Consider the following 55,178-nt stretch of genomic DNA (forward strand, 5'->3'; position numbering starts at 1 on the left):
CGTGCGGTGGAAGCCGTCCTGCGCGAAACAGACCTGCGCCGCCCGGAGGATGGTCGCCCGCCGCTGGGGATCGTCCGCCGGGCGGGGCGAGGTGCGCTTCGCCTGCTTGTCCTTATCCGAGTGAGTGTTCACTCATTCATGATGCTGAATGACAGGCCGGGATGCAAGGGAGGGAAGCATCTTTCCGGGCAGACCGGAAAACCAGATTGCCACCCTTACCAGACAGGCGGAAGATGACGGCACGTAAACCACGCCACGAGCGGTGAGACCATCACTGCGGCCACCGCCACCGCCACTGCGCTCCGCACCCATATCCGCCCGCCCCCGGAGGACCTCCCATGACCCAGCCCACCACCGAATCCGCCCCCGTCGTCCGCGCCCCCCGTGGCCCCCACAAGACTGCGAAGGGCTGGGTGCAGGAGGCCGCCAAGCGCATGCTGATGAACAACCTCGACCCGGACGTCGCCGAGCACCCCGACACCCTGGTCGTGTACGGCGGGCGCGGCAAGGCCGCCCGCAACTGGGAGGCCTTCCACCGGATCGTGGAGACGCTCGACCGGCTGGAGAACGACGAGACGCTGCTGATCCAGTCCGGCAAGCCCGTCGCCGTGCTGAAAACGCACGAGTGGGCGCCGCGCGTGCTGCTCGCCAACTCCAACCTCGTGCCGCACTGGGCGAACTGGGAGACCTTTGACAAACTCGACCGGGCGGGGCTGATGATGTACGGCCAGATGACCGCCGGAAGCTGGATCTACATCGGCACGCAGGGCATCCTCCAGGGCACCTACGAGACCTTCGCGGGCGCGGCCCGCAAACACTTCGGCGGCAGCCTGAAAGGCACCATCACCGTCACCGCCGGACTGGGCGGCATGGGCGGCGCGCAACCGCTGGCCGTGAAACTCGCCGGGGGCGTCAGCATCACCATCGAGATCGACCCGACCCGCATCCAGAAACGCCTCGACACCCGCTACCTCGACGAGGTCGCCCCCAGCCTGGAGGACGCCATCGCCCGCGCCGAGGGGTACAAGGCCGGGGGCGTCGCCCGTTCCATCGGCGTGCAGGGTAACGCCGCCGACCTCGTCCCGCAGCTCGTCACCATGAACTGGACCCCGGACCTCATCACCGACCAGACCAGTGCACACGACCCCATGTGGGGCTACCTCCCCATCCTCGCGCCTGACGAGGACGCCGACAAACTCCGCACCGACCACGCCGACGAGTACCGCCGACGCGCATACGACGCGATGGCCGCGCACGTCCGCGCCATCCTCGAACTCCAGAAACGCGGCGCGGTCGCCTTCGACTACGGCAACAACCTCCGCCACCGCGCCCAGGAAGCGGGCGTGGAGAACGCCTTCGACTACCCCGGCTTCGTGCCCGCCTTCATCCGCGACTCCTTCTGCGAGGGCCGCGGCCCCTTCCGCTGGGTGGCCCTCAGCGGCGACCCCGAGGACATCCGCGCCACCGACCGCGCGCTGCTGGACCTCTTCCCCAACGACGAACGCCTGCAGAGCTGGCTCAGGTACGCCGCCGACCAGATCGCCTTCCAGGGCCTCCCCGCCCGCATCTGCTGGCTCGGGTATAAGGAACGCGACCGGGCTGCCCGCCTGTTCAACGAGATGGTCGCCGACGGCCGCCTGAAAGCCCCCATCGTCATCGGCCGCGACCACCTCGACGCCGGCAGCGTCGCCAGCCCCTACCGCGAAACGGAAGCCATGCTCGACGGCAGCGACGCCGTCAGCGACTGGCCCCTCCTGAACTTCGGCCTCGGCATCGCCTCCGGCGCCAGCTGGATGAGCTTCCACCACGGCGGCGGCGTCGGCCTGGGCTTCAGCCAGCACAGCGGCCTCGTCATCGTCGCCGACGGCACCGAGGAAGCCGCGCAGAAACTCTCCCGCGCTCTCACCAACGACCCCGGCATGGGCGTCATCCGCCACGCCGACGCCGGCTACGACCACGCGCTGGATGTGGCCCGCGAACGCGGCCTCGACCTCCCCAGCCTCGGCATCAAAGACCACTCCAGAGACGGGCAGTGACCCAGCCCACCCACCTTCCTTACGGAGGAATCGCCACCTTCGCCCGCGCGCCGATGGTCCAGCCCGAGGGAGACTGGACGGCGGACGTGGCCGTGCTCGGCATTCCCTTCGATATCGCGCTGGGCTTCCGCCCCGGCGCCCGCTTCGCGCCGCGTGCGCTGCGGGAGGCGAGTCTGCGGAGCGTGCCGCCCTTCACGGGCCTGGACGGCGTGACGAGACTGGCGGGCGTGACCTTCGCGGACGCGGGGGACGTGGTGCTGCCCAGCCTGGAGCCGGAACTCGCGCGGCAGCGGATCAGCGCGGCGGCGGAACTCGTGCGGGACCGGTGCAGCCTGCCGGTGTTCCTGGGTGGCGATCACAGCGTGACGTACCCGATCCTGCGGGCGTTCGCGGGCGTGCCTGACCTGCATGTGGTGCAGCTGGACGCGCACCTGGACTTCACGGACACGCGAAACGACACCCGCTACAGCAACAGCAGCCCCTTCCGCCGCGCGTGCGAGGACCTGCCGAACCTCGTGCACATCACGACCATTGGCCTGCGCGGCCTGCGCTTCGACCCGGAAGCGGTCGCGGCGGCCCGTGCGCGCGGGCACGCATTGATCCCCATGACAGACGTCGCGGGTGACCTGCCGGGCGTGCTTGAGCAGCTGCCACGCGGGAAGAACGTGTACCTCAGTGTGGACGTGGACGCCTTCGACCCCAGCGTGATTCCCGGCACGAGCAGCCCCGAACCGGACGGCCTGACCTACGCCCAGGGCATGGCGATCCTGGCGGAAACTGCGCGGCACAACACCATCGTCGGCCTGGACGTGGTGGAACTCGCCCCGAACCTCGACCCCACCGGACGCAGCGAACTCCTGATGGCGCGGCTGATCATGGAGACGCTGTGCGCCGCGCAGGAATCTGGAATCTTCACGTCATGACCAGACCCCGTTCCATGCTGCCACCCGTCGAATCGCGCCTGACTGGAGTGGCGCACCCGCGCAACCAGCTCAAACGCCAGCTGAAGAAGGAACTGGCGACACTCACGACACCCGACACCGCCATCATGCGGCCAAGCCTGTGGCTGTCAGTCACCGCCGTGCCGTTCGTGCTGCACGTCGCCGTGCGCCACGACACGACCCTCGAAGACATGGACGCCTTTCTTCGGGAAATCTGGATGGAATGCTGCGGGCACCTGAGTGAATTCGAGTCACGTCCCACGAAGTACGAGACGATCACGTACCGCAACGATTCCGAAGAGGACTTCGAGGACGACGAGTTGGACACCGACTCTGATGAAGAAGAGCTGTCGGACGACGAATCCTGGGACGACTACGCAGAAAAGGAACCTGAGCGGAGCGATTTCCCGGTCATGTCCGACGACGACTGGGAGGCTCTCCGAACTCGCCTGAGCCCCGGCGCGCACCCGGAGCGTCCCCTGACCGTCACCATCCGGGAGGCCATGGACGGTGTGAAGGACCTGCGGTATGAGTACGACATGGGCACTACCACCCGCTGCGTGCTGAAGGTGGAGGCGGAGCTGACGTTGCCCTGGCCGGAGGACAGGACGGTGCGGCTCCTGGCCCGCAACGCCCGCCCCGACTGGGTGTGCCGCGAGTGTGCCGAACCGGCTACCCACCAGTGCATCATGGGCGAGTGCTGGGAGGACGGGTACGCCAAGTTCTGCGCGAAACATGCCAGAACCCATCCACGCAAGGCCCACCCGCGCGAGGGTGGAGATGCCTGGATGATCGCGCCCCTCTCCAACTCCCCGCGCGATCCCTGCTGCGGGTACTTCGAGCACCCAAGCAGTGAGGAGGACTACGTGTGGTGACGGAAACACTGTTCACGAACATCAGCCAGCTCGTGACGCCTGCGCCGGGTGTGCAGCGCGGCGCGGCCATGCGCGACCTGACCGTCATACCCGACGCGGCGATGCTCGTGTCGGGCGGCGTGATCCGCTGGGTCGGCCCGCGCACCGACGCTCCCGGAATCGCGCAGGAACATGATCTGGGCGGCGTGGCGGTCGTCCCCGGATTGATCGACCCGCACACGCACGCCGTCTGGGCCGGGGATCGCCTCGCGGACTTCGAGGCGCGCGTGCAGGGCGTCCCATACGAGGAGATCCTCGCGCGCGGCGGCGGCATCCGCAGCTCCATGCGGGCGACCGGGGCGGCCAGCGTGGACGAACTCGTCGCGCTCGCCCGGCCACGATTGCGGGCATTGCAGGACTCCGGCGCGACGACCACCGAGGTCAAGAGCGGGTACGGCCTGGACTTCGACGCCGAGCTGCGGATGCTTCATGCCGTCCGCACCCTTCAGGCCGAATTCGGGCTCGTGCCGACCCTGCTGATTCACGTGCCGCCCACTGAGGGCCGCGCCGAGTACGTGCAGGCCGTCTGCCGTGACCTGATCCCCAGTGTGGCGCGTGAGGGGCTGGCGACAGCCGTGGATGTGTTCACCGAGCGCGAGGCGTTCACGGTGGATGAAACCCGCGCGATCCTCCAGGCTGCGAAAGCACATGGCCTTCAGACGAAGCTGCACGCCGATCAGTTCCACGCCATCGGCGGCACGGAACTCGCGTGTGAGCTGGGTGCCCTGAGCGTGGATCACCTGGAGGCGAGCGGCCCCGCGCAGATCGCCGCGCTGGCCGCGTCGAACACCGTGGCGACCATCCTGCCCGGCGTGACCCTGCACCTGGGTCTGCCCGCCGCGCCGGGCCGCGCCCTCATTGACGCGGGAGGGGCAGTCGCCGTGGGCACCGACCTGAACCCCGGTTCCTCACCTGTGTTCAGCACGCAATTCGCGCTGGCCCTCGCGGTGCGCCTGTGCCGCCTGACGCCCGCCGAGGCGCTGACCGCCTGCACCGTGAACGCGGCCGCCGCCCTCGGCCTGAGCGACCGGGGAGCCCTCGCGCCCGGTCAGCGCGCCGACTTCCTCGCCCTGCACAGCCCCGACTGGCGTGACCTGCCCTACACCCTCGGCGCGAACCCCGTGCGGCAGGTCTTCATCGGCGGGACTTCGGTCTGAGCCACCTCTATCAACCATCTTCCATCACCCATCAACCCTCCGAAGGAGTACCCGTGATTCTCGATCAACACCTGTCCCTGTCTGATTTCCTGTCCGTCGTGCGTGGCGGCGAGTCCGTCCAGCTGTCCGAGGCCGCGCGGGAGCGCATTCTTCGTGCGCGGGCGGTGATCGAGCGGATCGTGGATGGTCAGGCGGCGGTGTACGGCGTGAACACGGGCTTCGGGAAGTTCGCGTCGGTGCAGGTGCCGCGCGAGGGGCTGGAGGAGTTGCAGTTGAACCTGATCCTGTCGCACGCGATCGGGGTGGGGGAGAACCTGCCGGGCGAGGTGGTGCGCGGCATGCTGCTGTTGCGGGCGCAGTCGCTGGCGCTGGGGCACTCTGGGGTGCGGCCCGAGGTGGTGGAGCTGCTGCTCTCGCTGCTGAACGCGGGGGCGCACCCGGTCATTCCGGCGCAGGGCAGTGTGGGCGCGTCGGGGGATCTGGCCCCGCTGGCGCATCTGGCCCTCGCGCTGATCGGGCACGGCGAGATCGAGTACCGGGGCGAGGTGCGCACCAGTGCGGACGTGCTGGCCGAACTGGGCCTGACCCCGCTGACGTTGCAGGCGAAGGAGGGACTGGCACTCATCAACGGCACGCAGCTGATGGGCAGCCTGCTCGCGCTGGCCGTCGCGGACGCCCGCACCCTGCTGGGCACGGCGAACCTCGCGGCGGCCATGACGGTCGAGGCGATGTACGGCTCGCACCGGCCCTTCCAGCCGGATGTGATCGGCCTGCGCCCCCACCCCGGCGCGGTCGCGGTGGCCGAGGAACTGCGGTTCTTCCTGCGGGACTCGCAGATCGCGCCGTCGCATCTGGTGGGGGACGGGAAGGTGCAGGACGCGTACTCCCTGCGGGCCGCGCCGCAGGTACACGGCGCGAGCCTGGACGCGCTGGCACACGCCGAGCGGGTCCTGGCCGTCGAGTTCGCGTCCGTGACGGACAACCCCCTGATCTTCCCCGACACCGGGGACGTGGTGAGCGGCGGGAACTTCCACGGGCAGCCGCTGGCCGTGACCATCGACGCACTCAAGGTCGCGGTGGCGGAACTCGGCAGCATCTCGGAGCGCCGCTGCGAGCAGCTCCTGAACCCGGCCCTGTCCGGCCTGCCGGGCTTCCTCGCGCCGCAGGGCGGCCTGAACAGCGGGTTCATGATCGCGCAGTACACGGCCGCCGCGCTCGTCAGCGAGAACAAGGTCCTCGCGCACCCCGCCAGCGTGGACACCATTCCCACCAGCGCCAACCAGGAGGATCACGTCAGCATGGGCGCACACGGCGCCCGGCAACTGCGGGCCATCCTGGAGAACGTGCAGAACGTCATCGGGATCGAACTGCTGTGCGCCGCGCAGGCACTCGACTTCCAGAACCTCCACGCCGGGCGCGGCGCGCAGGCCGCCTGGGAGCACATCCGCGCGCACATCCCCAACATGACGCAGGACCGCTACTACCGCCCCGACCTCCTGAAGATCGTGGAGATGGTGCGAAGTGGGGAGCTGCTGCGGGTGGCGCGGGAAGCGTAGGGGACCCCTTACCGGTTCAGCCATTCCAGTCCGCCCGCGCGGCCGTCTGCGAGCAGGTCGATGCGGGCGCTGGCGTGCCCGTGCGCGGTCAGCGGCGGGTCGGGCTGCCGCGCCTGCGCGGAGTCGGGTCGGTCCTCGATCAGGTTGTTCTGCGACTGGGCGTGGCGGATCAGCAGCAGCTTCACACCTTTACCGTGAGGCGTCCGGGCGGCACGGACGACCTCATGCGCTGCTGATTCGGCTAGACAGGTCCGGCCTTAGGATGGGGTCCACTTCCAGATGCCTCCGCCCCTCACGCCTCACCCAAGGAACCCATGACCACCCTCGACGACATCCTGAACGCACCCGCCCCCGCCTCCGAGTGGATTCTCGCGCAGGACTGCGCCGAGACCGGCCTGCACCCCGACGACATCCGCACCGAGATGCTGCGCCGCATCCGCGAGATGCGCGCCAGCATCGAACGCGGCCTGAGCAGTGACGCCAAAAGCATCACGGGGATGGTCGGCTGGAACGCCAAGGGCCTCTGGGACGCCCCGGACGTGCTGGGTGCGCCCGTCCTGAAGCGCGTGCAGGCCTACGCCATGGCCGTGAACGAGGAGAACGCCCGCATGGGCCGCATCGTCGCCGCACCCACCGCAGGCAGCGCGGGCACCATCCCCGGCGCACTGATCGGCGTGGCCGACCACCTGGGTATTCCCGACGAGCAACTCGTGAACCCCATGATCCTCGCCGCCGGGATCGGCAAGGCCATCAGCAAGCGCATGTTCATCAGCGGCGCGGCGGGCGGCTGTCAGGCCGAGATCGGCAGCAGTGCCGCCATGGCCGCCGCCGCCATCGTCGAACTGATGGGCGGCACGCCCCGCGCCGCCGTACACGCCGCCAGCATGGCACTCATGAACACCATCGGCCTCGTGTGCGACCCGGTCGGCGGGTACGTGGAAGTCCCCTGCGTGAGCCGCAACGCCTTCTACGCCGTGCACGCCGTCAGCGCCGCGCAGCTTGCCCTGGCGCAACTGGAATCCTTCATCCCGCCCGACGAGGTCCTGGGCGCGATGGCCAGCGTGGGCCGCATGATGCCCGCCGCGCTGCGCGAAACCGCCGACGGGGGCCTCGCCCAGACGCCCACCGGGCTGGCCGTCACCGCTCGCATGGAAGGCAAGGATGGGGACTCGGGCGGAATGATCGAACTGCCGCTGGCGTAAGCGGGCAGGAGCGGGCCGACCTGAATTTCGGGTCGGCCCGCTCTCGTCACGGGTTCAGGTCGCAGTGGTACGACGCACCGCTGCCCAGCTCTGCACACTCCCCGCCGCGCACGCCACGATCACGGCCAGCACCGTCGCCCACTGATCGGCCACCCCCGGATCACGCGGGGCCGCGTCGCCCAGCGCCGCCTGCAACACGACTACTGCCAGCCACGCGCCCGGCAGGAACGCCAGCGCGCCCGCTCCGGCCTCCAGCGCCCCCAGGCGCTGGGTACCCAGCAGGGCCCCGCCCACGCCCGACAGGATCATCACGCCCAGCCACAGGCCATCCGGCGCGTCGTGTCGCCAGAGGAACTGGCTGAGCAGCACCACGCCCACGCCCAGTGCAGCGAACACCGCTGCCGCTAGACCCGCAGCGCGCCACCCGAACCGTCCCGCCGCCAGTCTCGTCTGCGCCGCCCACTTCTGGTCGTTCACGCTGGAGGCTTCGTTCTGCATGGCGGACCTCCACTCTTCGGGGGTCATGCGAGGCTCCGGGGGTGGTGCTGCTGGCGGCGGAAGGGGAGACCAAGGACAATCCCGAGGGCCGCGACGCCCAGCGCGACGCTGAGGGGGTAGGCGGGGAACCCGGCGAAGTCACTGAGGATCAGGTTACCGAGGCTGGAAATGGTGATGGTGCCCAGCGCGGCGCACAGCAGCGTGATCCAGCGGGGGACGCGCAGGCGGGTGGCGACGGCCGCGAGCATGAAGACGGTCAGGATCAGGCCCAGCAGGGGCAGTTGCGGGTCCTGGCTGCTGGTGATGGTCGTGACGGGCTGGGGGTTGCCCAGGAGGTTCCATTTCAGGAAGGTCAGGCTGTCCACGCCGTTGCGGGCCGCCTCGCGGGTCATGACGCTCCACTGGGTGGTCAGGGTCAGGGCAGCGGTGGCGGTCACGGTGCCGGTGGTGGCGAGCAGCGCGGTCAGGACGGTGCGGGCCAGCTGCCGGTGGCGCAGGCTCTGGCGGGTGTCGCGGCTCCAGTTGGCGTCGGTGACGCTGTCCGCTTCGTTCTGCATGCCGATCTTCCAGTCGTCGTGGGTCATGGTGCAACGCTCCTGTGGGGGTGGATGAGGGTCGAGAGTGCCCATCCGAAGGTGATCAGCAGGCCGAACGTGACCAGCGTGGTCATGAGCAGCTGGGGGAGCAGGGGGAGCAGCGCAGCCAGTGTGCTCAGCGTGAACACGTCGGACGCTCCTCGGAGGCTCGTGCCGACGATCAGAAGGATGGGCAGCGTGGAGAGGCTGGCGGCCAGGAGGGCAGGGACCCACGGTGCGGAGCCGCGCAGGACGCGGCGGGTCAGCCACGCCAGCGTCAGCAGGAGGGAAAGGCCGCTCGTCCAGAGAAATCCGGCCAGGGGATGCACCCACTCGAAGACGTGCGTGGGCAGCTCTCTCTGGGTGATGAGTGTTCCGGCGGCGGGCAGGGCGCTGATGATCAGGAGTTCGCCGAAGCTTCGCGTGGTGAGGACGGCGCCGAGGTCCTGTTTCGCGCGTCGCCAGAGGAGGGTCCGGCGTGCTTCACGCGCCCAGTGCGGGTCGGCGTGCTGGAGTTCAGTGTCGAGGGCGTCGCTCCAGTCGTCATGATTCATGTCATGGCACCGGTCGTGGTGCGCCTGGCAGTGCCCGGTTCGTGGCGTTCGCGGGCCAGCCCGAGGCCGCTCTGCGTCAGGCGGTAGATGTGGCGGGGGGGTCTGCCGGGGTGCGGGGACGGTTCCCACTGGGCGTCCAGGTGGCCCTGTTCGTGCAGGCGCTGGAGGATGGGGTAGAGGGTTCCGCTTTTCAGGTTGGTGCTCTTGGACAGGTCGTAGCCGTAGGTGTGCGCGGGGTAGGTCTGCTGGAGGGCGTGCAGGACGGCTTTCGTGTGAGGACTGGAGTTGGGTGGGCGGGGCATAGCCTATTAGCAACATATGTAGAGTTTCGTGTCAAGCGATAGTGCGGCAGATGAACAACCGCTGCCTCCGCACTGGACGGGGCAGCGGTTCCCGGCACCCAGGCTCAGGCGGCGGCGGGCATTCCTGGCGTGTGCGTGTACGCCTGCCCACCTGCCTGGATGACCCCAGCCGGCACGGGCAGACTGGCCCCCTCGCCCTGCACGCGCGGCGTGACGAAGTAGAACGACAGGCCCAGCAGCAGGTACACGGCGATCAGCAGCACGCCCTCGAACCAGGTGGCCTCGCCGTCCTTGGTGACGGTCGTGACGATCAACGCGACGGCCACGATGGCGACCAGTTCCAGCGGGCTGGAGAACACGAGGTTCATGGGTTTGCCGATCACGTACGAGATGATCACCAGCACGGGCGCGGTGAACAGGGCCACCTGAATGGTCGCGCCGACCGCGATGTTGATGGCCAGCCCGATCTGCCCCTTGCGCGCGAAGTAACTGCCGGCGATGTATTCCGCGAAGTTCCCCACGACGGCCAGCACGATGATGCCCAGGAAGAACGGGCTGAGGCCCAGCGTGGTGCTCGTGGCTTCCAGCGCGCCGGACAGCATCTCGGATTCCAGGGCGATCAGGGCGGTCGCGCCGATCATGGTCGCGGCGGCCCGCCACACCGGCCACAGGTCCCCGTGCCCGTGCCCGTTCTCTTCCTCCATGGCGAAGGCGTCCTTGTGCGTGACCAGCGTGTACACGAGGTTCAGGGCGTACACGGCGATCAGCACGACGGCCACGCCCAGGCTCAGGTACTCGTCGAGGTTCGCGCGGACCGTGTCGCTGCCCGCCAGGAAGTCCGGGAGTCGCTCGGTGTAGTCGAACAGCGCCGGGATCAGCAGGGCGATCACCACCAGGAACAGCATGGAGTTCAGCTGCCCGGCGTTCGAGCGGCTGAACTTCTGCGTGTTCCGCCCGAAACTGCCGATCAGGATGGCCAGCCCCAGGCCCAGCAGCGCGTTCCCGATGATGCTGCCCGTGATCTGCGCCTTCACCACCGTGATGTTCCCGGCCAGCAGCACGAAGACAGCGATGATCAGTTCCGCGAGGTTCCCGAACGTGACGTTCAGCAGGCCGCCGATGGTCTGTCCGGCCCGCGCCGCGACCTGCTCGGTGGCCTGCCGCAGCAGGTCCGCCAGCGGAATGATCGCGATGACGGACGTCAGGAAGACCCACAGGGGCGGCGCGTGCAGGGCGTACTCCAGCAGCAGGCTGACCGGAATGAAGGCGAGCAGGAATTTCATCCACATGCCGGCAGTGTAGGCCCAGGGTTCTCATGAAGCGTGCCCCGCATGCAGAGCGAAGGTTCATGCGGACTGCCGGGCTTGGCGTTGACCCCCCCCGCCAGCTCACCGGGTTGCCAACGCCACGCCCGGACCCCGTTTTGCTCCTGCGCTGCGCCGCGCTGCGAGGCCGCCCGGATTGAACGGTGCCCGCAACCCATTCACTCGGAGTCCGTCCCGGGTGTGCGGGTCAGCTGCCGGGGTCAGGGGGTGGCGGTCGGGAGGCCGAGCAGGTGTTGCAACTGCGCGTGCGAGGTCACCACGTGGCGCACTCCGGCGGCGTGCAGGTGCGCGGCGTCGTCCGGGTGGGCGTGCCCGGTGGCGAGCAGGCCGATCACGGTCGCCCCGGCCCGCACGCCCGCCGTGGCGCCGGGAACGCTGTCCTCGACGACCACGCAGCGCGTGATGTCCGCCCCGAGCTGCGCGGCGGCGAAGGCGTACAGGTCCGGTTCCGGCTTGCCGCGCCCGCCCACCCACGACGGGTCGTAGGCGTGCGTACCCACCAGTCCCGCCAGTCCGGCCGACGCGAGCTTCATGTGCAGCCGCCCGCGTTCGCTGTTGCTGCCCACCGCGAACGGCACGCCCCGGTCCCGCAGGCCGCGCAGGGTGTCGCGCGCCCCGTCGATGGCGTCCAGGGTGTCGAAGGCCGCGTTGAAGCGGTCTTCCAGGATGGGCAGGAAGGCGTCGGTGGGCGTCCAGCCGTGCAGGTCCGCCAGGCGCACCAGCACGTTCGGAAAGGTCTGCCCGACGGCCAGGTGCGCGAAGTCGTTCAGGGCCAGCGGCAGGCCATGCTCGGCCAGCGTGCGGACCCACACGCCGGCCGCCAGCGCCTCGCTGTCCACCAGCACGCCGTCCAGGTCGAACAGGACCGCGTCGAAGGTGCCGGCCAGGGTCGGGCCGTCCGTGGGGGCGGTCACTGGCCCAGGCCCGTGTCGTCGGCCGGGCCGTTCTCCCACCCGGCCAGGACATGCACGTGCGTGTGGAAGACCATCTGCCCGCCGCCGGGACCGCAGTTCACGACCAGCCGGTAGTCCTGCGCGTGCTGCCGCGCCACCCGCGTGGCGGTCAGCCACAACTCGCCCATCTCGGCGGCGTCCGTGATCTCGTCCACGCGCGACGACACCTTCTTCGGAATGACCAGCAGGTGAATGGGCGCCTTCGGGGCGATGTCGCGGATCGCGATGTAGCGCTCGTCCTCGAACACGATCTGGCTGGGAATCTCGCGGGCGATGATCCGCTCGAACAGGGTGGGAGAAGTCATGCCACACACTCTAGCCGCCGCGTTCAGACCCGCCCGCCGCGCGGTTCAGACGCGCGTCTTTAGCGCACGTTCATGCAACGGCGCGGCGCGATCCGATCCGGCGGGGCCTGCATATACCCGGTTGTCAGGAACGAGAGCCGGCACCGAACGGTTCTCCACCACCCCAAGCCCCCGCGTGCCTGAACGGCGGACCTCACCCCGGTGCGGCCCCGCCTCCGGCCTACCCAACAGGAGTCCACCATGACGAACCACCAGACCACCGACCGCCAGATCCTCGACGACGCCACCAGCACCGACACCATGAACCGCCGCGCCGCGATGGGCTTCCTCGGCAAGATCGGCATGGGCGCCGCCGCCATGGGCCTCGCCGCGACCGCCGGCACCGCCGCCGCCGCACCCGCCAAGAACATCGACGCGGACGTCCTGAACTTCGCGCTGAACCTCGAGTACCTCGAGGCAGCCTTCTACCTCGCCGCCGTGGGCCGCGTGAACGAACTGCGCAAGATCGGCGGCGGGGCCGACATCATCCTGCCTGCCGGGCTCGACCAGGACCGCGGCATGACCTTCAAGGACGGCAACGTGCAGGCCCTGGCCCGCGACATCGCCGAGGACGAACTCTCGCACGTGAAATTCCTGCACGGCGCGCTCGGCAAGGCCGCCGCCGCCCGTCCCGTCATCGACCTGAACGGCGCGTTCCGCGCCGCCGGGAAGGCCGCGTCCGGCGGGAAGATCGACGGGTTCAACCCCTTCCTAAATGACCTGTTCTTCCTGCACGGCGCGTTCATCTTCGAGGACGTGGGGGTCACCGCCTACAACGGCGCCGCCACCCTGATCACCAACCCCGCGTACCTGCAGGCCGCCGCCGGCATCCTGGCCGTCGAGGCGTACCACGGCGGCGCGATCCGCACCATGCTGTACCAGCAGCGTCAGGTGAGCGCCGCCGCCGGCCTGTACGTCGGTCAGGTCGTGCAGGCCATCAGCAACCTGCGCGGCTCGGTCGGTGGCATGAAGGACCAGGGCCTGAGCGACAACGCCGGGAACATGGTCGTCGCGCCTGCCGACAAGAACGGCGTGGCGTACGGCCGCTCGACCCGCGAGGTGCTGAACATCGTGTACCTCGCGCCCAACGCGAAGAAGGGCGGGTTCTACCCCAACGGCCTGAACGGCAGCATCAAGTAATACGGACTCCGATTGAATGGCTTACAAAGCCGTTCAATCCGAGCGAAGCGAGTGGGAGAAAACCGGGTTCCGGATTGTCGGCGAAACAAACGGCAGTCCGTATGGGTTCTCGCAGTATTCAGCAGGAGCAGGGAGGATGGGCCACTTGGTCCGCCTCCCTTTCCTGCGCTGCACCGGCGCGTTACCCTGCCCCTGTGACTCCCGATCCCACCCTGGCAGCCCTGCGCGCGGCGGCGGCGCGCACGCTGGAACCCCAGTCCGGCGTGCAGGCCGCCTTGAACGCCATGGGCTTCGTGCAGGCCGACCCGATCCGCGCGCCCGCCCGCGCGCAGGACCTGACGCTGATGGCCCGCGTGCCCGGCTACCGCGCCGGGGACCTGGAACGGCTGTACCCGGTCCTGGACGCCGAGGAGGACATGCTGCCCAACTACGGCTTCATGCCCCGGTCGGTGCAGGCGCTGCTGCACCCGCGCGAGCTGCCCCCCACCCGCCTGGAGGCCGCGCACCCCGGCCTGCTGGACGAGGTGCGGGCCGCCGTGCAGGACCGGGACGAGGTTCACCCGCGCGAGGTGGCGGCGCGGCTGGGCCAGGGCCGCACCGTGAACGCCTGGGGCGGGCAGTCGAGTGCCACGACCCGCGCGCTGGATGTCCTGCACCGCCGGGGCGAACTGCGCGTCACGCGCCGCGTGGGCGGCGTGCGGCTGTACGGCCTGGCCCCGCACCTGCGGGCGCTGCGCGGGTCGCCGCTGCCGGAACCGGAGCGGTTGCGGGGCGCGGTGCATCTGCTGGCGCGGCTGTACGGCCCGCTGCCCGAGGCGAGCCTGGGCTACCTGATCGGCCTGTCGCACTACGGGTTTCCGCACCTGCTGCCGCAACTGCGCGCCGCGTTCCGGCAGGCGGTGCGGGAGGACCTGCACTCGGCGAGGGTGGACGGCCTGAAGTACGTGTGGCTGCCCGAACAGGACCCCGCGCTGGCGCCCGTCCCGCGCGGCGTGCGCATCGTGAACCCCTTCGATCCGCTGGTGTGGGACCGCCGCCGCTTCGCGCACCTGCACGGCTGGACGTACCGCTTCGAGGCGTACACGCCCGCCCCGAAACGCCAGTTCGGGTACTACGCCCTGCCGGTCTTTCATGCGGGCCGGGCCGTCGGCTGGGCGAACCTGAGCGTGCAGGGCGGCCAGCTGAGCGCGGACCTGGGCCTCGCGCCCGGCGTGCGCCGCACCGGGACCTTTACCCGCTCGCTGGACCGCGAACTGGACCGCTGGCGCGCCTTCCTGGGCGTGGACAGTCCAGCTGCGGACACCCAGACGTCCGACTGACGTTCACCCGGTCGCCTCCTGCCACGCGGCCGTGACCTTCAGCGCCGCCCCGGCCGCGTGCCGCTCCGGCGTGCGGGCCGCCTGCCGCACCACTGACAGCAGGTTCAGTGCCAGTCCCGCCTGCTCCTGCGCTGCCAGCTCCGCATCCGTCAGGGGAAGGCCGCAGCGTGCCAGTTCATCCCGGTACGCGCCGCGCAGTTCCGGACCCAGTCGGGCGCGGTCGGCGGCGTCGAGGCGCAGCGCCAGCAGGTGCGAGAGGTCCTCGCCCGGCACGCTGGCATGCACCTGCCCGTAATCGATCAGGACCGGTTGCGGCCCGCGCCACAGCACCTGCCCCGCGTGAATGTCGCCGTGAACCAGGGTCGTCACGGGGGCCGCCGCCAGCAGGTCCGGCAGCTGCCCGGCGGCCTCCCGCGCCGCCCGCACCACCGGTTCCGGCAGCGGCGCGGGCCGTCCGTCCGGGCCGCTCAGACCGCCCGCCGCCAGCTGGGCGTGCATCCGGGCGGCGCGGTCCAGCACCCGCGCCGGCTGCCACGCCCACGGGCCGCGCAGGGCCGCCTGCCCGGACCCCGCCCAGAACGCGTGGTGCCGCGCCAGCAGCCGCGCGATCTCCAGCAGGGCCGCGCCGCGCGCCGCGTCGTCCGCAAACGCGCCCCAGCCGGTCGTCTCCTCGGTCAGGTCGCGGGTCAGCAGGTGCGCGTGCGGCGTGCGTTCCGAGCGCGCCGCGTGCCGGAACGGGGCGTGCGGCACCGGCGACAGCGGCGCCAGGTCCCGCAGGTAGGCGGCCTCGCGCGTCAGGCGTTCCCAGGCGCGGCGGTCCCGCCAGCCGACCGGGATGAACTTCAGGAACAGCGGCTCCCCGCCTGCGTCGAAGCGTGCGAAGGCCGCGCCCTCACCCACCCAGCTTTCCAGCGGGCGGCCCACACCCGCAAACCGGTCGTGCAGGCCGCGCGGCCAGCGGCGGGCGTGCAGGATCACCGGTCCGTCGCCGCGCAGCACCGTCAGGGTGTCGGCCAGCGCGGCAGCAGGCCGGGAGCGCATCAGGCCAGCAGCGTCAGCAGGCCCGCCGCGCCGCCCGCCACGGTCAGCGTGACCAGCGCGACCACGCCCAGGCAGCCCAGGCACCCGCCGCGCCGCTGCCGGTAGTGCCCGCGCCGCCCGTAGTGCGCGCGGCCCCCGCTGAAACTGCTGCGGCTGTGCCCGCCGAGCAGCCCACCCAGGCCGCCCCCATGTCCGCTGCGACTGAACGAAAACGACCCGCCGGAAAATCCACTCATGCCCCCGGTACGCGCCCGCGCGCCGCCGGGTTGCCGGGACTGAACCCGGTCCAATACGCCGCCCCCCCGTGCGCGCAGGTCATGAGTCAGGTACTCACGGCACTGCCGCGCGTATGATGGGCCCCATCATGAGTGAACGGAAGTACTTCGGAACGGACGGCGTGCGCGCCGTGGCGGGGGCCTTCCCCCTGACGGCCCCCTGGGTCATGGCGCTCGGCGCGGCGGCCGGTGAGGTCCTCAAGGAACAGAACCCGCGCGCCAGTGTCGTGATCGGCAAGGACACCCGTCAGAGCGGCGACATGCTGGAAGCCGCGCTGGCCGCCGGCCTGACCAGCCGGGGCGTGAATGTCATCCACGTGGGCGTCCTGCCCACCCCCGGCGTCAGTTACCTGACCCGCCACCTGAATGCCGACGCGGGCGTGGTCATCAGCGCCTCGCACAACCCCTACGAGGACAACGGCATCAAGTTCTTCGGCGCGGACGGCCAGAAACTCCGGGACGCCACCGAACTGCAGATCGAGGCCGCCATCGACCGCGTGGACGCCCTGCCCCCCGTGACCGGCGTGGACCTGGGCAGCGTCACCAACTACACCGAGGCCGAACGCCTGTACGTCAATTACCTCAGGACGCACGCCCCGGACCTCAGCGGCCTGCGGATCGCGATGGACTGCGCGAACGGCGCGGCGTACCGCGTGGGCCCCAAGGTGTTCCAGGCGGCGGGCGCGGACGTGTTCGCCGTGTACACCACCCCGGACGGCCGCAACATCAACCGCGAGTGCGGCAGCACGCACCTGGACCACCTGCAGCGCATCGTGCGCGAAGGGAAGTACGACCTGGGCGTCGCCTTCGACGGGGACGCCGACCGCGCCCTGTTCGTGGACAGCCGCGGGAACGTCGTGCACGGCGACCACATGCTGCTCCTGAACGCCCGCGCCCGCGGTGAGAAGGCGGTCGTGACGACCATCATGGCGAACATGGCCCTCGAGGTGAAACTGAACGAGGCGGGCATCCCGCTCGAACGCACTGCCGTCGGGGACCGCTACGTGCACGAACGCCTGCACGACCGCCACCTGCAGCTCGGCGGGGAGCAGAGCGGCCACATCCTGTTCCTGGACGTGTCGCCCACCGGCGACGGCGTGCTGACCGCGCTGCTCACGCTGGGCAGCATGCGCGCCACGCAGACCACCCTCGACGCCCTGCACGACGACCTCGTCATGTACCCGCAGACCCTGGTGAACGTGCGCGTGGCCGACAAGAAAGCCATTGCCGTGGACGAGGCCGTGCAGGCCGCCGTGACCGAGGCGGAAACCCGGCTGGCCGGCAAGGGCCGCGTGAACCTGCGCCCCAGCGGCACCGAGAACCTGATCCGCGTGATGGTCGAGGGACAGGACGCCGCCGAGATCCACGAGATCGCCCGCGTGCTGGCCGGCGTGGTCGAGTCGCGCGGCACCGTCGCCCCCTGACCTGAATCTGACCCGCGTGGAGGCCGCAGTGGGGGAACGGATGCCCCCGCCGCTCCCCACGCAGCTCATGAACGCCCGCAGTAATCATGGAGGTACGTGCGGCCCCCGGGCGGGCGTCGCCGCTCACCCTGCCCACACTTCACCTCCGGAGGTTCCACCATGTCCACCCTGACCCGTACCGCCCTGCTCGGCGTTGCCGCCCTCGGCACGCTCGCCGGTGCCGCCGCCACCCCCCCCAGCCCCCTGACCCTGAAGGCCGCGACCCTGGTCGTCACGCAGGAAACCCGAGACGGCAAGAAAGTCGAGGTCCTGACCGACGCCAGCAAGGCCCAGGTCATTCCCGGCAGCGTGCTGTCCCTCACGCAGACCTTCAAGAACGTCAGCAAGGGCGCCCTGAGCAGCATCGTCCTGAACATGAAGGTCGACCCGGCCACCACCTTCCAGCAGGCGACCTGCACGGTCGGCGGCGTCACCACGCAGTACACCACCGACGGCAGGACCTTCGCCGCCGCGCCCCTCATGAAGACCGTGACCGTCACCGAGAACGGCAAGAGCGTGCAGAAGAAAGTCGAGGTCAAACCCAGCGAGTACACCGGTGTCCGCTGGAACATCGCCCGCCTGAACGCCGGACAGGAAGGCACCTGCGCCATCCGCGCCACCGTCAAGTAATACGGACTCCGATTGAATGGCTTACAAAGCCGTTCAATCCGAGCGGATGCGACTCGGAGAGCTGCTCCGCAGAGAAAGAGCTGGGCGGGTTCCGGACGTGGAGTTGACAGATCGGTGGTGTTCCGATCTGTGAACGAAACAAACGGCAGTCCGTATCAGAGCATTCTCAGGCAGGCGGTGACTCCCACGCTCGGGAGTCGCCGCCTTTTTCGCCGCCCCGCTGCGGCAGGAAACGCGAAGCCCCGCCTCACCGCTGGGGTGGGACGGGGCTTCGTGTGCCTGTGGGCTCAGCCCTGCTGGGCGGCCTTGGCCTTGTTGATGGCCTTGGCGAGGCGGCTCTTCTTGCGGGCCGCGGCGTTCTTGTGCAGGGTGCTGCCCTTGGCGGCCTTGTCGATCAGGCTCTCGGCGCGGGCCTGCAGCGTGGCGATGTCCTCGGCGCCGGTCTGGGCGGCCACCACGGCCTTCTTGGTGAAGGTCTTGATGGTGCTCTTGCGGCTGCGGTTGGTCATGCGGCGCTTGAGGCTCTGGCGGTGGCGTTTCTGGGCGGACTTGTGACGAAGGGCCATGTGATTTCTCCTTTTCACCCGCCGCCGGTCTGGCGGTGCGGGGCGGTTCCCACGCGGGGGAACGCGAGCGTCCGGACGCGGTGCTTCCGGCGCACCGGACCTGCGCGCCACGCTGGGCGAACGGGTCCGGGCTGCCACCCGCGAGGGGTGGGCAACCTCGTGACTATACCTGCCTTTGCGGGCCGTGGCAAGCGGCATACTGGCAGGCATGACCGGACGAAACAGACCCGGACGCCGCCCGGCCCGCACGCCCGGCGCAGACCCGGAGGACACGCCGCCCGCCCGGCCCGCGCGGGAACGCACGCCGCAGGAGCAGCGCGACGCCCTGATCGGCTACGCCTTCCGCGCGCTCGGCCAGCGGGCGCTGACGCAGACGGAACTGCGCGCCAAACTGGAGAAACGCAGCGACGACCCGGACCTGATCGTGGCCGTGCTGGCCCGCGTGCAGGAACTCGGCTACCAGGACGACGCGCAGGTCGCGCGGGCCGAGGGGTCGCGGCGCGGCGTGGGCAGCCTGCGCGTCCGCCAGACCCTCAAACGCCGGGGCCTGACCGACGACCTGATCCGCGAGACCGTGGACGCCCGCGACCCGGACGACGAGGCGCAGGTCGTGCGGGACCTGCTGGCACGCCGCTGGTCCTCCTTCGCCCGCAAACGCGACCCGCAGGCCAGCGCCTTCTCGTTCCTGGCGCGGCGCGGCTTTACCGGCAACGTCATCTGGCCCGCCATTCGCGAACACGTGGCCGGCCTGCCGGAAGCGGAGGACCTGGACACTCCGGAAGACTGGAACGACGAGGAATGACCCACCCCGCCGCGCTTGACACCCCGCAGGGCGCCGCGTAGACTACCCCCTGCCCAGCAACAGCCGGGCGGTGGTCGGGTTCGGGGCGTAGCGCAGCCTGGTAGCGCACGTCGTTCGGGACGACGGGGTCGGAGGTTCGAATCCTCTCGCCCCGACCATCATCGAAAAGCGCCTTCCCGTACCATGCGGGAGGGCGCTTTTCTGCTGCCCCGCCCGCCCCGCCCCCTTCCCGACCCGGAGACGACCCAGACCCCATGCGCGTGTACGCCATTGCCGACCTGCACCTCGCCACTGTCACCCCGAAACCCATGACGGTCTTCGGGCCGAACTGGGCGGGGCACCCGCAGGCCATCTTCGACCAGTGGCAGGAACTCGTGCGCCCGCAGGACCTCGTGCTGCTGCCCGGCGATCTGTCCTGGGCCATGCGCCTGCCGGACGCCATGACCGACCTCGCCCCCGTCGCGGCGCTGCCCGGAACCAAGGTGCTGCTGCGCGGCAACCACGACTACTGGTGGCCCACCGCCGGGAAACTCCGCGCGGCGCTGCCTCCCGGCATGCTGGCCGTCGTGAACGACGCCGTGCGCGTGGGTAACGTCGTCGTGTGCGGCTCGCGCGGCTGGCTCACGCCCGGCCACGAACCCCTGAGCGACGACGACACCCGCCTCCTGACCCGCGAGGCCGAACGCCTGAACCTGAGCGTGAAGGCCGCCCGCGCCCTGCGGCAACCCGGCGATCACCTGATCCTGATGCTGCACTACCCGCCCGCCACGCCCCCGTACCCCGCCAACCCCATCACCCGCGTGATCGACGACGCTCGCCCCGACCTGATCGTGTACGGGCACCTGCACGGCGTGCCGGTGGAACGCAGCATGCGGCACGTCGGCGGCGTGCCCGCGCACCTCGTGGCGGCCGACGGGCTGAAATTCAGGCCCAGACTGCTGCTCGACACCGGGGACTGATCGCCCCGGAATCGCGGTAGCCCGTCTGATACGGACTCCGATTGAATGGGCTGCAAAGCCCGCTGGGTCCGAGCGAAGCGAGTGGGAGCTGGGCGGGTTCCGGACGTGGAGTCGGCAATCCGGTGAAGTTCCGGATTGTAGGCGAAACAAACGGCAGTCCGTCTGGGAACCGGGTGGTACGTTCACCGGGCCTTCACGGTGGCCGGGCACTTGACCTCGCGTGCGCTCGAAGGTCTACCGTACGGGCATGACGGTCACCGACCCCCCCACCGACCAGCAGGGCGCGCCGACGTACGCTATCCGCGACGCGGCGCTGATGCTGGGCGTCAGCGTGCATACCCTGCGCTACTACGACCGCGAGGGCCTGCTGGACGTGCCGCGCGCCAGCAGCGGCGAGCGCCGGTACTCCGCGCGGGAACTGAGCCTGCTGAGGTTCCTGCTGCACCTGCGCGGCACGGGCATGGGCATGGCGGGCCTGCGCGAGTACATGACGCTCGTCCGGGCGGGCGACCACACGGCCCCCGAGCGGCGCGCCCTGCTGGTCCGGCATGAGGAGGCGGTGCAGGCCCGGCTGCTGGCCCTGCAGGGCGACCTGCGCGCCATCCGCGCCAAGATCGAACGGTACGACGCCCACCGCGCCTGCGACGGCACGCCCGCCGTCCCGCCCGCCGGAACCCGCCCGCCAGGAGACTACGCATGACGGCCGCTCCCACCCCGGCGCCGGGTCCGGGCGTGCCGGTCCTGACCCTGATCGCCGTGCCCGTGCAGTCGCCGGTGCTGCTGCCGCGCGTCCTGCCCCTCGCCCGACCCTGGATTCAGGGTTCCACCCCAAGGAGAACCGCATGACCCCCACCACCGACCTGCCCACCCGTACACTTCGTGACCTGACCGTTTCCGCGCTGGGCCTGGGCTGCATGGGCATGAGCGCCTTCTACGGCCCCCGCGACCAGAACGAGAACCTGCGCACCCTGGACCGCGCGCTGGACCTGGGCGTGACCTTCTACGACACCGCCGACATGTACGGCCCCCACACCAACGAGGAACTGCTGGGCGGCTGGCTGCGCGGCAAACGCGACCGCGTGATCCTGGCCACCAAGTTCGGCATTCAGGCCGACCCGGACGCACCCGGCGGGCGGCGCATCAACGGCCGCCCCGGGTACGTCCGGCAGGCGATCGAGGGCAGCCTCCGGCGCCTGAACACCGACCACGTGGACCTGTACTACCTGCACCGCGTGGACCCCGCCACGCCCATCGAGGACACCGTGGGCGCCATGCAGGAACTCGTGCAGGCGGGCCTCGTGCGCGCCATCGGCCTGAGCGAGGTCAGCGCCGACACGCTGCGCCGCGCGAACGCCGTGCACCCCATCACCGCCCTCCAGAGCGAGTACTCCCTGTGGACCCGCGACCCCGAGAACGGCGTGCTGGCTGCCTGCCGCGAACTGGGCGTGGGCTTCGTGCCGTACAGCCCGCTGGGACGCGGGTTCCTGACCGGCCAGATCAGAACCCCGGACGATTTCGCGCCCGACGACTTCCGCCGCCACAACCCCCGCTTCCAGGGCGAGGCGTTCCAGCAGAACCTCGACCTGGTCACGCAGGTGCAGGCCATCGCCGCCGAGAAGGGCTGCACGCCCGGCCAGCTGGCCCTCGCCTGGGTGCTCGCGCAGGGCCGCGACGTGGCCCCCATTCCCGGGACCAAACGCGTGAAGTACCTCGAGGAGAACCTCGGTGCGCTGAACGTCACCCTGACCCCCGACGACCTGACCCGCATCGACGGGGCGTTCCCGCAGGGCGCCGCCGCCGGGGACCGCTACCCGGACATGAGCGCCGTCAACCGCTGACGGGAGGCGTGAATCGTGCGGTGCCGGGACACGTCCCGCACTCCCCTGACCTGCAGGGACTCGGATGGAACGGTGTTTGCAACCCATTCCATCCGAGTCCGTCTCATACGGACTGCCGTTTGTTTCGCCGACAATCCGGAACTTCACCGGATTGCCAGCTCCACGTCCGGAATCCGTTTCTCTCCTACTCGCATCCGCTCGGATTGAATGGTCTTTGCAGCCCATTCAATCGGAGTCCGTCTTACACGCTGACCAGCCCCAGCGCGATGCCGCGCGCGACTGCCCCGGCGCGGCTCTGCACGCCCAGCTTGGAGTACAGCGCCTGCACGTGAAACTTGACGGTGCTCTCGGACACGCCCAGGTCACGGGCGGCACGTTTGTTGCTCAGGCCCTCGGCCAGCAGGGCCAGCACGTCACGCTCGCGGGGCGTGAGGCTCACGTCACCCGCAGGCACGCCCGCCGCATCGTCATCCTGCAGGTCCGTGGGCGCCTCCGGAGCGGGAGAGGGCAGCAGCGCCGGCGGCAGCACGGCCAGCCCGGCAGCGGCGCCCAGCACCCCGGCCAGCAGCTCGGCGGGCGTGGCGTCGGCGCCCAGCGCCGCCCAGCCGCCCGCGCTCAGGTCCGGCAGCAGCGCGGCCCACACGCCCGACCCGATCGCCACCAGCGCCGGGTGGCCGCCCAGGGCGTCCGGGTCGGCCAGCCACGCGTCGTCCACGATCAGCACGTCCGCCGGGCCACCATCGGCCGGGCCGCGCAGGCCACCGGCCGCCAGGATCGCCTGCATGCCCGCCGCCAGCACCGCCGAGGCGACCGCCACCTGCACGGTCGGCAGGTGCGGCGGGGCGGGCGGGCGGCTCATGCCTGATCCTACCGGCACGGCGCGGCTCAGCGTTCCCCGACCCGTACCGGCAGGTCCTGCTCCTGCCCGCCCCGCAGGAGGCGCAGCGTGACGGTCTGCCCGGCCTGATCCTGCACCCGCGCCAGCAGTTCACGCGGGTGCCGGACCGGGGCGCCGTCCAGCGCCAGCAGCACGTCCCCGACCATCACGCCCGCCTGCGCGGCCGGCCCGGCCGGGTCCACCTGCACGACCGTCAGGCCCACGCGGCCACCCTGGGCCCATCCGCCCGGTCTCCACCCGCCCGGACCCCACGGGCCACGCGGTCCACTGGGGCCGCCGCGCCCACGCCCGCCCTCCTGTCCGCGGTCACGCCCTGGCCCGGCCCGGTGCCCGCGCTCCCACGGACCGCCCGCCCGGGGACCGCGGGGCCACTGCGCCGCTTCCCGGTTCGCCTCATCCCCATCCCCGGCCCCCCCGGACCCGGCCTGCGCGTCCGGGAAGTGCACGGGCTGCGCGGACAGACCCAGGTACCCGCGCGGCACGCGGCCCTGAGCGTCCAGCAGCGCCGCCACCCGCAGCGCCCGCCCGGCCGGAACGGCCAGCAACTCGCCGCGCCGCACCCCCGCATTCAGCACGCCCACCAGCGTGCCGTCCGCGCCGACCAGCGCGCCACCACTGGACGCCGGGAACGGCGCCGCCCCGCTGGGCAGCCAGCCCTGCCCCGGCCCCCGCGTCGGCGCCCCGCGCCCGTACAGGCCCAGCGCCGCCTGCACGCCATGCGGCGGGCGGCCCACCGCCAGCAGCAACTCGCCCACCCGGGGCTCCGCGCCCGGTTCCAGCGCCGGAACACCCAGGCCCGGCACGCGCAGCAACGCCAGATCCGTCGCCGGGTCACGCCCCGCCACGGCCGCGCCCCGGCGCTCGCCAGCGGCCGTCACGACCGTCACTTCATCGGTGGGCAGCACGTGCGCCGCCGTCAGGATCAGGCCCTCACCGATCACCGTGCCACTCACGGGTCGCGCCGCCCGGACCTGCACCACCCTCTCCGACGCCGCCTCGACCGCGTCCGCCATTCCCTTCGAAAGTTCAGAAAAGATCGTCATGCCCACATGGTGATCCCCGCGCCCCGCCCGCACGCCCGGCAAACGGACAGGTGCCCACCCTGGCCGGATGGAGGGGCCGGCCCGGACCGCACCTGCAGAGGGGGCGCTATCCTGCCGCCATGCCCCAGACCCTGTCCGTGGTGCCCGGCGAGTACGCCGTCTCACAGCTGCCTGCCGGGAGCGCCGCGCCCGCCTGGGCCTTCACGGGCGACCTGTGGTGCGTCCTGGGCGTCAGCGACGAACTGTCCGTCGTGTGCCCCGCCGCGAACGTCCCGCCCGGCGTGACCACCCAGCCCGGCTGGGCCGCACTGAAACTCCACGGTCCGTTCGACTTCACCCTCAGCGGCATCCTCGCCAGTGTCCTGAACCCCCTGCGGGACGCGGAGGTCGGCATCTTCGCGCTGTCCACCTTCAACACCGACTACGTCCTCGTGGCGCAGGCCGACCTGCGCCGCGCCGCCCAGGCCCTCCGGGCGGCCGGGCACACGCTGCTGGACTGATACGGACTCGGATTGAATGGGCTTTGCAGCCCATTCAATCCGAGCGAAGCGACTCGTAGAGCTGCCCCGCAGAGCAGGAGAAAAACGTCCCTCCGGACGTGGAGCTGGCAAGCCGGTGAGGTTCCGGATTGTCAGCGAAACAAACGGCAGTTCGTATGATACGGACTCCGATTGAATGGCTTACAAAGCCGTTCAATCCGAGCGAAGCGAGTGGGAGAAAACCGGGTTCCGGACGTGGAGTGAACAGATCGGTGGTGTTCCGATCTGTTCACGAAACAAACGGCAGTCCGTATGAGCAGGCAGTGGGGACCCGTGGACACGGTCCCCCTGTCCCTACAGTTCAGTTCCTTCCGGGTTCAGGATCACGTACCGCGTGACCGCCACCACCTGACCCCCGTACGTTTCCGGGTTCGCGTGGCCTTCCTCGCGCATGCCCAGGCGGCGCATCAGCGCGTGCGACCGGGCGTTCGGCGCGTGCACGTGCGCCGTCACCCTCGGCAGGCCCGCTGCCCACGCCAGGGTCAGCAGGTCCCGGCACGCCCCGAACGCCACCCCGCGCCCCCACTGCGCCCGGTCCCCGAGGGCGATCCCCAGCTCCGCGCCGTCCGGCCCGATGCGGCCCAGGTCCGCGTACCCGACCAGTTCGCCGTTCACCGTGACCCCCCAGCGGCGGAAAGCAGCTTCCTGCGCCGCGATGATCGCCTGCCAGTGCCGCCGCACCACCCGCGCCGACAGGCCCGGCGTCCAGTCCACCGCGCGGCAGAACACCGGGTCTGCCGCCCACCGCACCGCCGCGGCCTCATCACCGGGGCGCAGGGGCCGCAGGGCGACCGTCACGCTGTCGGGCGTCATGGGGTCAGGTCCGCCACGATCTGCGCGGCGCTGGCCGTGCGCGCCTGCCGGTAACCGTCCCCGGCCCACAGGCTCAGCAGTTCCGGGTTGCCGGCTTGGGCGGCGGCGGCGCGCAGGGGGCGGGTCAGGGCGTTCTGGGTGGGGGTGGGCAGGGGAGAGGTGACGGTGTCGGTGAAGGAGTTGCGCAGGCCGCGTGCGGGTCGGCCGCTGAACGCGCGGGTCAGGACGGTGGGCCGCCCCTCCCGCAGCGCGGCGCGGTATGGGGCGGTGGTTCCGGCCTCGTCGGCCAGCAGGAACGCCGTGCCGCACTGGGCAAGGGCCGCTCCGGCCTGCAGGGCGGCCTGCACGTCCGCGGCGGCCATCAGGCCCCCGGCGGCGATCACGGGCACGCTCAGGGCCGCGCTGACCTGCCGGGTCAGGTGCAGGGTATCCGCGTGGTCATCCTGCATCCACCCGCCGCGGTGACCGCCGGCCGCGCCGCCCTGCACGGTCACGGCGTCCACGCCGTCCTGCGCCAGCAGGTGCGCTTCCCGGAGGCTGGTGGCCGTGCCGATCACCAGCACGCCCGCTGCGTGCAGGGCGTCCAGTGCGGCGGGTGGCAGGCGACCGAATGCGAAGGAGAAAGCAGCGGGCGGATCGGCGAGGACCGCGTTCAGCTGCGCGCCGAAGTCCTCCTGCACCTGCGGCGGCAGCGTGGGCGGTGGCAGGTGCAGCGCCGCGTGGAAGGGCGCCAGTTCCTCGAGGGCCAGGGCAACCGCTGCGGGCGTGACGGTGGGGACCGGCTGCGGCGCGAACAGGTTCACCAGAAACGGCCGGTCCGTATGGGCGCGCACGGCCGCCATCGCCCCACCGATCTGCGTGGGCGTCAGGTACGCCGCGCCCAGGCTGCCCAGCCCGCCGGCCTGCGACACGGCCGCCGCCAGGGCCGGTGTGCCCACGCCGCCCGCCATGGGGGCCAGGACGAGCGGGACGCGCAGGGTCGCTTGAAATTCCGGCCAGGACCGCAGTGCGTTCATGCCGCCCAGCGTAGCCTGCGGGGGTGGGGTTCACGCATCCGTTCCGGGCGTTCACGCCGTTTCGCCGCGCGGCGTACGTGGGGTCGCCCGCGCCGCGCCGTCAGTTCCTGCCGCGCGAGTTCATCGCGCCGCTGCTGGACGGCGCGGCCGCCCGATTGCCGCTGCTGGACGCGCCGGACCTGCCGTGGGCGCTGGCCGAGGCGGTGCATGACCCGGCGTTCCTGGCCCGCTGGCGAGACGGGCGGGTGACCCGCATCGAGGAACGGGCGCTGGGCTTTGCGTGGAGCCCCGCGGTGGTCGAGCGGGGCCTGGGCAGCAGCGGCGCGACCCTGGCCGCCACCCGCGACGCCCTGAGCGTGGGGCTGGGAGTGAACCTGGGGGGCGGCACGCACCACGCGCACGCCGGTCACGCCGAGGGGTTCTCGTTCCTGAACGACGTGGCGATCAGCGCCCGCTGGCTGCTGGACTCCGGGCAGGCCAGCCGCATCCTGATCCTGGACCTGGACGTGCATCAGGGGAACGGCACGGCCGCCATCTTTGCCCGCGAGGAACGCGTGCTGACCGTCAGCGTGCACGCGCAGAACAACTACCCCTTCCGCAAGGAGGTCAGCGACCTGGACATCCCCCTGCCCGACGGGACCGGGGACGCCGCGTACCTGAACGCCCTGGACCGCGAGGTGGCGCCGGTCGTGGCGGCCTTCGCGCCGGACTTCGTGTACTACCTGGCCGGGGCGGACGTGCTGGAGGGAGATCAGCTGGGCAAGCTGGCCCTCAGCCCGGCCGGGGTGCGCCGCCGGGACGACCGGGTGCTGCGCTGGGCCGCGCGGGCCGGCCTGCCGACCGTGACCGTCATGGCCGGCGGGTACAACCGCGACCCGCACGCCCTGATCGCCGCGCGCCTGGGCACCCTCGACGCCGCGCTGGGTGCCTTCGGGTGCGCGGCGTCCCCGGCCGGGCCGGCCTGATACGGCTTCCGATTGAACGGGTTGGGCAAACCATTCAACCGGAGTCCGTATGAGGCGTGGCGGTCCGCCCGCCCTCCGTTCAGCGGACCACGAAGTCGATCTCCACGACGGCCGTCACGTCCTTTTCCAGGCTGCTGGTGTCGTAACTGCCGCTGTCCTCAACGCTCGTCTCGAAACGTGGCGTGATCTGGAACACGCCCATGCGGGCGTTCTTCACGGCTCCCACCGAGTTTCCGGCGCTCTGCGCGATGGCCTGCGCGCGGCGCTGCGCGTCCTGGCTCGCCTCCTTCAGCAGCTCGAGTCGCACGTCGGCCAGCCGGGTGTACAGGTACTCGATGTCACTGCTCTCGATGCTCACGCCGTCCGTGCTGGCCTGCACGAACGCGGCAGTGGCGTCGGATACCGCGCCCTGGATCCGGCGGATGTCGTTCGACTGCAGGCGGTAGGTCTCGCTGACCACGAAGCGGGTGCGTTCCACCTCGCGGTTCTCGCCGTTCAGCGTCTCGATCACGGTGTAGCGTTCCGGGCCGGCGTTCACGGGTTCGCGCCGCAGCTCGTCGGGTTTCAGCGTCTGTGCCTTCAGGAAGGAGTCCACGGCCGGCTGCGTGGCCCGGAAGGTCCGGTACGCGCCCTGCAGGCTCGTGTCGTCCACGCTGCGCACCGTGAACCGCCACACCGCCTGGTCGGAGGTGATGCTGCGCCGGGCGCTGCCGGTCACGTTGATCACGTCGCTGGCGTTACGCAGGTCGCCCAGGCCGCGCACGACCAGCACGCCGGTCAGCACGAAGGCCGCCGAGGCGATCGCGGTGGCGAGAACGGCACTGAATCCGGCACGGGAGGAACTGGTCATGCGGTCAGCTTACGCCGCCGCGCGTGTGGCGTGACGGGGTGCGGCCCGGTATCATGCGGGAATGACGGTTCTCCTCACGCCACCCTAGCGGGAGTCGAGTCCCGCGTTTGCACTCCCCCCGTTCCCCCCCCGCTTCGGGCCGCGCTCGTTCAGGCCCGCAGGAGTTCCCATGACCAGCCCCGACACCAACCCCGCCGCGCTGAGCAGCGAGATCGCCCGCCGCCGCACGTTCGCCATCATCAGCCACCCGGACGCCGGGAAGACCACCATCACCGAAAAACTCCTGCTGTACGGAGGCGCCATCCAGGAGGCCGGCAGCGTCACCGCCAAGGAGGGCCGCAGCCACACCAAGAGCGACTGGATGAGCATCGAGCAGCAGCGCGGCATCTCCATCAGTTCCTCCGCGCTGACCTTCGAGTACGGGGGGCGGCACATCAACCTGCTCGACACCCCCGGACACCAGGATTTCAGTGAGGACACCTACCGCACCCTGACCGCCGCCGACAGCGCCCTGATGGTCCTGGACGCCGCGCGTGGCGTGCAGGCGCAGACCGAGAAGCTGTTCGCGGTGTGCCGCAACCGGGGCATTCCGATCCTGACCTTCGTGAACAAGATGGACCGCCCCGCCCAGGACCCCTTCGAACTGCTCGAGCAGCTCGAAGGCATCCTGAAGATCACGGCCGTGCCGCTCACGTGGCCCATCGGGGACGGACCGGACTTCAAGGGCGTGTACGACCTGCAGACCGGGCAGGTCCTGGCCTTCGAGCGCACGTCCGGCGGCAAGCACCGCGCGCCCATGCAGACCAGCGGCCTGAACGACCCGAAACTGGACGCCCTGGTCGGCGCGGACCTCGCCGCGAAACTGCGCGAGGACGTCGAACTGATCCAGGGGGCCATGCCGGAATTCGAGGAAGCGAAATTCCTGAGTGGCGAACTCACCCCGGTGTTCTTCGGATCCGCCATGAACAACTTCGGCGTCGAACACTTCCTGAGCAACTTCGTGGACCTCGCGCCGCCTCCCGGCGCGGTCGAGACGAACCTGGGCGAACGCAGCCCGGAAGCACCGTTCGCGGGCTTCATCTTCAAGCTGCAGGCGAACATGAGCAAGCAGCACCGTGACCGCACCGCGTACATGCGCGTCATGAGCGGGCACTTCGAGCGTGGCATGGACGTCACGCACACCCGCACGGGCCGCAAGTTGCGGCTCTCGCAGGCGCACACCCTGTTCGCGCAGGACCGCGAGAAGGTCGAGGAAGCGTACCCGGGCGACATCGTGGGTCTCGTGAACCCCGGCGTGTTCCAGATCGGGGACGTGATCAGCCTCGACGCCAAGGTCACGCTGCCCGGCTTCCCGCGCTTCACGCCCGAGACGTTCGCCACCATCAGCCTGAAAGACGTCGGGAAACGCAAGGCGTTCATGAAGGGCCTCACGCAGCTGGCCGAGGAAGGCGTCGTGCAGGTGTTCTACCCCACCGACGGCGCCCGCGATCCCTACCTGGGCGCGGTCGGGCCGCTGCAGTTCGAGGTGTTCCAGGCCCGCCTTCAGGAGGAGTACGGCGTGGACGTCGAGATGCACGTCACCAGTTACGGGCTGGTGCGCTGGCTGGCCGGCGACCCCACCAACGTCGCCCGCTTCGCCCGCCACGTCGAGGACGACCAGGGCCGACCCGTCATGCTGTTCCGCAGCAAGTACGACCTGGAATACACCGCCGAGCAACACCCGGAAATCGAGTTCCTGCCGCTGCCGAAAGACCTCACCCGCGTATAGGGATGAACGGTTGAAAGTGAGCAGGTGAAAGTGACCAGTTGAAAGTCGATGGTTGATGGTCGGTTCCTCACCTCCATCAACCATCCACTTTCAACCTGCCGTCATACGGACTGCCGTTTGTTTCGTTCACAGATCGGAACCCCACTGAGCTGTCACCGCCACGTCCGGAGGGGCGCCCAGCTCCTTCTCTGCGGAGCAGCTCTCCGAGTCGCATCCGCTCGGATTGAACGGCTTTGTCAGCCATTCAATCGGAGTCCGTATCAGACCTTGACGAATTCCTGCACGCCCATGACGAACATGACGGCCCCGCCGACCGGCACCTCGACCGGATCGCCGACCAGGCCCTCGTTCTGCTCGCCCATGGGGACGCTGGGCGCGACGAGGCGGGTGCGGGTGCGGCAGGTGCGCTGCACGTGACGTTTGAGTTCCTCCAGGCGGCTGTCGTCGACGCCGATCATCAGGGTGGTGTTGCCCTCCCGCAGGAAGCCGCCGGTGCTGGCGAGCTTCGTGACTTCGAAGGCATTCTGGGACAGGACGCGGACCAGCGCGGTCGCGTCGGCGTCCTGAATCACGGCGAGCACAAGCTTCATACCCCCGAGAATATCAAACCCCCCGCAGCGCGACGGTCAGGCGGTTGTCACCGGCTGCGCGGGGCCCAGGCAAAAAAGGGGGGCCGGGTCCCCCAGACGGGAAGACCGGCCCCCTGTGGTGGGAGGGGTCAGGCGACCTGTTTCTTCTTGCCGGTCGCGGCGGGCGCGGCCTGTTCGGTGCCGAGCGCCTGGGTTTCTTTCAGGCGGAAGATCACGAGGCTGCCCACGAAGGTGCAGGTGATCATGCCGTGCGCGTTCAGGAGGCTCAGGGCGGTCATGACGTCCTCGCGGGTCATGCGCAGCTGGTCACTCATGTACAGGGCGCTGTCGGCGCGGCCCTCGAGGTAGTCGCGGACGCGCTTGGCGTCGCCCGTCAGGGGCGTGGCGGGCACGTCGGCCAGACCGGGGTCCGCGAGGCCGTACACGGCGCGGGTGCCGGTACCGGGCAGGCGGCGCACGCGGCCCTGGTCGAGCAGGCTGGCGAGCGCGGCGCGCAGGTGCGACAGGGCCAGACCGGTGGTCTTGGCGAGTTCGGTCTCGACCCATTCCGGCTTGCTTTCCAGCGCCTTCAGGACGAGTTTCTCGTTGGCGCGGCGGGTTTCCTGCAGGTCTTCGAGGGTGGGGGGGTTGAACATGCGTGCCTCCGGGTGGTGCGGGCGGCGGACACGGGCAGTGGCCGGCGCGCTGGGACTGGGTGGGTTGGGCATCGTGGCGGCGCGTGCCTGTAGGGCCGTGACCGCTGCTTCATTGATCTGAACCTGCGCCGATGAGGGTGCCCTGAGCGGGCGGGGGTGGCCGGCTGTCACGGGAAGAACAGAGGGGAACTCGAACGCTCAAAGGAAGTGGTCGCCGGATGGACCGGGTGTAACTTTCAGGGCAGGGTGCGCCTGGTAGCGCAACTTTCCCATTGTTACAGATTTTCTCTCATCCTGCATGAGGTGACGGGGGGCTTGATCTTCAGGGGTGTCCTATGAAGGGGAACGCCCCGCCCCGTGACCTGGCCCCCTGTGCGTCCCCCTGCAGGCACTCTGTGAGCCCGGCAACCAATCAGATGCCCGGCGCGTAAGGACAGGCGTACACACAGGGATCCCGGTGGCGTCGCCTGCAGCGGCCCCACCCTGCCCGAGTGGGAGGTTCATGAATTCACTTCATTCCGTTTCGTCTCTGCCAGTCACCTCTTCCGTCGCCTCCGTCCCGGACGTCAGGGCACCCGGGCTCACGGGTCCGGAACCGGCGTCCCCCCTGATGCTGAGCGTCCAGCAGCTCGGCAAGTCGTACGGGAGCTTCCACGCGCTGCGGGACGTGACCTTCAGCGCCCACGGCGGCGAGGTCTTCGGTCTGCTCGGCCCGAACGGCGCCGGCAAGACCACCCTGCTGCGTATCCTGGCCACCCTGCTGCGTCCCGACCGCGGGCAGGCGCAGGTGGCGGGATTCGACATCACCCGCGACCCCGAAGCGATCCGCGCGCGCATCGGCGTGGTGAACGGTGGCATGGGCCTCCCGGCCCGCCTGACCGGCCGCGAGATCCTGCAGTCCTTCGCGCGGCTGTACGGCCTGACCCGCACCCAGGCCGACGCTCGTATCACGGAACTCGACACCCGCCTCGAACTGGGACGCACCCTCGACACCCGCGCCGCCGAGTACTCCACCGGCATGAAACAGAAGGTCGTGATCGCCCGCGCCGTCATCCACGACCCGGCCGTGCTGATTCTCGACGAGGCCGCCAGCGGACTGGACATCTTCGCGCGCCGCACCCTGCTGGACTTCGTGCAGGCCAGCCGCGCGCCGGGCCGCCTGACCGTGTACTCCACGCACGTCATGAGCGAGGTCGAGGAAGTCTGCGACCGGGTCGCCATCCTGCACGAGGGCGCACTGATCACGCTCGGCACCCTGCCGGACATCCTGAACGCAACCGGGGAACGCACCCTGGAACGCGCCTTCTTCGCGCTGGTGCGCGGCCAGCCCACCGGAGGCACGCATGTCTGAACGTCCCGCCCGCCACGGCCTTCGCCGCGCGATGGTCTGGGAGGTCGCCGCCCGCGACCTGCTCGCCACGCTGCGCGACCGCCGCACCCTGAACGCCACCATCCTGATGCCGCTGATCCTGATTCCGCTGTTCACGCTGGGCCTGCCGCTGATGCTCGGCAATTTCATCGGCGGGCAGCAGCAGGAACGCCAGACCATCGGCGTGAGCGGCCCGCTCCCCGCCCCACTGCGCGCCGCGCTGGAGCGCGACGAGACCCTCCCGGACGGCACGGTCGTGCGCGCCGGCGTGACCCTGGTGCCCGTCAGCGACCCGCAGGCCGCCGTGCAGAGCGGCGACGTCGACGCCGCCCTGCGCGTCCCCGCCACCCTGCCGGACCGCGCCGGGACCGGCCAGGGAACCCTGGAACTGCACGCCAAGCTGGGCAACCTGCGCGCCCAGACCGGCGCGTACTCCAAAGTCACGGACGTCATCGACAGCTACAACCGCACCCTGGCCGTGCAGCGTCTGGGCGAACAGGGCCTGAACGAGAGCGTCCTGCAGACCATCACCGTGAAACCCGTGGACGCCAGCACCGCCCAGGAGAAGCGCAGCGGCCAGCTGGCCTTCCTGATCCCCATGCTGATGCTGCAGTTCATCGTGTCCGGCGCAATGGCGACCGCCGTGGACGCCACCGCCGGCGAGAAGGAACGCGGCACCCTGGAAAGCCTGCTCGTCTCCCCGGTACGCCGCGCCGAGGTCGTCGCCGGGAAACTGCTGGCCACCACCCTGACCGCCCTGACCAGCGCGGCCTTCAGCGTCGCCGGGTTCCTGCTCAGCGGGCTCGCCATGCGCCTGTACCTGCAGCGGCAACCGGGCGCGGCCACCGCCCTCTCCGGCAGCATGGGCGGCCAGCTCACGCTGAGCCCCGGCAGCCTGCTGACCCTGCTCGGCATCGCCGCGAGCGCCGCGCTGATCATCAGCGCCCTGCTGATCGCGGTCGGCATCTACGCCCGCACCTTCAAGGAAGCGCAGACGTACATCGCGCCCATCACCATGGTCGTGGTCCTGCCGGCCGTCCTGCTGCAGTTCGCGGATTTCCTGACCTTCGGGCTGGGCGTGTACGCCGTGCCGATCATCGGTGGCATGATCGCCATCCTGGAAATCGTGCGCGGCGCGGCCCTCCCGTCTCACGCCCTGATCGCCATCGGCGCGAACCTGCTCGCCGCGCTGCTGCTCGGCCTGCTGGCCCTGCGGTCCTTCGGGCGCGAGGAAGTCATCTTCCGCAACTGACGCGAACTCCGGTTGAAGGGGCTGCAAAGGCCATTCAATCCGAGCGGACTCGTAGAGCTGCGCTGCAGAGCGAGCAGGAGAGAAACGCCCCTCCGGACGTGGAGTTGGCAGATCGGTGGTGTTCCAATCTGTCAACGAAATAAACGGAATCCGTATGACACGGGAGGCGGGAACCGCGGGTCGCGCCGACCGGCCGATTCCCGCTTTCCTTCCCGTCCGGCTCCCGGCGCGGCTCTAGAATGCCGCGCGAGATGAGAGTGGCGATCCTGGCAGACATTCACGGGAACGCGGACGCCCTGAACGCCGTGCTGCGTGACGCCCGGCAGCGCGGCGCCGCGCGGCTGATCGTGAACGGGGACGTGGTCAACCGCGGCCCGGACTCCGTCCAGGTCCTGCGGACCCTGCTGGACCGCCCGGACGTGACCTTCACGCTGGGCAACCACGACGACCTGCTGCGGCTGTGGCACGCCCGCAGCGACGCCCTGCCGGCCGACTGGTTCACGGACCCCTTCTGGGGAGCCACCGCCTGGAGTACCGAGCAACTCGACCGGGCCGGCCTGCTGCACGCCCCGGCCGACTGGCCCATGACCCTCACGCTGCGCGAACCCGGCCTGCCGGACGTTCTGATCGCGCACGGCACCGCCGACCACTACCGCGAGAGCCTCAGTGACCGCAGCGCCTCCGCGCGCGTGCAGGCGCTGCGCCGCGCCCCCGACGGCCGCGAGTACGGCGTGCTGATCGGGTCGCACATCCACCGGCCCGTCGATACCGTCATCGACGGCACGCGGGTCCTGAACACCGGCTCGGTCGGGTCGCCCGCCACCGGCGATCCGCGCGCCCAGTACCTGCTGCTGGACGCCACCCCGCACGGCTGGCAGGTCACGCCCCGGCTCGTTCCTTACGACCGCGCGGGCGTCCTGGCGCGGTTCGGGAGCAGCGGCCTGCTGCGCAGCGGTCTGAGCGCCGAGATCTTCCGGCAGGAGGTCCTGAGCGCCCGCAGCCTGTACACCCCCTACTGGACCTGGACCGAGCAGGGCGGCCTGCCGCGCAATCAGGCCAGCTGGCAGGCGTTCCAGGCACTTCGGCCCGCCACGGTCTGATACGGACTCCGATTGAATGGGCTGCAAAGACCATTCAATCCGAGCGGATGCGAGTAGGAGTAAAACGGGTTCCGGACGTGGAGTTGACAGATCGGTGGTGTTCCGATCTGTCAACGAAACAACCGGAATCCGTATAATACGGACTCCGGTTGAATGGCTTACAGAGCCGTTCAATCCGAGCGAAGCGAGTGGGAGCAAACCGGGTTCCGGACGTGGAACTGGCCATCCGGTGAAGGTCCGGATTGCCCGCGAAACAGACGGAGTCCGTATGAACCGGCGGCACAGGGCGCGGCCCGCACTCGCAGGGGAGTGCGGGCCGCGCCGCGATCAGGTATTGGAGACAGCGGCGCCACTGTGAGGGTCGCATCCGCTCGGATGGAACGGGTCGCTAAAACCGTTCCATCCGGGTCCGTATTACTTCAGGGTGGGGGGCAGCATCACCATGTCGATGGTGTAGATGACGCTGTTGCCGGCGTTGGTGCGGGCACTGATGGTGCTGCCCATCGCGTTGGCGGCGCTGAGGTTCCCGACGAGGTACGTCGCGCCACTGGCCTTGAGGTCAATCGAGCTGCCCTCGAGGGACCGCAGCTGCGAGACCTTCAGGCCGTCGTCGACCACGCGGCCGGCCACGACGTGGTACGTCAGGACCTGCTTGAGCTTGGCGGGATCGGCCATCAGGGCGTCCAGGGTCGCCTGGGGCACCTTGGCGAAGGCGTCGTTGGTGGGCGCGAACACCGTCACGTCGGTGGCGGTCAGGGCGCCGACCAGATCGGCCTTCTGCACCAGGCTGAGCAGGGTGCTGAACTGCGGCTGGCTGAGGGCCTCGACCAGACTGGCCGAGTTCATGACCATCGGCGCGGTCGTGGTGGTGGTGGTGGCGGTCGTCTCGGTCATGACCTCGGCACCGGTGGGCGGGTCAGGCAGGACCAGCGTGTCGGGAAGCAGCAGCTCGTTGATGGCGAAGATGTTGCCGTTGCTGGCCGTGATGGGCGCACCGTCGATCATGGCGGTGTTCACCATGACGCTGCTGCCGTCCATGGACAGGTCCAGGCTGGTGCCCTCGGCGCTGCGCAGCTGCGTGCCGGCCTTGAGGTCCTCGGCGTTCAGTTTGCCGCTCACGACGTGGTACAGCAGCACCTGCTTGAGGGTCTCGGGGTTGCTGGCGATCAGGGCCAGCTGGTCAGGATCCACGCCCTCGAAGGCCTCGTTGGTGGGCGCGAAGATGGTGTAGTCGTTGCTGATCAGCACGTCGGTCAGTTCGGCGTCGCTGATCAGGTCGCGCAGCGTGCTGAACCGCTCGTCGGCGACGATCATGTCGTACAGGGTGTTGCTCTCGGTCATCTCGCTGCCGGTGGCGGTCGCCTCGGTGGTGGCCGTCGTCGTGGTCGTCGTGGTCGTGGTCGTCATGGTGCCGCCACTCATGGGCATGGCGGGAATGCTCATGATGTCCACCGAGGGCGCAGCGGGCGCACTGACCGTCACGGCCGGGGCTGCGGGGGCCGTGGCGGGCTGCGCGGCGACGCTCATGGCGGGCATCAGGACCGTGTCGATCACGTGCACGGTGCCGTTGCAGGCCATCACGTCGGCCTTGGTCACCGTGGCGTTGTCGATCATGACCTTGCCACCGCTGACGCTGACCAGGAAGGAGCTGCCCTGCGCGGTCTTACCGGAGGACATGCCCATGACCTGCTTGGCGCTGACCTTGCCCGGCACCACGTGGTACAGAAGGATCGAGCGCAGCATGGCCGCGTCGTTCAGGGCCATGGCGAGGGTATCGCTGGGCAGCTTGGCGAAGGCCGCGTTGGTGGGCGCGAAGACCGTGTACTGACCGCCCATCAGGGTCTGGCCCAGGCCGGCGGCCTCGATGGCCGTGGCGAGGGTGCTGAAGTTCGGGTCGGACATGACGATCTGCGCGATGGACTTGCAGGGCGTGGCGGCCGGGCGGGCAACGGGCGCACCGGCACCGCCGGCGAGGGCGGGCGTGGCAAGCATCAGGCTGAGCGTGATAAAGCTGGTCTGCTTCTTCATGAAATCACCTCTTGAGAGATCTGGTTGTGCTGTATGTCCGGCACTTAATCTTCACCAAGCCGGCGGAGAATGCAACTACAGGAAGGTTTCCAACAATTCGTCTAAATAAAAAAGCCCCCGGTATTGGGGTCATTCTCATTCAGAATTCACGCAGGGCGGGGGCCGCGCCGTGCCGGGGGCAGGTCTGATAAGAACTCCGTCTGTTCCATTTACACCCCGCCAACACACCGGGTTGCCACCGCCACGCCCTTCAGGTTGTCCCGATCCTGCGCTGCAGGGCCGCTCTGCGAGTCGTCTCCGCTCGGACGGAGCAGGGTTGTTCAACCATTCAGCCGGAATCGGTATCATACGGATTCCGTTTGTTTCGTTAACAATCCGGAACTTCACCGGATTGCCGGCTCCACGTCCGGAACCCGTTTTTCTCCTGCTCTGCGGGGCAGCTCTCCGAGTCGCATCCGCTCGGATTGAATGGGCTGCTAAGCCCATTCAATCGGAGTCCGTATCAGAGCCGTTCGCTGAAAGGGGGCACCGGAAGTCTGTTGTTCCGGTGCCCCCTTTCTCTCTCTTTCTCTGCTTCGCAGCTGTGCCAGTCCGTCCTGCCCGTCACCCTTCACCCGCTCTCCTGCGGAGCTTCACCAGTCCGCCCGGCCAGACAGACTGCCTCTTCATGGCAACTTCTACTTTCCGAAGTACTCCGGCAGTTCCGCCTCGCTGACCAGAACGTCACGCGGCTTGCTTCCCTGATGCTTGCTGACGATCCCCATCGCCTCGAGCATGTCCATCAGCTTCCCGGCGCGGGCGTGCCCCACCGACAGGCGGCGCTGCAGCCGAGACACGCTCCCCTGACCCTCCTCGATGCAGATCTGCGCCGCCTGCCGCAGCAGCGGATCGGAAAAGTCCATGTTCGACCGGTCCGCTCCCGGCCCGCTGGCCTCCATGCCCCCCTCGAAATCCGAACCGTACGCCTCCACGAAGGCGTCCTCGAACACCTGACGGCGCAGCTCGTCGGCAATGCGGGCGGACTCCACTTCACTGATGTACGGCCCCTGCAACCGCACGGGCTTGACCAGTCCCGGCTGGTAGAACAGCATGTCGCCCATCCCGGTCAGACGCTCGGCGCCCATGGCGTCCAGGATCGTGCGGGAATCGTGACTGCTGCTCACCGCGAAGGCGATGCGGGCGGGCACGTTCACCTTGATCAGGCTGGTCAGGATGTCCACGCTGGGCCGCTGCGTCGCCAGCACCAGGTGCATGCCGGTCGCGCGGGCCATCTGCGCCAGCCGCATGATCGCGCCCTCGACCTCCTTGGGACTGGTGATCATCAGGTCCGCCAGCTCGTCGATGATGATCACCAGGTGCGGCAGCTCCGTCTCGCCGACCTGCCGCATCTTCGCGTTGAACTGCTCGAGGTTCTTCGCGCCCACCTGCGACATCATCTTGTAGCGCCGCTCCATGTGCGCCACCGCGCCCAGCAGCACGCCCGCCGCGTCCACCGGGTTGGTGACCACGTTGCGGACCAGGTGCGGAATCCCGTCGTACGGCGTGAGTTCCACCATCTTCGGGTCGATCATCAGGAAGCGCAGCTCGGTCGGCAGGTACTTGAACAGCAGCGAGGTGATCAGGGTGTTCACGCACACCGACTTCCCGCTGCCGGTACTGCCGGCCACGAGCAGGTGCGGCATCTTGGCGAGGTCCCCGACCATCAGTTCCCCGTCGATGCTCTTGCCCAGAATGATCGGCAGTTTGGCGCGGGTCGCGCGGAAGCTCGGCGCGGCCGCCGCCTGATGGAACGTGACCGGTTCACGCTCGGCGTTCGGGACTTCCAGGCCGATGACGCTCTTGCCCGGCACCGGGGCCTCCACGCGCACGCCCCCCACCGCCAGCGCCCGCGCCAGGTCGTTGCTGAGTCCGGCGATGCGGCTGATCTTCTCGCCGGGTGCCGGTTCGATCTCGTAACGCGTGACGGTCGGTCCGCGGGCGAAATCCACCACCCGCGCCTGCAGGTTGAAGTGCCGCAGCGTCTCGTCGATCAGACTGGCCCGCTGCCGCGCGGAGATGTCGAGGGCCTCGGTGTTCAGCGCCGCTCCGGGAATCGGGTCGAGCAGCGCCTCGGTCGGCACCGCCAGCGGCAGCGCGCCCTGCGGGGGCCGGGGAGTCTCCAGGGCCGCCAGGCGGTCGTGCGGCAGTCCGGCCGGGGCAGGCACGGACCGAACCGGGGCGGGGGCAGGGGAGGACGGCGCCGGGGCGGGGGAGGGCAGGCCAGCAGCGGCCGTCGCCTCCCAGGGGGCCGTCAGTGGCGGGGCGGCGCGCGGGGTCGCGGCCGGGACCGGCGGGTCCGACGGACCGAAGGGCAGGTCGTCGTCCCCCCACCCGCTGAAGGGATCGAGGTCCGCGTGCAGGCCGGCGTGCACGGCCGAGCCGTCTGGCGGGACCGGGACGGGTGCGTCGGTCCACCCGTCCGGGTCGGTCCCGTCATCCAGGGAACCGAGGACCGGATCGGCCGCCTCGGCCGGCGGCAGGACGACCGGCGTGCGGGTCACCGGGGGCGGCAGGGTCGCGGTGGCAGGCGCGGCCGGCGTGGCGGGCGGGGGTGCGGTGGGGGCGGGGGGCTGCGTCGCGGCCAGTTCCGCCACGGCCAGCCCCGCCACGCCCGGTGCCTGGGCAGGTGGGGGCGTCTGGACTGTCTGGGGGACCTGGGCGGGCAGGGACGCCTCGCCGGGGCGGGTCCACAGTGGGGGCGAGGCTGGAAGGGCCGCGCCCGCCGCGGGTGTGCGGGCCTCCCCGGTGAAATCGAAGTCCAGGGTGGGGGGCGGCAGCACGGCCGGCGTGCTCATGGCCTCCGCGCGGCGGCGGGCTTCCTCCTGCGCGCGGGCCAGCTGCACGCGCCAGCCCGCCGGGTCGGCCAGGGTGCCGTCCGGGTCGGCGGCCAGCGCCTCGGCCAGCAGCGCGGCCACCTCGGTCGGCGCGCGGTCGAACGCGGCCGTCAGGTCCGGCCAGCCCGCGTACGCTTCAAGCCGGCCTCGCCACGCCGTGAAGTCGGTCGCGAGTTCCTGCCACTCGGTCACCCGCGCCTGATGCGCCGGGAGTTCGCGGGCAAGCAGCGCCGCGTCGGGTTTCATCAGGGCCTTCTCGGCCGCCTTGCGGTCCCGTTCCAGGCGACCGGCGCGTTGCGACAGCCGCTGAATCTCGATGACCATGCCCCGGCGCAGGCGTTCCAGCGCGCCGCTGGCCAGGGTGCTGGGCAGCTCGATGCTCAGTTCGTGCCGCCCGGCCCGGATCTCGTTCGCGGTGGCTTCCACGTTCGCGCCGGCGTCCGGCGCCTCGGCGCTCACGTCGGCGCGCAGGTCACGCGCGGCGTCCCCGACGAAGGTGCGGGTCGTTTCACGCCAGCCGGCCACGTCGCGTTCCAGGTGGCGCAGGCCCGCCTCGTCCAGCGTGCGGATCTCGCGCTGCGCGGCGCGCAGTTCGCCGAGCAGGGTGTTCAGGTCCGCCGCCTGCGGGTACAGCCGGCGCAGGCCCTCCACGTCGCGCAGGGCGGCCGCGACGTTCTGCCGCGCCGCGGCGCGAACCTTGGCGGATTCGCGGCCCTCCTGGCGGGACTCGATGACGCCCTGCACCTGCGCGGCGCCGCCGCCGAGCAGCACGCTCACGAAGCGGAAGAACCCCTTGAGCAGCGTGAGCGGCGCCAGGCGCAGCATCAGTTCCGCGCCCAGGGTGAGGGTCACCAGCGGCAGCAGCGCCGCGAGGTAACTCACGGTGGCCAGCAGCGGCCGCATGCCCGCCTCGGCCAGCAGGCCCGCGCCGCCCGGCTGCGCCACCTCGTGCAGCGCCAGCATGGACAGCACCACGAGCGCGCCGCCGAGCACCCGGCGCGACAGGTTACCCAGGTCGCGGCCCAGGAACACCAGCACGCCGTACGCGACCGGCACGACCGGCAGCAGCCACGCCGCCCAGCCCAGCTGCGACGTGAGCAGCGCGTGCGCCCGCGCCATGAACCCGGTGTCGCCTGCCTCGCCCTGCGGCACCAGCACCGTCACCCCCAGAAACATACCCAGCGCGAACAGCACCAGGCCCAGCGCCTCTCCGTCGAACCGGCTGACTGGAGGAGCACCTCTTGAACGAGCCTTCGCCATGGGGCGCAGTGTACCCCATGCTCCGGGTGCCGGGCAGCGGAAGGCTGCGGCCAGCACGGCATTTCACGCCGCGACCCCCGGCCCGCCCCCGGGGCATAATGGGGGGGTGCTGCACCTGCCCGATTCCCTGCACGCCGCGCTGTGGGCGCACGCCCGTCAGGATCCGGCGCGCGAGTGCGTGGGCGCGCTGGGTGGCAGGCGGCTGGAATGCGGCCAGGACACTGTCTGGGACGTGCGGACCCTGTACCCGCTGCCGAACATCGCGCCTCACCCGGACCGGGCGTACCTCGCGGACCCCCGCTGCCTGCTGCGCGCCCTGAAGGCCATGCGTGCCGAGAACCTGGAACTCGTGGGGCTGTACCACAGTCACCCGCGCGGCCCGCAGGCACCCAGCGAGACCGACCGGCGTCTGGCGAGTTACGAGGTGCCGTACCTGATTGCCGACCTGCGCAGCGGTCAGCTGGGCGCGTACCACCTGCCTGGCGGTCAGCGGGTCCCCCTGGTGGTGGGTGCCGCGCCGCCCGGGATGCCGGCGGCGACCCCTGCCTCCTGACGGGCGGCGCGGAAACGCTTGCGTCCGGGGCTTGCATGTGAACACAATGAGGACAGCGCATGAAGGCCGACCCCCCCGCCGTTCTCGTCCCCACCCCCACCTCCGGACCGGCAGGAGAGGGCCGCCCCGCCGTCCACTGGCGCTCCCTGCACGACCAGCCGGCCCTGCCGCCGGGCACCCTTGCCTTCGCGCTGCTCGCGCACGAGCACGCCGCCCGCGCCCACGCGCTGCACGCCGCGCTCGGTTGCCCCGACCCGGCCGGGCACGCCGCGCGCCTCCTGCGGCCCGGCCCGCCCCCGCACGGCCCCCAGCTGCACGGCCCCCACCTGGACGCCCTGAGCGCCCCCCACCCGCCGGCCATCGCCCGCGCACTCCGTGAAGCCCTGGGCGACCCGGCCCCCTGGACACCCGGCCCGGCCGGTTCACCCCGGTCCGCCGCGCGGCTGCCCCGGCTGCTGCGGCTGCTGTGGCAGGCAACCCGGCCCGCCCGGCCTGCCGAACCCGCCCCGGCCACCACCCCCCCGGCGGACCGGCTGCGCCGCGCACTGCACGCCCTGGCCGCCGCCGCCGCGCACCCCGCCCCGCTGACCGCGCCGCTGGCCACCCACCTGCTCTCCCGCATCACCCGCCACTGGCTGCACGACCCGCACACCCTGCACCTGGAACTGCTGCGCGACGCCAGCCGCCCCCAGGACGCCCCGCGCCACGCCCTGACCCAGCTGCGCACCACCCTCGGCGGCCCACGCCGCGCCGCCGCCCTGCTGGCCCTGCACCTCGCCCGGCACCAGCACCACGCACTGGCCGCGCAGCAGGCCGCGCTGCAGGCGGCCCGCCGCGAAGCCCTGCGCGCCGCCGTGACGGCCGCCGCCGCCCTGCGCACACGCGGCCTCCTGACCCGCACCGCCGACGCCCGCTGGCTGACGCCGCACGAACTGATCGCCGCGCTGGACGGCACCCTCCCGCCCACTGACCTCCCGGCCCTGATCGAGGCGCGCCGCGCCGCCCGCAGGCCGCAACCCGCGCCGCCCGCCCGGCCCCACACGCCGCCACACCCCGCGCCCGACACCCTGACGGCCGCCCCGCTGGCGCCCGGCGTGCGCGACGGCCGCCTGCGCCGCTGGACGCCCGGCCAGCCGGTCCCGCCCGGCGCGGTCCTGCTGCTGCCCGGCCCACCCCACCCGGCCCACCTGAACGCCCTGAGCGGTGCCCGCGCGCTGATCGTGCCGCGCAGCACCCTGCACTCGCCCGTCGCCGCGCACGCCCGCCACGCCGGGCTGCCGGCCCTGTCCCTCCCGGCCGCCGCCCAGTGGGAGCCGGACCCCGACTGGCTGCAAGAGGGCGCGCTCGTGCGCGTCAACGGGCACACGGGTCAGCTGATCCTGCTGCGCCGCGCCGGCCTGCCCGACCCGGTTCCCAGCTTCGACCTGAACCTCGACCTGAACCCCGCCCCGACCCGCCCCGGGGGACCGGCCGACCCGCACGCCGGCCCGGCGCACCTGCGGCTCCGGACCGGTCCCGCACCGTTCAGTTTCGACCTCGCCTGATGCCGGGCCGCATCCACGCGCTGCACGGCTTCATCGGCAGCGGCAAGACCACCCTGGCCCGCACCCTGGAAACGCAGCTGGGCGCGCTGCGCTTCACGTCCGACGAGTGGATGACCGCCCTGTACGGCCAGGACCCGCCCGCCGACGCGTTCCCGGCCCTGTTCCGGCGCGTGATGACCGTCATGGAGGCCCAGTGGACCCGCGCCGCCGCGCTCGGCGTACCCGTCATTCTGGACCACGGGTTCTGGACCCGCGCGGCCCGCGACGAACTGCGCGCGCAGGCGGCCGCGCTGGGCGCACCTCTGACCCTGCACGTCCTGACCGTCCCGGACGCCGAGGCGAGGCGGCGCGTGCAGGCCCGCAACCTCCAGCCGGGCGCGCTGCTGATCGCCGACGACACCTTCGACCTGTTCCGCCCGCGTTTCGAGCCGCTCACGCCGGACGAGGAGGGCCTGCAGGACGTGACCCGCTGGCCCTGACCGCCTGCCGGATCAGGGGAGGCGCGCGATCCGTTCCAGCAGCAGCGTGAAGAACTCGCGGTCCCGCACGCCGACCGCCACCTGCGCGTTCGCGGGCCGCCCGGTCACGCCGTACAGGTCGCAGACGGTTCGGCCCAGGTTCAGTCCCTCCTGCGTCTCGACCTGCACGTGCATGCTCTGCCAGTCCAGCAGGTCCGGCCTGAACGCCGCCGCGACGGCCAGCGGGTCGTGCAGCGCGCCGCCACTCAGGCCGTAGCGGTCGCGGTACACCCCCGCGTAGAAGGTCAGCAGTTCCGCGCACGCGGCCCCCGCGCGGTTCCCCAGGGCGCGCAGGGCAGCCACGCGGTCCGGCGTGGCGACCGCCTGCATGGTCACGTTCAGGCCCACCATGCGCAGCGGCACGCCCGCACCGAACACGATCTGCGCGGCGTGCGGGTCGACCAGCGCGTTGAACTCGGCGGCCGGCGTGCGGTTCCCGTGCCCGGTACTGCCGCCCATCCACACGATCTCGCGGATCAGCGGCGCGATATCCGGCGCGAGCCGCAGGGCCAGCGCCACGTTCGTGAGCGGCCCGGTCGCGACCAGCGTCACCTCGCCCGGCCGCGCCCGCACCGTGCGGATGATGAAATCCACGGCGTGTTCCGCCTCCGGCGCCCGCAGCGGCTCCGGCAGGCCCGCCGCCGGCAGGCCGGTCGCGCCGTGCACGCCCGCCGCCGTGACCCCCTCGCGCAGCAGGGGCCGGTCCGCGCCCGCGAAGTACGGCACGTCCCGTCCCGCCTCGCCCGAGAGGGCCAGCACCACGCCCGCATTCCGGGTGGTCAGGGCCAGCGGCACGTTCCCGTGCACGGCCGTGAAGCCCAGCACCTGCACGTCCTCGAAGCTGCCCAGCGCCAGCAGCCAGCCCACCGCGTCGTCCAGGCCGGGGTCACCGTCGAAGATCACGGGCAGCGGAGCGGGGCGGGCCGGGGTGCGGTCAGTCATGGCGGGCAGCATAGCGCCCACCTGAAAATGCGAGAACGGGGCCGCGCGGGCCCCGTCGTGACGGTGTTGCGCTCAGGCCTGGGCCGCGCCGCCGTCCTGCGGGCCGACCGGCCCCTCGCCGCGAATGGTGGCGATGGTCGCCTCGACCATCTCCTGAAAACCGCCCTGGTGCATGGCCGTCATGAGTTCGATGGTCTTGGCGGCCGCGCCCTCGAACACGAAGCCCGTCTCGTGGATCTGGCAATCCTGCATGGCGGTGCCGTCCTCGCCGCTGAAGACCAGCACGCACCGTTCGAAGGTGCAGTTCACGAACTGCGTGCCGTCCAGGGGAATGCGTTTACCGGTGAACGTCTGATTCTCGATCGTCTGCATGATAGGCGGGCAGCATAGCGCGCCGCCCGCTCCGTCACTGCCGCCCGGAGCAGGGGACGTCCCCTCCTCCGGCTGCGGGTCATGCGGACTCCGATTGAACGGCTTTGTAAGCCATTCAATCCGAGTCCGTATCACTTCCCGACGAACACGGCGGTGGTCAGCGCGGGCACGGTCACGCTGTTGCCCGAGGCGCGGCTGGTCTTCACGGTCGCGTCGGTGCCGGCGGCCAGCGCGGGGTGCAGGCCCAGGTTCAGGCCCGCGAGGGCCGCGTCGCTGAGGGTCACGCCCTGGCCGGTCGCGTTGAACACCACGACCACGTTGCGGTAGGGGTTGGTGGGACTGATGGCGCCGCTGAGTTTCATGGCGATCACGCCGGGCTGCTGCGCCGGGCCCACGTTCAGGAACGTCAGGCCCTGCCCCACCTGCGCGGCGGTGTCCATGCGGAACAGCGTGCTGGAGTACCGGACGCGCAGCATCTCGCGGTAGTGGTCGAAGGCCCGCTGAATGTCGGCCGCCGACGGTTTCAGGGCCGGGTTGCCCAGCAGGCCGCGGTACAGGTTCCAGTTCGCCTCGTTCTTCTCGGCGGGCGGCAGCCCCCGGCCGAAGCCGTTGCTCTTGCCGGTGAAGTCCAGGGTGTTGAACCAGTCGCCGCTGTTGTAGCTGTCGGTGTCGAAGCTCTTGGAGCGAAGGATCTCGTCCCCGGCGTAGCTGAACGGCAGGCCCTGCCCGAGCAGCACGACGCTGTTGGCGAGGTTCTGCATGCGGGTGCGCTGCGCGGAGGTGGCGCTCAGGGGCGCTTTCAGGAGGACCGCGTCGAACAGCGTCTGGTTGTCGTGCGCGCTGACGTACGTGATCGCCTCGCGGGGGCTGGCTGCGTACCCGGCGGGCGCGCCGTTGTAGTTCACCTCGGCGCCCTTCACGGTCTTGCCGGTCGCGTCGGTGAAGCGGTAGTCGCGCAGGTTCCCGGTCAGGCCGATCCGCACCTGATCGGCGAGGCTCAGGGCCCTGGCCTTATCCGCGTTCGCGGGTTGCCCGTTGGGCAGCACGAACAGCCCGGTCGCGAAGCCCTGCTCCTGCAGGCCGCCGAAGGGGTTGCCGCCGCGCACCGCGTCACGCAGGCGGTCGTTGAAGGTCCCGATGCCCTGCCCGAACAGGTTCAGTTGCGTGGCGTTCGGGCCGCGCTTGTTGCCCTGCACCTCGCCGAAGTCCCAGCCCTCGCCGTAGAGGTAGATGCTCTTGCCGTCCACCCCGTCCTTCTGCACGGTCAGCGCGTCGAGCGCCTTGCGGGCGGCCTGCAGGTCGGCGACCATGTGGTGCCCCATCAGGTCGAAGCGGAAGCCGTCCACCTTGTAGGCCTTTGCCATCAGGACCAGCGTGTCCACCATCAACTTGCGCATCATGACGTGCTCGGTGGCGGTGTTCGAGCAGCAGGTACTGTTCTCCACGCCGCCGCTGGCGTTCAGGCGGTGGTAGTAGCCGGGCACGATCCGGTCCAGCACGCTGCGGTCCGCCTGCCCACTGGCGGCTGTGTGGTTGAACACCACGTCCTGCACGACCCGCAGGCCCATGCCGTTCAGCGCGGCGACCATGCGGCGGTACTCCAGGGTCCGCTGGTCGGGGTTCACGGCGTAGCTGCCCTCGGGCACCATGTAGTGGTACGGGTCGTACCCCCAGTTGTAGGCGTCGGCGTCCTTCACGGCCGTCACGGCTTTCTGCTGCTCGTCGCTGTTCGGCGCGAACCGGCTCAGGTCACCGGGGGACTTCCACGCGGCCTTGTCCTCGCTGATCGTGGCGATGTCGAAGGTGGGCAGCAGGTGCACGGCCTTCAGGCCCGCGTCGGCCAGGGCCTTCAGGTGCTTCACGCCGTCACTGCCGGGCAGCGTGAACGCGAGGTACGTGCCGCGCTGCGCCGCCGGGACGGTGCTGTCGGCGGCGCTGAAGTCACGCAGGTGCAGCTCGTAGAAGCTCAGGTCGCCCGCCGAACGCAGCGCCGGTTTCTTCAGGGCGTCCCAGCCCTGCGGTCTGGTGGCCGGATCGTTCAGGTCCAGCAGCACCGAGCGGGCGCTGCCCCGCGTCAGCGCCACCGAGTACGGATCGGTCACGAGGTTCGTCTCGACCTTGCCGGTGCTGGGCGCGTACACCTTCACCTCGTAGCGGTAGGCGGCGCCGCGCCAGGTCTGCGCGCCCTTCACGGTCCAGACGCCCTTCGCGTCACGGGTCATGGGCACCACCGTCTCCTGACCGCCGGGCACGGTCAGGCGTAATTTGACGTCCTGCGCGGTCGGCGCCCACAGGCGCAGCGTCGGGACGTTGCCCTGCCACTGCGCGCCCAGCGCGCCGTCGTACGCGAACAGGTCGTCCAGCGCCCAGGCGGTCTGCACGCCGGTCGCGTCCAGGACCGTGCCGTCCGGCATGACGCTGCTCACCGCCACCTGACCCTGCAACGCGGCCCCGATGCGCGCGGCCTCCTCGGGGCGCACCCGCAGCAGCGCGTAACCGCTCAGGTACGGGGCTTTCGCCTTCAGGGCGGCGTTCAGGCCCCCCTCGACCTCCTCCAGCGTCAGGGTGTCGCCGCCGTCCACGCCCGCGCCGGTCAGTTTCAGGCCGCCGGCCCGCGCGGCGTGCAGGGTCAGCAGCGCGCCCGGCTGCACGAACTCCGGCTTCACCGCGATCAGGTCCCGCGAGAGCATCACCGCCTGCGCGCGGGTCAGGTCGCCCACCGTGCGCACACTGGTGTCCGGGCGGGTGGTGTTCACGGCCGCGTTGCCACTGACGATCCACGCCTGATTGCCCATCTCGTTCATCAGGAACTGATCCGCGCCCGGATCCTTGCTGTCGCCGTTATGCACGATGAACCCCAGTTTCTTCCAGTCGGTCTTCATGGGCACGTCCCAGTACACGCCGAAGCTGTTCGTGCCGGTGGGCGTCAGGGGCTTACTCCACTCGACCTGCGCGGTCGTGTCCTCCCAGGCGTGCAGGCCCCACCCGTCGTACTTCCCGTCCGGGCGGTAGTAGTTGATGCGGGCCGCGCCAGCCGGGACGGGCGGGTCGCTGAGGACGGCGGGCGCCCCGTACGCGAAGTCGGCCTTGCCGCTCGTGACGGTCACCTCGTTCCCCTTGCCGGGGTCCGCGAAGAAGTCCGGGCCGGGGTCCTTCTCGTCACCCCTGTGCACGATGAACCCGACCTTCGCCGCGCCTGCCTTCAGGGGCACGTCCCAGTACGCCCCGCCCGCATCCACCCCGGTCTGCACCAGGGGCTTGCTCCACTCGACCTGCGCGGTCGTGTCCTCCCAGACGTGCAGGCCCCACCCGTCGTACTTCCCGTCCGGGCGCACGTAGCGCACGCGCAGCACGTTCTTCGGGATGGGCTGCGCGGCACCTGCTGCCGCCGGGGTGGCCGGGGCAGTGGTCGCTGGGGCGGCGGGGGCGGCCTGCGTGGCGGGCGCCTTGCTGGCGTCCACGGTGAACGGCCCGGCCTTCGCGTACGCCACGTTCGCGCTGCCGGACTTCAGGAACAGCTCGCGGCCCCGGCTCAGGTCGAACCACAGGTCCCTGTCGGCGTCCTTGGTGTCGCCCTTGTGGACGATGAACCCCAGCTTCTGCGCGCCGGGCTTCAGCGGAATGTCGAAGTACGCGCCGAAGTCGTCCTTGCCGCCCTGGGCGAGCGGTCTGTCCCAGGCGACCTGGGCGGTGGTGTCCTCCCAGACGTGCAGGCCCCAGCCCGCGTAGGCGCCGTCCGAGCGCTGGTAGTGCACCCGCGCGGTGTCGGCAGGGAGGGTTGTTTGCGCCGCTGCCGAAGCAGCCAGCGCGACCGTCAGAAGGGTCGCCAGTCTTTTCATGTGTGCCTTGAAGTGTAACCCGTCCGCCGTGGGAGTGCTTCCATGAACCGGTTGCAAGGGAACCGGCGCCGCACCCCCAACGTTCCTTGAGGCCCGGCACACCCGCCCCGCCGCACCCCGACCCTACAGTGGGCGCCATGACCGGACACACCAGCGACGAAGTGGTGGGCACCCCCACCGAGCCCCACGAGCACAGCGACGCCGAGAGCCTGCGCCACATTCCCCCCAGCCACGACCAGCGCGGCGTCGTTCAGGACAGCCCCGGCAACCCCGACATCGGCGTCGAGCACGGCGAACCCAACCGCCAGAACGACCCGCAGAACGAGCCGACCAACGACGGCGTGTAACCCGCCGCTCCGGCAATCATCGGTTGAGGCCCGCATCCGCACCGGATGGGGCCTCATGCTTGCTGCGGCTCACACGGATTCCGTTTGTTTCGCCAGCAATACGGAACTTCACCGGATTGCCAGCTCCACGTCCGGAACCCGTTTTTCTCCTGCTCTGCGGAGCAGCTCTGTGAGTCGCATCCGCTCGGACCCAGCGGGCTTTGCAGCCCATTCAATCGGAGTCGGTATCAGATCAGGGAACGACCTGCCGTCCCTCGGGGCCGTACTGCGCCAGTACCGCCCGTGCGACCGCGCCCGCCTGCCCGGCCCGCACGAGCGCCACGACCGCGCCGCCGAAGCCCGCGCCGGTCATGCGCGCCCCGAACACGTCCGGGTGCGCCTGCAGCAGCGCCACGAGTTCATCCACGCGCGGGTGGCTGACCGCGTAATCGTCGCGCAGGCTGGCGTGGCTGGCGTTCATCAGCACGCCGAAGCGCGCGGCGTCCACGTCGGCGGCCAGCGCGGCCTGCACGCGGGCGTTCTCGCTGACCACGTGCCGCGCCCGTTCGCGCAGCGGTTCGGGCAGCGCCTCCACGCTCTGGGGGTCCTGCACGTCGCGCAGTTCGGTCACGCCCAGCAGGCGGGCGGCCTCCTCGACCTGGGCGCGGCGTTCGTTGTAGCCGCTCTCGGCGAGTCTGCGCGGCACGCCGCTGTCGATGACCAGCACCTCGGCCCCGGCAGGCAGCGGCAGCAGCCAGCGTTCCAGGCTGCGGGTGTCGAGCAGCAGCATGGTCGCGCTGTTCGCCACCGAGCTGGCCATCTGGTCCATGATGCCGCACTGCACGCCCACGAACTCGTGCTCGACGCGCTGCGCGATCAGGGCGATGCGTTCGTCGCTGGCATCCAGGATGCCCAGGTCCCGCAGGCCGCGCAGGACCGCGACTTCCAGCGCGGCGCTGCTGCTCAGGCCCGCGCCCATCGGCACGTTCGACGTGACGAGGACGTCCAGTCCGTCCGGCGCGCCGCCCAGCGCCAGGGCGCCCGCCACGTAGCGTGCGAAGCCGCCTTCGGCATTCCCGCCGACCGGGAAGGTGCTCTGTTCGTTCAGGTCGGCGGCGAACACCCGGTGCTCGCGCGTGCCGTTGGCACCCAGCGCCACGGTCGTCACCTGCGGGATGGCGGTGGGCAGCACGAACCCGCCCTGGTAGTCGGTGTGCTCGCCCAGCAGGTTCACGCGGCCCGGCGCGCTGGCCGTCACCTGCGGCGCGCGGCCGAAGTGCTGCTCGAAGGTCGGAAGGCTCTCTGAGGGGGTGGGCGTCGTCACAGGTTCTCTCCGGCGGTGGGGGAGACGGCGCGCAGTTCGGCGGCGGCCGCCTCCGGGAATTTGTCGTTCGCGAACTCCCCGGCGCCCTGCTCGGTCCCGGCGAGGTACTTCATGCGGCCCGGTGCACGCAGGTACGGGTAGATCTCGATGTGCAGCGGGAACGCCGGGTGCGGTCCGTCCAGCGGCGCCTGATGCACCGTCAGCAGGTACGGCATCCGCACGCCGAACAGGCCGTCCAGGCGCAGCAGGGCGTCTTTCAGGGTGCGGGCGAGGCTGGCGCGCTCCCCGGCGCCCAGTTCGGACAGCAGACTGACCGGGCGGGTGGGCAGGACCCACGTCTCGAAGGTGTAGCGCGCGAACGGCGGCACGACGCTCAGGGACTCGCCGTCGTCATGGACGATCCGTTCGCCGCTCTCCCGCTCGCCCTCCACGAAGTCCGGGAGCCACGGGCGGCCGCTCTGCGCGTGGTACGCCTCCATCTGCGCGGTCATGCGGGCCTGCACGGGCGGCACGTGATCGTAGGCGTAGATCTGCCCGTGCGGGTGGTGCAGCGTCACGCCGACCTCCACGCCCCGGTTCTCGAAGGCCAGGACGCTGTGAATCTGCCCGGTCGCCGCCAGCCGGGTGGTGCGGTCAGCCCAGACGCCCAGCAGCAGGTCCACCTGCGCGTCCGTCAGGTCGCTCAGGCGGCCCTGGGCATTCTGGCTGAACACCACGACCTCGCATTTGCCCACGCCCGCGCGCGTCCCGGCCGGGCCCTGTGGCGGCGTGGGCGCGTTCAGGGTCAGGCTGGGAAAGCGGTTGTCGAACACCGCGATGTCGTAGCGGCCCTGCGGCAGCTCGGTGGGGTGCGCGGGGTCGCTGGTGGGGGCCAGCGGGTTGTACTCGGGCGGCGGCAGGAACGTGCGCCCCATGCGGTGCGCGGCGTACATGACCCACTCGCCGCGCAGCGGGTGCCAGCGCAGCAGCGGGCGGGCGTCCACGGGGTCCGGGCTGGGGCTGGGAATCTCGCCGGTCACGGTGACCGGCTCCAGGCCGTACAGCGTCAGGGTGCGCCCGTCGGGTTTCGTGAAGTCCTGCGCGTGCAGGGTGGCGGGGGCCTCGGTGGGGGTGGTCATTTCTGCACCTCACGGTACGAGTGCGGCGCAAGTGGGGCGCCCTGCGCGGTCACGGTCGCCCGGTCCGTCAGGTTGAACTCCCCGCGCGAGAAGTGCGTCACGGCCGCCCCACCGCGCAGGCTCAGGCTGACCGGACGGTCCGGCGTGCTCACCCTGAGGCAGCGGCGCAGCAACTCCAGGCCCTCGGCGTTCAGCAGCGCGATGGGATCGCTGCTGGCGCGCAGACCGCCGATCACGTCCAGCATCCCGGCAATCGCCTCGCGTTCGGGCGTGCTGAGCATGCTCAGTTCGCGGCGGCAGATCGCCACGTCCGGGTCCGGCTGGTACCACGCGCTCTGATACCAGCGGCTCAGGGCGGTGTGCAGCGCGTTGCGGGCGCTGGGGCCGGTCGCGTCTCCCAGCCACACCCGCCGGGACTCCTCGTCCCAGATGGGCGCCACGTCCGGCCCGGTGCGCATGGCGTCCACCACGCCGATACTCTGCGCGAGCGGCGCGCCGCACCCCAGGATGAACGCGTCCGGCCCGGCCCCCTCACGGAAGGCCTCGATGCCCATGCGGTACGCCTGCGCGCGGCCCACGCTGGGGTCGTGCCGCACGCCGGGCAGCGACGCGCCGTACAGGAAGTCGATCTTCAGGTACGTGTACCCCCAGCCGCGCACGGTCGCGCCCAGGTTCCGCAGCCACGCCAGCACCTCCGGGTGGGTGGTGTCCAGCGCGTGGTACGGCCCGCCCCAGTTCTGCCCGACCGGGAGCGGCCGGCCGTCCTCGCCGCGCAGCATCCAGTCCGGGTGCTGCGCGAACAGCTGCGAGGTCGGGGACGCCAGGAACGGCGCGAGCCAGATGCCCGGCGTGAACCCCAGCGCCCGCAACCGCTCCGGCAGGTCACGGGCGTGCCCGCCGAAGTGCGCCGACGGCAGTTCCCAGTCGCCCAGGTCCGCCTGGAAGCCGTCGTCGAGCTGGAACACGTCGAAGTCCAGGCCCTGCTCGCGGGCCAGCCGGGCGTTGTCCAGCATGGCGTCCAGCGTCACGGCGCGGTAGTACGAGTACCACGAGCACCACACCCGCAGCGGCGCGGGCGTCCGCGCGTGCATGGCCGATCCCAGCCGCGCGGCGTGCGCTTCCAGGGTGGCGATCACGTCCGGCGTCTCCTCCCACAGCACCCCGACCTCCGGGCCTTCCAGTTCACAGGTGACGGTCACGTGGTCGCCCTGCGCGCGGGCCTCCCACTGCACGAAGGTGCGCGTCGCGTCCAGCGCCCCGCCCACCCAGCCGCTGCCGTCCTCGCGGGCCAGGGCCAGCACGGTATGGCTGCGCCACACGCCCGCCTCGCCGCCCGGCGCGAAGCCCGGATCGTGCCCCTGCTCGACCTGCCAGTGGTGCGCCGGGGCCACCTGCCGCGCCGTCAGGGGGTGCAACTCCGCCTCACTCCAGGACTGGAACCCGCTGATCAGCACCTTCAGGCCCTCCGGGGCCTCGTTCACCGTCCACTTATGCATCCTGCTCTCCTTCCAGCGGCTGGCCTGCGTCGTCCGGCCGCACCACGAAACTCACCGGCGGCAGCGTGGTTCCGTGCCACTCCACGGGCTCCGGATTCCAGTTCTGCACCAGCAGCCTCCCGGCGCGGCGCGACACGCGCACGCCCTCGGGCACCGGCAGCACCGGCACGCCCGCCGCGCCCAGCACGTCCTCCAGCACTGCCCCGATCAGGGTGTCGCTGTGCGCGCCGATCACGGTCACGTTCCCGCGCCGGATCACGGCCGCCTGCCCGTCCAGCGGGCCGCCCCGGTAGTGCGCCAGCGCCTGCGCGCCGCTGGGGCGGTAACTTTCCGCCCAGGTGGACGCCTCGAAGGTGCCGCTCAGGTCGCCCGCGCCGGTCACGGTCTGGCGCAGCGTGGGCCGCAGGCTGTCGTACTGCACCAGGCGCGCCCCCACCAGGTCCGACAGCGGCCCGAACTGCCCATCCGACCAGGTTTCCCCGCCGGGCGTGCGGAACGCCGTGCGCGGCCCGCACACCAGCCGCACCCCGGCGTTCACGGCGTCCGTCCAGCGCGCCGCGCGCCCGGCGCTGACCAGCGTGATGGCCGGCGCGACCACGACCGCGTAGGCGCTCAGGTCGGCGTCGGCGTGAATCACGTCCACGTCGATGCCCAGGCGGCGCAGCGCCATGTAGTACGTGACGGTCTGCGTCCAGTAGTTCAGGCCCCGCGCGTGCGGCTGCTGATCGTAGATCCACAGGCTCTCGTAGTCGTGCAGCAGCGCCACGCGCGCCGGAACCGGCCCCACCGGGAAGGCGGTCTGGTCCAGCGCCGCGACCTCCGCGAAGCCCCGGTCCGGGGTCTCGTCGTGGCGCAGCAGGCCCGAGTGCATGACCTCCTGCGCCATGGTCGCCGCGCGCCAGCGGAAGTAACTCACGACGTCCGCGCCGTGCGCCCACGCCTGCGCCGTCCACAGCGCCACCGCGCCGTCAGCGGGCAGGGGGTTGTACGGCGCCCAGTTCACCTGACCGCACTGCTGCTCCATGACCCACGGGCCGTTCGGTGTGCCCGCCCCGTCACGGCCCAGACGCTCCCCACCGCTCAGCAGGCCCCGGTACAGATCGTGGTTGAAGCCCACGAGGTCCGGGTGCCCGGTCCGCGCGTAGCGGGTCCGGAGGTCCTCGCCGATGCCGGGCGGCGCGAACAGTTCCAGCATCCCGGTCGGGTAGTTGTCCCAGGTCACGAAATCCAGGCCGCGCGCCACGTCGTAATGATCGAAGCCCGACTCGAAGATCATGAAGTTGTGCGTGACGAACCGCCCCGGCGACAGCTCACGCAGCAGCTCGACCTGCTCGGCCTGGAACTCGCGGATCATGTCCGACGCGAAGCGGTTGTAGTCCAGCACGTGCGACGGGTTCACCTCCGTCACGGTCAGGATCGGGGGCCTGACCTGCGCCCAGTCCGTGTACTCCATGCTCCAGAACACGTTGCCCCACGCGGCGTTCAGGGCGTCCAGCGTGCCGTACTTCGCGCGCAGCCACTCCGGGAAGCGCGCGGCGCTCGCCCCGCCGTAACTGCGGCTGGTGTCGTGACAGCCGAACTCGTTGTCGGTCTGCCAGCCCGCCACGGCCGGGTGCTGCCCGTACCGCTCCGCGATGGCCCGCGTGATGCGCCGCGAGTGCTCACGGAAGACCGGCGACGCGAAATCGTAGTGCCGCCGCGACCCGAACTCGCGCACGCGGCCCTGCGCGTCGAACGCCAGGATCTCCGGGTGTGCG

At 70.8% G+C, this 55,178-nt stretch carries 53 protein-coding genes and 1 tRNA gene (2 of these 54 only partly in view); 26 read left to right on the plus strand and 28 right to left on the minus strand.

What is annotated here, in order from left to right:
* Positions 1-132 carry the 5' portion of a TetR/AcrR family transcriptional regulator gene (locus tag ABDZ66_RS02340; protein ID WP_343755610.1) on the minus strand. 501 nt of this gene lie to the left of the window's left edge, so only the first 132 of its 633 coding nucleotides appear in the window; the start codon lies at positions 130-132; its stop codon lies beyond the left edge, outside the window.
* 206 nt (positions 133-338) lie between these two features.
* Between ABDZ66_RS02340 and hutU the strand changes: the two genes are divergently transcribed.
* Genes hutU through hutH form a run of 5 tightly spaced genes read left to right on the plus strand, consistent with a single transcriptional unit; the run spans position 339 to position 6,604 of the window.
* Complete coding sequence (gene hutU, locus ABDZ66_RS02345; protein ID WP_343755612.1) at positions 339-2,036, plus strand: urocanate hydratase; 1,698 nt, start codon at positions 339-341, stop codon at positions 2,034-2,036.
* A complete protein-coding gene (locus ABDZ66_RS02350) occupies positions 2,033-2,959 on the plus strand; it encodes an arginase family protein (RefSeq protein ID WP_343755614.1) in 927 nt (308 codons plus the stop codon). The genes hutU and ABDZ66_RS02350 overlap by 4 nt, the downstream gene beginning before the upstream one ends.
* The gene (locus ABDZ66_RS02355; RefSeq protein WP_343755616.1) at positions 2,956-3,852 is read left to right on the plus strand and encodes a hypothetical protein; all 897 of its coding nucleotides are present in this window, start codon (positions 2,956-2,958) and stop codon (positions 3,850-3,852) included. Before ABDZ66_RS02350 ends, ABDZ66_RS02355 begins: the two co-directional genes overlap by 4 nt.
* Positions 3,849-5,048 (plus strand): imidazolonepropionase, encoded by a 1,200-nt coding sequence (gene hutI / locus ABDZ66_RS02360; RefSeq protein ID WP_343755618.1) that lies wholly within the window; start codon positions 3,849-3,851, stop codon positions 5,046-5,048. The genes ABDZ66_RS02355 and hutI overlap by 4 nt, the downstream gene beginning before the upstream one ends.
* A 53-nt stretch (positions 5,049-5,101) precedes the next feature.
* Positions 5,102-6,604, plus strand: a complete 1,503-nt coding sequence (hutH, locus tag ABDZ66_RS02365; protein WP_343755620.1) for a histidine ammonia-lyase — start codon at positions 5,102-5,104, stop codon at positions 6,602-6,604.
* A gap of 8 nt (positions 6,605-6,612) precedes the next feature.
* Here the strand turns inward: hutH and ABDZ66_RS02370 are convergent, their stop codons facing one another.
* The gene (locus ABDZ66_RS02370) at positions 6,613-6,789 is read right to left on the minus strand and encodes a histidine phosphatase family protein (RefSeq protein ID WP_343755622.1); all 177 of its coding nucleotides are present in this window, start codon (positions 6,787-6,789) and stop codon (positions 6,613-6,615) included.
* A gap of 129 nt (positions 6,790-6,918) precedes the next feature.
* On the opposite strand from ABDZ66_RS02370, the gene sdaAA reads away from it, so the two are divergent.
* Positions 6,919-7,806 (plus strand): L-serine ammonia-lyase, iron-sulfur-dependent, subunit alpha, encoded by an 888-nt coding sequence (sdaAA, locus tag ABDZ66_RS02375; protein ID WP_343755624.1) that lies wholly within the window; start codon positions 6,919-6,921, stop codon positions 7,804-7,806.
* A gap of 54 nt (positions 7,807-7,860) precedes the next feature.
* Here the strand turns inward: sdaAA and ABDZ66_RS02380 are convergent, their stop codons facing one another.
* The 7 genes from ABDZ66_RS02380 to ABDZ66_RS02410 all read right to left on the minus strand — a co-directional run bounded on the left by ABDZ66_RS02380 (position 7,861) and on the right by ABDZ66_RS02410 (position 12,318).
* On the minus strand, positions 7,861-8,304 hold the full coding sequence (locus ABDZ66_RS02380) for a hypothetical protein (protein WP_343755626.1): 444 nt from the start codon (positions 8,302-8,304) through the stop codon (positions 7,861-7,863).
* Positions 8,305-8,327: 23 nt separating this feature from the next.
* On the minus strand, positions 8,328-8,888 hold the full coding sequence (locus ABDZ66_RS02385) for a hypothetical protein (protein WP_343755628.1): 561 nt from the start codon (positions 8,886-8,888) through the stop codon (positions 8,328-8,330).
* Complete coding sequence (locus ABDZ66_RS02390) at positions 8,885-9,433, minus strand: hypothetical protein (protein ID WP_343755630.1); 549 nt, start codon at positions 9,431-9,433, stop codon at positions 8,885-8,887. The genes ABDZ66_RS02385 and ABDZ66_RS02390 overlap by 4 nt, the downstream gene beginning before the upstream one ends.
* Positions 9,430-9,735, minus strand: a complete 306-nt coding sequence (locus ABDZ66_RS02395) for a PadR family transcriptional regulator (protein WP_343755632.1) — start codon at positions 9,733-9,735, stop codon at positions 9,430-9,432. The genes ABDZ66_RS02390 and ABDZ66_RS02395 overlap by 4 nt, the downstream gene beginning before the upstream one ends.
* A gap of 104 nt (positions 9,736-9,839) precedes the next feature.
* A complete protein-coding gene (cax, locus tag ABDZ66_RS02400) occupies positions 9,840-11,024 on the minus strand; it encodes a calcium/proton exchanger (RefSeq protein ID WP_343755634.1) in 1,185 nt (394 codons plus the stop codon).
* 236 nt (positions 11,025-11,260) lie between these two features.
* Positions 11,261-11,974 carry an HAD family hydrolase gene (locus ABDZ66_RS02405; protein WP_343755636.1) on the minus strand — a complete coding sequence of 238 codons (714 nt, stop codon included), beginning with the start codon at positions 11,972-11,974 and terminating at the stop codon, positions 11,261-11,263.
* A complete protein-coding gene (locus ABDZ66_RS02410) occupies positions 11,971-12,318 on the minus strand; it encodes a histidine triad nucleotide-binding protein (protein ID WP_343755638.1) in 348 nt (115 codons plus the stop codon). Before ABDZ66_RS02410 ends, ABDZ66_RS02405 begins: the two co-directional genes overlap by 4 nt.
* A gap of 240 nt (positions 12,319-12,558) precedes the next feature.
* On the opposite strand from ABDZ66_RS02410, the gene ABDZ66_RS02415 reads away from it, so the two are divergent.
* Complete coding sequence (locus ABDZ66_RS02415) at positions 12,559-13,497, plus strand: ferritin-like domain-containing protein (protein WP_343755640.1); 939 nt, start codon at positions 12,559-12,561, stop codon at positions 13,495-13,497.
* A 194-nt stretch (positions 13,498-13,691) separates the two neighbouring features.
* Entirely contained in the window at positions 13,692-14,816 is a 1,125-nt protein-coding gene (locus ABDZ66_RS02420; RefSeq protein WP_343755642.1) for a DNA glycosylase AlkZ-like family protein, read from the plus strand.
* A 3-nt stretch (positions 14,817-14,819) separates the two neighbouring features.
* On the opposite strand, the gene ABDZ66_RS02425 is transcribed toward ABDZ66_RS02420, so the two are convergent.
* Positions 14,820-15,857 (minus strand): phosphotransferase family protein, encoded by a 1,038-nt coding sequence (locus ABDZ66_RS02425; RefSeq protein ID WP_343755644.1) that lies wholly within the window; start codon positions 15,855-15,857, stop codon positions 14,820-14,822.
* Positions 15,857-16,093, minus strand: a complete 237-nt coding sequence (locus ABDZ66_RS02430) for a hypothetical protein (protein WP_343755646.1) — start codon at positions 16,091-16,093, stop codon at positions 15,857-15,859. Before ABDZ66_RS02430 ends, ABDZ66_RS02425 begins: the two co-directional genes overlap by 1 nt.
* Positions 16,094-16,221: 128 nt before the next feature.
* Between ABDZ66_RS02430 and glmM the strand changes: the two genes are divergently transcribed.
* Entirely contained in the window at positions 16,222-17,556 is a 1,335-nt protein-coding gene (gene glmM, locus ABDZ66_RS02435) for a phosphoglucosamine mutase (RefSeq protein ID WP_343755648.1), read from the plus strand.
* Between the two features lie 159 nt (positions 17,557-17,715).
* Entirely contained in the window at positions 17,716-18,225 is a 510-nt protein-coding gene (locus tag ABDZ66_RS02440) for a hypothetical protein (protein WP_343755650.1), read from the plus strand.
* A 287-nt stretch (positions 18,226-18,512) separates the two neighbouring features.
* On the opposite strand, the gene rpsT is transcribed toward ABDZ66_RS02440, so the two are convergent.
* Entirely contained in the window at positions 18,513-18,791 is a 279-nt protein-coding gene (gene rpsT, locus ABDZ66_RS02445) for a 30S ribosomal protein S20 (RefSeq protein WP_189062962.1), read from the minus strand.
* Positions 18,792-18,999: 208 nt separating this feature from the next.
* On the opposite strand from rpsT, the gene ABDZ66_RS02450 reads away from it, so the two are divergent.
* From ABDZ66_RS02450 to ABDZ66_RS02475, 6 genes are all read left to right on the plus strand, one after another.
* On the plus strand, positions 19,000-19,593 hold the full coding sequence (locus ABDZ66_RS02450) for a regulatory protein RecX (RefSeq protein WP_343755657.1): 594 nt from the start codon (positions 19,000-19,002) through the stop codon (positions 19,591-19,593).
* An 81-nt stretch (positions 19,594-19,674) separates the two neighbouring features.
* A tRNA-Pro gene (locus tag ABDZ66_RS02455) sits at positions 19,675-19,751 on the plus strand.
* Between the two features lie 96 nt (positions 19,752-19,847).
* Positions 19,848-20,552, plus strand: a complete 705-nt coding sequence (locus ABDZ66_RS02460) for a metallophosphoesterase (protein ID WP_343755659.1) — start codon at positions 19,848-19,850, stop codon at positions 20,550-20,552.
* A 247-nt stretch (positions 20,553-20,799) separates the two neighbouring features.
* Positions 20,800-21,252 carry a MerR family transcriptional regulator gene (locus tag ABDZ66_RS02465; protein ID WP_343755662.1) on the plus strand — a complete coding sequence of 151 codons (453 nt, stop codon included), beginning with the start codon at positions 20,800-20,802 and terminating at the stop codon, positions 21,250-21,252.
* Positions 21,249-21,398 (plus strand): hypothetical protein, encoded by a 150-nt coding sequence (locus tag ABDZ66_RS02470; protein WP_343755664.1) that lies wholly within the window; start codon positions 21,249-21,251, stop codon positions 21,396-21,398. Before ABDZ66_RS02465 ends, ABDZ66_RS02470 begins: the two co-directional genes overlap by 4 nt.
* A complete protein-coding gene (locus ABDZ66_RS02475) occupies positions 21,395-22,390 on the plus strand; it encodes an aldo/keto reductase (RefSeq protein WP_343755666.1) in 996 nt (331 codons plus the stop codon). Before ABDZ66_RS02470 ends, ABDZ66_RS02475 begins: the two co-directional genes overlap by 4 nt.
* Before the next feature lie 241 nt (positions 22,391-22,631).
* Here ABDZ66_RS02475 and ABDZ66_RS02480 read toward each other — a convergent pair whose 3' ends face one another.
* Both ABDZ66_RS02480 and ABDZ66_RS02485 read right to left on the minus strand, forming a co-directional pair.
* Positions 22,632-23,249 (minus strand): LuxR C-terminal-related transcriptional regulator, encoded by a 618-nt coding sequence (locus ABDZ66_RS02480; protein WP_343755668.1) that lies wholly within the window; start codon positions 23,247-23,249, stop codon positions 22,632-22,634.
* A 26-nt stretch (positions 23,250-23,275) separates the two neighbouring features.
* Entirely contained in the window at positions 23,276-24,331 is a 1,056-nt protein-coding gene (locus ABDZ66_RS02485) for a S1C family serine protease (protein ID WP_343755670.1), read from the minus strand.
* 119 nt (positions 24,332-24,450) lie between these two features.
* Between ABDZ66_RS02485 and ABDZ66_RS02490 the strand changes: the two genes are divergently transcribed.
* Positions 24,451-24,831: an ACT domain-containing protein gene (locus tag ABDZ66_RS02490; RefSeq protein ID WP_343755672.1), complete on the plus strand. Its 381-nt coding sequence runs from the start codon at positions 24,451-24,453 to the stop codon at positions 24,829-24,831.
* 333 nt (positions 24,832-25,164) lie between these two features.
* Here the strand turns inward: ABDZ66_RS02490 and ABDZ66_RS02495 are convergent, their stop codons facing one another.
* Together ABDZ66_RS02495 and ABDZ66_RS02500 are read right to left on the minus strand one after the other, a co-directional pair.
* Positions 25,165-25,683 carry a GNAT family N-acetyltransferase gene (locus ABDZ66_RS02495; protein WP_343755674.1) on the minus strand — a complete coding sequence of 173 codons (519 nt, stop codon included), beginning with the start codon at positions 25,681-25,683 and terminating at the stop codon, positions 25,165-25,167.
* On the minus strand, positions 25,680-26,699 hold the full coding sequence (locus ABDZ66_RS02500; protein WP_343755676.1) for an NAD(P)H-dependent flavin oxidoreductase: 1,020 nt from the start codon (positions 26,697-26,699) through the stop codon (positions 25,680-25,682). Before ABDZ66_RS02500 ends, ABDZ66_RS02495 begins: the two co-directional genes overlap by 4 nt.
* Before the next feature lie 23 nt (positions 26,700-26,722).
* On the opposite strand from ABDZ66_RS02500, the gene ABDZ66_RS02505 reads away from it, so the two are divergent.
* On the plus strand, positions 26,723-27,664 hold the full coding sequence (locus ABDZ66_RS02505; RefSeq protein ID WP_343755678.1) for a histone deacetylase family protein: 942 nt from the start codon (positions 26,723-26,725) through the stop codon (positions 27,662-27,664).
* A gap of 79 nt (positions 27,665-27,743) precedes the next feature.
* Here the strand turns inward: ABDZ66_RS02505 and ABDZ66_RS02510 are convergent, their stop codons facing one another.
* A complete protein-coding gene (locus ABDZ66_RS02510; protein ID WP_343755680.1) occupies positions 27,744-28,514 on the minus strand; it encodes an SIMPL domain-containing protein in 771 nt (256 codons plus the stop codon).
* A 169-nt stretch (positions 28,515-28,683) separates the two neighbouring features.
* Here ABDZ66_RS02510 and ABDZ66_RS02515 point away from each other — a divergent pair, with 169 nt between their 5' ends.
* Positions 28,684-30,282: a peptide chain release factor 3 gene (locus tag ABDZ66_RS02515; RefSeq protein WP_343755682.1), complete on the plus strand. Its 1,599-nt coding sequence runs from the start codon at positions 28,684-28,686 to the stop codon at positions 30,280-30,282.
* Positions 30,283-30,542: 260 nt separating this feature from the next.
* Here the strand turns inward: ABDZ66_RS02515 and ABDZ66_RS02520 are convergent, their stop codons facing one another.
* Both ABDZ66_RS02520 and ABDZ66_RS02525 read right to left on the minus strand, forming a co-directional pair.
* The gene (locus ABDZ66_RS02520; protein WP_343755684.1) at positions 30,543-30,872 is read right to left on the minus strand and encodes a cyclic-di-AMP receptor; all 330 of its coding nucleotides are present in this window, start codon (positions 30,870-30,872) and stop codon (positions 30,543-30,545) included.
* Between the two features lie 128 nt (positions 30,873-31,000).
* Positions 31,001-31,507: a transcriptional regulator gene (locus ABDZ66_RS02525; RefSeq protein ID WP_343755686.1), complete on the minus strand. Its 507-nt coding sequence runs from the start codon at positions 31,505-31,507 to the stop codon at positions 31,001-31,003.
* A gap of 610 nt (positions 31,508-32,117) precedes the next feature.
* Here ABDZ66_RS02525 and ABDZ66_RS02530 point away from each other — a divergent pair.
* The 3 genes from ABDZ66_RS02530 to ABDZ66_RS02540 all read left to right on the plus strand — a co-directional run bounded on the left by ABDZ66_RS02530 (position 32,118) and on the right by ABDZ66_RS02540 (position 35,228).
* Positions 32,118-32,858: an ABC transporter ATP-binding protein gene (locus ABDZ66_RS02530; protein ID WP_343755688.1), complete on the plus strand. Its 741-nt coding sequence runs from the start codon at positions 32,118-32,120 to the stop codon at positions 32,856-32,858.
* Positions 32,851-34,128, plus strand: a complete 1,278-nt coding sequence (locus tag ABDZ66_RS02535) for an ABC transporter permease (protein WP_343755690.1) — start codon at positions 32,851-32,853, stop codon at positions 34,126-34,128. Before ABDZ66_RS02530 ends, ABDZ66_RS02535 begins: the two co-directional genes overlap by 8 nt.
* Positions 34,129-34,379: 251 nt before the next feature.
* A complete protein-coding gene (locus ABDZ66_RS02540; protein ID WP_343755692.1) occupies positions 34,380-35,228 on the plus strand; it encodes a metallophosphoesterase family protein in 849 nt (282 codons plus the stop codon).
* 414 nt (positions 35,229-35,642) lie between these two features.
* Here ABDZ66_RS02540 and ABDZ66_RS02545 read toward each other — a convergent pair whose 3' ends face one another.
* Together ABDZ66_RS02545 and ABDZ66_RS02550 are read right to left on the minus strand one after the other, a co-directional pair.
* Positions 35,643-37,256 (minus strand): fasciclin domain-containing protein, encoded by a 1,614-nt coding sequence (locus ABDZ66_RS02545; RefSeq protein ID WP_343755694.1) that lies wholly within the window; start codon positions 37,254-37,256, stop codon positions 35,643-35,645.
* Between the two features lie 677 nt (positions 37,257-37,933).
* Positions 37,934-41,389 carry a DNA translocase FtsK gene (locus ABDZ66_RS02550; RefSeq protein WP_343755696.1) on the minus strand — a complete coding sequence of 1,152 codons (3,456 nt, stop codon included), beginning with the start codon at positions 41,387-41,389 and terminating at the stop codon, positions 37,934-37,936.
* Positions 41,390-41,495: 106 nt separating this feature from the next.
* Between ABDZ66_RS02550 and ABDZ66_RS02555 the strand changes: the two genes are divergently transcribed.
* The 3 genes from ABDZ66_RS02555 to ABDZ66_RS02565 are packed head-to-tail and all read left to right on the plus strand — an operon-like array spanning position 41,496 to position 43,965.
* Positions 41,496-41,942 (plus strand): M67 family metallopeptidase, encoded by a 447-nt coding sequence (locus tag ABDZ66_RS02555; RefSeq protein WP_425544387.1) that lies wholly within the window; start codon positions 41,496-41,498, stop codon positions 41,940-41,942.
* 59 nt (positions 41,943-42,001) lie between these two features.
* Entirely contained in the window at positions 42,002-43,486 is a 1,485-nt protein-coding gene (locus ABDZ66_RS02560) for a hypothetical protein (protein ID WP_343755698.1), read from the plus strand.
* On the plus strand, positions 43,486-43,965 hold the full coding sequence (locus ABDZ66_RS02565) for a P-loop nucleotide/nucleoside kinase family protein (protein ID WP_343755700.1): 480 nt from the start codon (positions 43,486-43,488) through the stop codon (positions 43,963-43,965). The genes ABDZ66_RS02560 and ABDZ66_RS02565 overlap by 1 nt, the downstream gene beginning before the upstream one ends.
* 12 nt (positions 43,966-43,977) lie before the next feature.
* On the opposite strand, the gene ABDZ66_RS02570 is transcribed toward ABDZ66_RS02565, so the two are convergent.
* From ABDZ66_RS02570 to pulA, 3 genes are all read right to left on the minus strand, one after another.
* Positions 43,978-44,946: a nucleoside hydrolase gene (locus ABDZ66_RS02570; protein ID WP_343755702.1), complete on the minus strand. Its 969-nt coding sequence runs from the start codon at positions 44,944-44,946 to the stop codon at positions 43,978-43,980.
* A 72-nt stretch (positions 44,947-45,018) separates the two neighbouring features.
* Positions 45,019-45,318 (minus strand): hypothetical protein, encoded by a 300-nt coding sequence (locus ABDZ66_RS02575; RefSeq protein ID WP_343755704.1) that lies wholly within the window; start codon positions 45,316-45,318, stop codon positions 45,019-45,021.
* A gap of 131 nt (positions 45,319-45,449) precedes the next feature.
* A complete protein-coding gene (gene pulA, locus ABDZ66_RS02580; RefSeq protein ID WP_343755706.1) occupies positions 45,450-49,157 on the minus strand; it encodes a pullulanase-type alpha-1,6-glucosidase in 3,708 nt (1,235 codons plus the stop codon).
* Between the two features lie 137 nt (positions 49,158-49,294).
* Here pulA and ABDZ66_RS02585 point away from each other — a divergent pair, with 137 nt between their 5' ends.
* Entirely contained in the window at positions 49,295-49,504 is a 210-nt protein-coding gene (locus ABDZ66_RS02585) for a hypothetical protein (RefSeq protein WP_343755708.1), read from the plus strand.
* Positions 49,505-49,736: 232 nt separating this feature from the next.
* Here ABDZ66_RS02585 and galK read toward each other — a convergent pair whose 3' ends face one another.
* The 4 genes in view from galK to ABDZ66_RS02605 are tightly spaced (each overlapping or abutting the next) and all read right to left on the minus strand, a layout consistent with a single transcriptional unit that may run on beyond the window.
* Positions 49,737-50,807 (minus strand): galactokinase, encoded by a 1,071-nt coding sequence (gene galK / locus ABDZ66_RS02590; RefSeq protein ID WP_343755710.1) that lies wholly within the window; start codon positions 50,805-50,807, stop codon positions 49,737-49,739.
* Positions 50,804-51,925 (minus strand): galactose-1-phosphate uridylyltransferase, encoded by a 1,122-nt coding sequence (gene galT, locus ABDZ66_RS02595; RefSeq protein WP_343755712.1) that lies wholly within the window; start codon positions 51,923-51,925, stop codon positions 50,804-50,806. Before galT ends, galK begins: the two co-directional genes overlap by 4 nt.
* Complete coding sequence (locus tag ABDZ66_RS02600) at positions 51,922-53,421, minus strand: glycoside hydrolase family 36 protein (RefSeq protein WP_343755713.1); 1,500 nt, start codon at positions 53,419-53,421, stop codon at positions 51,922-51,924. Before ABDZ66_RS02600 ends, galT begins: the two co-directional genes overlap by 4 nt.
* Positions 53,414-55,178, minus strand: the 3' portion of a protein-coding gene (locus ABDZ66_RS02605; RefSeq protein WP_343755715.1) for a beta-galactosidase. 278 nt of this gene lie beyond the right edge of the window; only the last 1,765 of its 2,043 coding nucleotides appear in the window; its start codon lies off the right edge, out of view; the stop codon is at positions 53,414-53,416. Before ABDZ66_RS02605 ends, ABDZ66_RS02600 begins: the two co-directional genes overlap by 8 nt.

This window comes from Deinococcus depolymerans, assembly GCF_039522025.1.
GTDB classification, from domain to species: domain Bacteria; phylum Deinococcota; class Deinococci; order Deinococcales; family Deinococcaceae; genus Deinococcus; species Deinococcus depolymerans.

Excerpts from the sequence above, each read along its gene's own strand:
- hutU (WP_343755612.1), top strand. The coding sequence starts at position 339 with ATGACCCAGCCCACCACCGAATCCGCCCCCGTCGTCCGCGCCCCCCGT.
- ABDZ66_RS02355 (WP_343755616.1), top strand. The coding sequence starts at position 2,956 with ATGACCAGACCCCGTTCCATGCTGCCACCCGTCGAATCGCGCCTGACT.
- sdaAA (WP_343755624.1), top strand. The coding sequence starts at position 6,919 with ATGACCACCCTCGACGACATCCTGAACGCACCCGCCCCCGCCTCCGAG.
- ABDZ66_RS02380 (WP_343755626.1), bottom strand. The coding sequence starts at position 8,304 with ATGCAGAACGAAGCCTCCAGCGTGAACGACCAGAAGTGGGCGGCGCAG.
- ABDZ66_RS02385 (WP_343755628.1), bottom strand. The coding sequence starts at position 8,888 with ATGACCCACGACGACTGGAAGATCGGCATGCAGAACGAAGCGGACAGC.
- ABDZ66_RS02390 (WP_343755630.1), bottom strand. The coding sequence starts at position 9,433 with ATGAATCATGACGACTGGAGCGACGCCCTCGACACTGAACTCCAGCAC.
- ABDZ66_RS02395 (WP_343755632.1), bottom strand. The coding sequence starts at position 9,735 with ATGCCCCGCCCACCCAACTCCAGTCCTCACACGAAAGCCGTCCTGCAC.
- cax (WP_343755634.1), bottom strand. The coding sequence starts at position 11,024 with ATGTGGATGAAATTCCTGCTCGCCTTCATTCCGGTCAGCCTGCTGCTG.
- ABDZ66_RS02410 (WP_343755638.1), bottom strand. The coding sequence starts at position 12,318 with ATGACTTCTCCCACCCTGTTCGAGCGGATCATCGCCCGCGAGATTCCC.
- ABDZ66_RS02415 (WP_343755640.1), top strand. The coding sequence starts at position 12,559 with ATGACGAACCACCAGACCACCGACCGCCAGATCCTCGACGACGCCACC.
- ABDZ66_RS02425 (WP_343755644.1), bottom strand. The coding sequence starts at position 15,857 with ATGCGCTCCCGGCCTGCTGCCGCGCTGGCCGACACCCTGACGGTGCTG.
- ABDZ66_RS02430 (WP_343755646.1), bottom strand. The coding sequence starts at position 16,093 with ATGAGTGGATTTTCCGGCGGGTCGTTTTCGTTCAGTCGCAGCGGACAT.
- glmM (WP_343755648.1), top strand. The coding sequence starts at position 16,222 with ATGAGTGAACGGAAGTACTTCGGAACGGACGGCGTGCGCGCCGTGGCG.
- ABDZ66_RS02440 (WP_343755650.1), top strand. The coding sequence starts at position 17,716 with ATGTCCACCCTGACCCGTACCGCCCTGCTCGGCGTTGCCGCCCTCGGC.
- rpsT (WP_189062962.1), bottom strand. The coding sequence starts at position 18,791 with ATGGCCCTTCGTCACAAGTCCGCCCAGAAACGCCACCGCCAGAGCCTC.
- ABDZ66_RS02450 (WP_343755657.1), top strand. The coding sequence starts at position 19,000 with ATGACCGGACGAAACAGACCCGGACGCCGCCCGGCCCGCACGCCCGGC.
- ABDZ66_RS02460 (WP_343755659.1), top strand. The coding sequence starts at position 19,848 with ATGCGCGTGTACGCCATTGCCGACCTGCACCTCGCCACTGTCACCCCG.
- ABDZ66_RS02465 (WP_343755662.1), top strand. The coding sequence starts at position 20,800 with ATGACGGTCACCGACCCCCCCACCGACCAGCAGGGCGCGCCGACGTAC.
- ABDZ66_RS02470 (WP_343755664.1), top strand. The coding sequence starts at position 21,249 with ATGACGGCCGCTCCCACCCCGGCGCCGGGTCCGGGCGTGCCGGTCCTG.
- ABDZ66_RS02475 (WP_343755666.1), top strand. The coding sequence starts at position 21,395 with ATGACCCCCACCACCGACCTGCCCACCCGTACACTTCGTGACCTGACC.
- ABDZ66_RS02480 (WP_343755668.1), bottom strand. The coding sequence starts at position 23,249 with ATGAGCCGCCCGCCCGCCCCGCCGCACCTGCCGACCGTGCAGGTGGCG.
- ABDZ66_RS02485 (WP_343755670.1), bottom strand. The coding sequence starts at position 24,331 with ATGACGATCTTTTCTGAACTTTCGAAGGGAATGGCGGACGCGGTCGAG.
- ABDZ66_RS02490 (WP_343755672.1), top strand. The coding sequence starts at position 24,451 with ATGCCCCAGACCCTGTCCGTGGTGCCCGGCGAGTACGCCGTCTCACAG.
- ABDZ66_RS02495 (WP_343755674.1), bottom strand. The coding sequence starts at position 25,683 with ATGACGCCCGACAGCGTGACGGTCGCCCTGCGGCCCCTGCGCCCCGGT.
- ABDZ66_RS02500 (WP_343755676.1), bottom strand. The coding sequence starts at position 26,699 with ATGAACGCACTGCGGTCCTGGCCGGAATTTCAAGCGACCCTGCGCGTC.
- ABDZ66_RS02510 (WP_343755680.1), bottom strand. The coding sequence starts at position 28,514 with ATGACCAGTTCCTCCCGTGCCGGATTCAGTGCCGTTCTCGCCACCGCG.
- ABDZ66_RS02515 (WP_343755682.1), top strand. The coding sequence starts at position 28,684 with ATGACCAGCCCCGACACCAACCCCGCCGCGCTGAGCAGCGAGATCGCC.
- ABDZ66_RS02520 (WP_343755684.1), bottom strand. The coding sequence starts at position 30,872 with ATGAAGCTTGTGCTCGCCGTGATTCAGGACGCCGACGCGACCGCGCTG.
- ABDZ66_RS02525 (WP_343755686.1), bottom strand. The coding sequence starts at position 31,507 with ATGTTCAACCCCCCCACCCTCGAAGACCTGCAGGAAACCCGCCGCGCC.
- ABDZ66_RS02530 (WP_343755688.1), top strand. The coding sequence starts at position 32,118 with ATGCTGAGCGTCCAGCAGCTCGGCAAGTCGTACGGGAGCTTCCACGCG.
- ABDZ66_RS02535 (WP_343755690.1), top strand. The coding sequence starts at position 32,851 with ATGTCTGAACGTCCCGCCCGCCACGGCCTTCGCCGCGCGATGGTCTGG.
- ABDZ66_RS02540 (WP_343755692.1), top strand. The coding sequence starts at position 34,380 with ATGAGAGTGGCGATCCTGGCAGACATTCACGGGAACGCGGACGCCCTG.
- ABDZ66_RS02545 (WP_343755694.1), bottom strand. The coding sequence starts at position 37,256 with ATGAAGAAGCAGACCAGCTTTATCACGCTCAGCCTGATGCTTGCCACG.
- ABDZ66_RS02550 (WP_343755696.1), bottom strand. The coding sequence starts at position 41,389 with ATGGCGAAGGCTCGTTCAAGAGGTGCTCCTCCAGTCAGCCGGTTCGAC.
- ABDZ66_RS02560 (WP_343755698.1), top strand. The coding sequence starts at position 42,002 with ATGAAGGCCGACCCCCCCGCCGTTCTCGTCCCCACCCCCACCTCCGGA.
- ABDZ66_RS02565 (WP_343755700.1), top strand. The coding sequence starts at position 43,486 with ATGCCGGGCCGCATCCACGCGCTGCACGGCTTCATCGGCAGCGGCAAG.
- ABDZ66_RS02570 (WP_343755702.1), bottom strand. The coding sequence starts at position 44,946 with ATGACTGACCGCACCCCGGCCCGCCCCGCTCCGCTGCCCGTGATCTTC.
- ABDZ66_RS02575 (WP_343755704.1), bottom strand. The coding sequence starts at position 45,318 with ATGCAGACGATCGAGAATCAGACGTTCACCGGTAAACGCATTCCCCTG.
- pulA (WP_343755706.1), bottom strand. The coding sequence starts at position 49,157 with ATGAAAAGACTGGCGACCCTTCTGACGGTCGCGCTGGCTGCTTCGGCA.
- ABDZ66_RS02585 (WP_343755708.1), top strand. The coding sequence starts at position 49,295 with ATGACCGGACACACCAGCGACGAAGTGGTGGGCACCCCCACCGAGCCC.
- galT (WP_343755712.1), bottom strand. The coding sequence starts at position 51,925 with ATGACCACCCCCACCGAGGCCCCCGCCACCCTGCACGCGCAGGACTTC.
- ABDZ66_RS02600 (WP_343755713.1), bottom strand. The coding sequence starts at position 53,421 with ATGCATAAGTGGACGGTGAACGAGGCCCCGGAGGGCCTGAAGGTGCTG.